The sequence below is a fragment of the Sphingomonas sorbitolis genome (assembly GCF_036663875.1).
In the GTDB taxonomy this organism is placed as follows: Bacteria; Pseudomonadota; Alphaproteobacteria; order Sphingomonadales; family Sphingomonadaceae; genus Sphingomonas.
This window is the reverse complement of record NZ_JAXOJS010000002.1, coordinates 774369-831308: the sequence shown is the minus strand read 5'-3', so window position 1 is coordinate 831308 and position 56940 is coordinate 774369. Positions and strand designations below refer to the sequence as shown.

Here is a 56940-nt window from a genome sequence, read left to right as displayed (position 1 = left end):
TCGCGGAACTTCTGGTACATCTCGGGCGCATCCTCGAGGCTGGCTGGGTGCGTCACGACGAAGCTCGGGTCGATATCGCCTGCCTCGATCCGCGCGAGCAGCGGCTTGGTATAGGCCTGGACGTGCGTCTGGCCGGTCTTGATCGTCAGGCCCTTGTTCATCATCGCGCCGATCGGGATCTTGTCACCCATCCCGACATAGACGCCGGGGATAGAGATCGTGCCACCCATCCGGCAGCTCATGATGGCCTCGCGCAGGACGTGCACGCGGTCGGTCGCGAGGAAGGTCGCCGCCTTCACCTTGTCGATCACCGCGTCCATCGCGCCATGACCCGACGCCTCGGCACCGACTGCATCGATGCAGCTGTCCGGACCGCGACCCTTGGTGCGGAACTGGAGTTCGTCATAGACGCTGTCGACTTCGGCGAAGTTGATCGTCTCCGCACCGCCGGCCTCGGCCATGGCGAGACGCTCGGACACCTCATCGATCGCGATCACGCGGCCCGCGCCCAACATCAGCGCCGAGCGAATCGCAAACTGGCCGACCGGACCACAGCCCCAGATCGCCACGGTATCGCCAGGCTCGATCTGCGCATTCTCGGCGGCCATGTAGCCGGTCGGGAAGATGTCGGAGAGGAACAGCGCCTGCTCGTCGGTGACGCTGTCGGGCACCTTGATCGGGCCGATATCGGCCATCGGCACGCGCAGATACTCGGCCTGGCCGCCGCAATAGCCGCCCAGCATGTGGCTGAACCCGAACAGGCCGGCGGGCGAATGGCCCATCGCCTTGATCGCCATCTCCGAGTTCGGATTGGTCCGCTCGCAGGCCGAGAACAGCCCCTTGCGACAGAAGAAGCAATCACCGCAACTGATCGTGAACGGCACGACGACGCGGTCGCCAATCTTCAGATTGGTAACTTCGGAGCCCAGTGCGACGACGACGCCCATGTTCTCGTGGCCGAGAATATCGCCCGCCTGCATCGTCGGCTGATATCCATCGAGCAGATGAAGGTCGGACCCGCAGATCGCGCAGGCCGTAACCTTGATGATTGCATCGCGGGGATGCTTGATCTCGGGATCCGCAACAGTATCGACCCGAACATCGCCTTTTCCATGCCAAACCAGTGCGCGCATCAGAATGTCTCCGTCATAGAATTATAGTATAGTACTCACGCTTGGCACGGCATCTCGACAGGCATGAGTCGGCAATGGCGCAGATGCCGCCAGACCATCACCAACCTTGTGCAATGTCGCGTGAACCTTCGACTGCCACGCCTCTACGTCGCGACAGTCAGCGTCAGCGTATCCTGGGGAGTATAGCGAACCTGACGCCATCATCGTTCCTAGCGAGCACCAATATCTGCCTTTTTATATTTTGTGCTGATTGGCATCAGTATTGATCGGTTTGAACGAAAGCGCGATCGAATGACTAAAATCCATGGATCGTAATAACTTGCCGCAATAGATTGTTCGCGAATGTCGGTTCCGTTGCGATGGCGCTGCGATCGATTGCTCTTCTTGCCGAGGAAGGCATTGTTGAGTTTGCACAAGCTGGCGTCGATTTGCAGCCTGGACCGTCAGGGCTCTACCGCACGCCGCTCATGTCGTTCTACTGCCACGATATCGCCAGTGCGGCGGCGGCGGGCGCACGATGGAGCGGCCTCGCGACAACGTCGGTTCTGCGGACATCGTTCTGAATGCAGGGGCTACGACCCTGTGGGCAGCGCCCGCGCCGACGCGGAGCGAGTAATCCCCATGGCCGCTTCGGCGTCCTGCAGCACAAGCGCTACATCGACAGCAGCGAACAGGCTTTGCGCGAACTCTGATGATCGCTGCCGGCTGGCGAAGTCATTCTCGCCCGTCATTGCTAGTCACCGGGCAGTTTTGCCAAATATCGGCCGTTAAGCTCTGTTCGGCGTAGCCCTGGAACCAGACGCCCGTTCATCTTAGGCAAGAACGTGTCTTCGTTCGGAAATCATGCCCCCGGTGAGCGGCTCGACCATGCTGCCAGCCGGTGTGGGAGTCGCGGAGTTCATTCACCTTGATATCAGTAAAACTAATAGTATTCGGCAGATGCAGTATTACAGTTAAACGTATCAAAAAGCGAGAATATGTAAAAAGGTACTGGTAAGGTCGGTCTTACATGAGTTTTTGCGATGGTGTAGCAAGGCTAAGTTCCGAGTCTGAACACTGGCATCGGGATGGTGAGGGGGCGGACATGTACGACTATCTGGCAGTCGACATCGACTATCTGGCTAATTGGGAAACCGGCGCGCGCAAGCAGCATGCCCTCTGCATCTCCGGAACGACTCTGTTAGGCTGGGCGAAGACCGCTGCCGAGGACGCGCTTTCGACTGCTGCTGGTATCGCCGGCGCCGGAACGGATAGTGATCCTTATCAACTTGGCGGCGTCGCGAGTTGGATCGGGGCGTGGAAAATCAGCCGGACCGCGCAGGCCCGCCATATCTATTATACGATTGCCGGCCGAAAAATTCAAAAAATCGCGAGGGGCGGCATCAAGCCGGGAGGGTTCGCCGATGGCTTCTACGTGCGCGACACGGGCTTTTCCGGGACCGATCCGACCGAGGGGAATATCTGGAACCGCACGGACGGCGCGAGTTACCGCGAGTTCGGCAAGTTTATCGATCAGGGCAACACCATTTCCGCGATGGAGGGCGTGGTCTGGTCGCAGCGCCTGACGTCCACCCTGCGCACCATCCTGAAGGGCAAGACAGGGGCGCACGGCCCCGCTCGCGTGCAGGCGCCCACGACGATGGGCAAGGGCGCGCGGTGGTCTCCCGTCGATCCTACCAGTCCCAATGGCACCCCCCAAACGCTGAGCAAGACAGCGGCGCGCGGCGTGGAAAAAGCCGACATCAATTCCGCACTGCCGATGTTGTCGGCAGCGATGTTTCTGGCCGAGCCCTCTCGCAACACGCGGGCATGGGTGATCGGGCTGATGATGCTCGACTTAATCGGCACCGAATATATGGCGGCCACAGCCACGCAGAATGCCCGCCACCTGACGCTGCAACGCGCCTTTGCCAATCCAAAGCGGCTGACCGGCGGTTGGCTGGCAGATTCCAATACGGCTCTCGACCAAGCGCCACTGAACTGGGTTACTGCGCAGTCGAAAGGGAATCCCAAGGAGAAGGCCAAGACGATCACCAAGATGGGGGCGGTCGGCAGCCCCGCGGTCGAGGGCCTGTACCCGCCGTCGCCCAAATGGTCCGGCCGGACGAAGCAGGCGATTGACCTCGCCAACGATTATATCCAGCAGAAGGAAATCGGCATCGTCGCGCCTTGGCTGGCGGCGGAATTCAACCGCTATGTCGGCCGGCCGGTGTTCGTGTCGCCACAGACGGGCGGTTCGGGAACTCGTCTGGATGCCATGACCGCGGATTTCGGCGGCGAGAGCGCGATGAAGGGCTTCGGCCGCGAGTTGGAGGCGATCATGAAGCAGATGATCGCCAAGCGCGCGACGTCGTTCGACACGCCAGGCATGTTGTTTCGCTGACCGGGTTGGCGGCCGAAGCCAACGTCTGGAGGCGTGGCGTCCCGCAACAGAAGGTCACCGAATCGAAATGCGTGTTCATCGCGGCAATGCCGGCCCGTCGTGATCGGCGATCGCATCGATAGCGGTGCGGTGGTACCGCAGAATTTGGTGGTGCCGCTTCCGCGCTAGCTGCGTGGTCGTACGCGGAGCTTGGCGACTGCTATCGACTCCTCGAACGGGCGGACGATGCCGAAAAACAGCGTATTACCGTTAGTGCGCCCGATCGTCTGGCGAAAGGAGATGGCAAGCAGCGCTATCGCCGGCAGGTCGGTAGCTGTCGGGAGCGATCCAGCTCATCCATATTGTAGTCAACTGGATGCGTTTGCAGATCGAGGCCGCTTCCAGCCTGCAGCAACGTGACTTGATCGTTGACATGACCGGCCTCGCGCCGTTTACCCGAGATGCTAGCATGCCGCCCGTCCGAACTTTACCGGTATGCATAACGACATGTTCAGGTTCGTCGGTTTAGTGTGACCACGTCGATGCAGGACAATATTCGAGGACGATTGATGCGCGCACTCCGGGTTTCCCGCCTGTTTCTATCCAGTATCGCCGCCAGCATCCTCGTCCCGGCACCGGTCGCCGCAAGCTCGCCCGAACTCGTCGGGCTCGAGCACGCGTTGACCCAGTTGGTCGCGCAACGCTCCGGTGACTATGGCATCGCCGCGCTCGACCTGCGCGATGGCTCGACCGTTTCAATCAACGGGAATACCCCCTTTCCGATGGCGAGCACGGTCAAGATCGCGATCGCCGCCGCCTATCTCGCCGAGGTCGATCAAGGTCGACGCTCTCTCGGTGACATGATCATGGGCCGTCCTGCCGCCAAGGTCATGGAGCTGATGATCATCCGCAGCGACAACCAGGCGACCGATCAGCTGCTTGCCGCTCTCGGCGGCCCCGCCGCGATCCAGCAGTGGCTGTTGTCGCTGCAGATACCGGGCATCCGGATGGACCGGACCATAGCCCAGCTGCTTCGCGAGCGCGGCCACCTTGCCGACAGCAAGGATGTCGCCACGCCGGTCGCCATGGTCACGCTGTTGAACAAGCTCGACAACGGCTCGGTACTGACGGCGCAAAGCCGCAATTTTCTCTTCGAGCTGATGAGCCGATGCGCGACGGGCACGCGGCGTATCCGCGCTCTGCTGCCCGCTGGTACGCGGGTCGAGGACAAGACCGGCACGCTTGACGGTATCACGAACGATGTCGGGTTCATTACCATGCCCGATGGTCGCCGCGTGGCGGTCGCGGTGTTCGCGCGCGGTGGACGTGATCGCCAGCCAGTCATCGCCGAGGTCGCACGCGTAATCTACGACCGCTTTGCAGATAGCGTCCGCAACGCGCTCTCGCTGTTCATGCGAATGCAGTGAGCCTGGGTTAGCGGATTGCGCCGAGCGTAGTGTATGGGCGTTCGGTATGCGCGCCGTTCCGCGGACGGTTCGATCCGTTCCATACGACCAACGCCTGACGCCTCTGCTTCCTAGGCTGTCAGGCCCGCAGCCTTGGTGCGTAGCGCGCGCCGGATCAGCGCGAAACCGGGGACCAGCGGCAGCCACAGCGTAAAGACGCGCAGCAGTAACGTCGCCGCCAGCGCCGCCTCGACCTGCACCCCCATCAACGCCAGCATCCCCGTCGCACCCGCCTCGAACGTGCCGAGTCCGAGCGGGATCGGGCCGAGCGTCGCGATCATCGATGCGGTCATCACCGCGACGAACGCAATCGGCAACCCGACCGGCTGCCCGAGCGCGAGGAAGCACACCATCAGGCTGGCGGCATCGGCGAGGAAGACGAGGCCGTTCACGCCCGCGACGCGGACGATCAGTCGGCGGTCGACCAGCAACCGCTTGGGCGCTTCGCCGACGATACCGACCAGTGCGCGGATGCTCGCGAACCGGGCGAGGGTCGACGAGACGGGGCGCCGCCCGCGCCGGCGGATCCACAGCGCCAGCCCGGGAATCGCGGTCGCGACGGCGAGGAACACGAGCACGAAGCCCACGATCCAGATCGACGCCAGCCCCTTGATCCACAGCGTGACGAGCATCGCAACCGCGCAAACCCCGTACGCCGCGTAGAAGCCGATCATCGCCACCAGCAGCGTGGCGACCGCGTTGCCGCGTTTGACGCCGAGTGCGGTGAGGCGGTTGACCAGGAACATGTTGCCGCCCATGCCAGCGACCGGAATGACCTGGTCGGCGAACAGCTTGCCAACCGCGATCGGATAGAGCCTCCGCAGTGGTTGCGGCGTGTTGGTCTGGCGCAGCACGATCTTCCAACCCGCCGCAACGCTCGCATAGGTGGTCGCCTGCAATCCCAACGCGACCAGCAGCCAGCCGGGACGCGCGTTCTCAAGCATCGTCGCGAACGCGTGAAGATCGCCGATCCGCAGCACCGCGCCGACGACGATCGCGATCACCGCGAGGCCCAGCACCCAGCCGATATGGCGCAACGCCCCGCGCCAAAGTGTGGCTACGCTCATTCAGCGGCGCGCGCGTTTGGTGGGGCGGTGGTCGAACAGGAACGTCTTGAGCAGTTCGGCCAGCACCAGATAGGCGAGCGTGATGCCGCCGATGCTCGCCACTACGACGAGCGGCGGCGCGACGAAGCCGAACCAGTCGCCGACCGGGGTGAACGGCAACACCATCGCAACCAACAGTGCCCCCAGCGACGACAGCGCGAGCGCGGGCCGCGGCAGGTCTGCCCATGGCCGCCCGTTGGTGCGGATCACGAAGATCACCAGGATCTGCGTCGCCATCGATTCGAGGAACCAAGCGGTGCGGAACTCAGGCGCGGCGACGTGAAAGACGAGCGAGAGCCCCGCGAAGGTCAACAGGTCGAACGCTGACGACAGCGGACCCATCACCGCGGCGAAGCGGATCAGCGCGGGCATGCTCCACACCTGTGGCCGCGCCACCGCCTCGGCGCGGACGCCGTCGAACGGAATGCCGATCTCCGACACGTCGTAGAGCAGGTTGTTGAGCAGGATCTGCGTCGGCAGCATCGGCAGGAAGGGCAGGAACAGCGATGCGGCGGCCATCGACAGCATGTTGCCGAAGTTCGAGCTCGCCCCCATCCGGACGTACTTCAGGATATTGGCGAACGTCCGCCGCCCTTCCTCGACACCGTCCGCGACCACGCCGAGATCGCTGTCGAGCATGATCATGTCGGCCGACGCCTGCGCGACGCTGGCCGCGCCGGCGACAGACAGGCCGATATCGGCGAGTTTCAGCGCGGGCGCGTCGTTGATCCCGTCGCCGAGATAGCCGACGATCGCGCCGCTCGCCTGGAGCGCGCGTACCAGCCGTGCCTTCTGGTCGGGGGCGAGGCGGCCATAGGCGTCGACGTTGCGGACCTGCACGGCGAGTGCGTCGTCGCTGAGCTTGGCGATGTCGGTGCCGGACAGCACGCGCGAGGTGGCGAGGCCGACCAGTCCGGCGAGGCGGCCGACCACCACGGGGTCGTCGCCCGACAGGATCTTGAGCCGGATGCCCGCCGCTTGCAGGCGTGCGACGGCAGCGGGGGCGGTTGCCTTGGGCGGGTCGGCGAATGCGCAGAGCCCGGCATAGACGAGGTTGGTTTCGTCGTCCCGGGTCGGCGCATGCGTCGGGCCGGTCCAGGGGCGGGAGGCGATCGCAATGGCGCGCAGGCCTTGTTCGGCGAGCGCGCGGACCTGCGCTAGGATCGCGGCTTGGTCGACCTCGCTCAAATTGCAGCCGGCGAGCACGGCCTCGGGCGCGCCCTTGGTGATCAGGATCGTGCCGCCTGCACCCGTCGCCAGCACAGTCCCGAGCCGCCGGTCGAAATCGAAGACGCTCTGCGCGGCGAGCGTCCAGTCCTTCGCGGCGCCCGGCGATGCGGTCACCAACGCCGTATCGAGCGCGCCACGATCGCCGCCGAACGCTGCGGCCATTGCCCCCAACCGCGCGGCTTCGGGATCGTCGATACCCGTGGCACCGATGCTCCGCGCCAGGCTGATCTGCGCCGAGGTGAGCGTGCCGGTCTTGTCGGTGCACAAAATGGTCATCGCGCCTAGATCGTGGATCGACGCGAGCCGCTTCACGATCACCTTGCGCTTCGCCATCCGCATCGCGCCGCGCGACAGCGTGACGGTGGTGATCATCGGCAGCAGCTCGGGCGTGAGTCCCACCGCAAGCGCGACCGCGAACAGCAGCGATTGGAGCAGCGGCCGCCCTAGGAAGATGCTCGCCGTCAGCACGACCACCACCAGCGCCAGCGTCAGCCGCGTCGTCAGCAGGCCGTACGCATGGAGATCGCGCTCGAATGGGGAGGGGGCGGCGGCGGTCGCCAGCGCGGCGGCCGCCGAGCCGAACAGCGTGGCGCGGCCGGTGCCTACGACCAGAGCGGTCGCCGTCCCCGTCTGCGCGATCGCCCCGCGGAACAGCGCGTTCGACGCTTCCGCGGGGGTCGTCGCGGTGACGAGGCCGGCGCGTTTGTCGACTGGATAAGGCTCGCCGGTCAGCGCGGCTTCGTTGGCGGTGAACGCAGTGCTGTCGAGGATCAGCGCGTCGGCGGGGATGATGTCGCCTGCGCGGACCTCGACGATGTCGCCGGGCACCACCGCCTCGATCGCGACTGCGACGAACGCGCCGTCGCGGCGAACGCGCGCGGAGACTGCGACCGACTGGCGCAGGATCGCTGCGGCGTGGACCGCTTGCCCCTCCTGATAGGTGTCGAGCAGGACCGAGAAGCCGAGGATCACGACAATGATCGACCCGCCAACCGCATCGCCCGTCGCCGCTGACACCAGCCCGGCGGCGAGCAGGATCAGCGACAACGGCTCTAGCAGACGTCGCGCGATCGCCCGTGCGGGGCCGGGGTGCGTTTCCGCGCTGTCGCTGTTCGGACCATAGCGGGCGAGGCGCTCCGTCGCCTCTGCCGCGCTTAGCCCGTCACGCGACGTTCCGAGATCGGCGAGCAGCGCGTCGGCCGACCGGGTCCAGAACGGCGGTGCGTCCTGAGTCAGGCGACCGGCTCGGCGACCGGGAGTTCGCCGGTCAGCTGTGCATGCGGGGAAGCGTTACTATCGTCGTGGTGGACGGTGATCCGACGAGGCCCGAGCGGTTCGAGTACCAGCTTGGCGCGCTCCATCTCCGCTTCGCTGCCATGCGCCATGACGAGGAAACCGTCGGCCGCGATATCGGTCTCGTAGGTGACGATCGAATCCTCGGGAATGCCGAGACTGGCAAGCGCGGCAACCAGCGCGCCGGTGCCGCCGAGCATGACCGCGCCCTCGATCGCGGTGATCACCGTGGCGGCGAGATGCCCGAGCAGCACGACCCCGCCGACGACGGGGACGGTCGCGTAGAGCCCACCCATGAACAGCCCCCACAGGCCACCCCATAGCGCGCCGCGCGAGCCCCAGAAGCGGATCCGGTCGCCGCTGTTGTAGAAGCCCGTCGCGACCTGATCGCTATGAAAGCCCTTGCCGACGATACTCAACCGCCGCAGCCCGAACCCAGACGCGGCGAGCGCCTTCACCGCGGCATCGGCCTGGGCATGGTCGTCGAACACGGCGACGATCGAATGGCTGAACTTCATGGCAAGGTCCTCGGTTGGGGAGCGTTGCCAAACCGTACGATCGGGGTGGAGCGGCACCAGAATCGGGAACTACCTAACGCGGGTCTCGCGATCGGCGCAGGAGTGCAGCTATCAACCGCGGTCGATCGAGGTGGCGATTGCGATCGACAGCGGGGCACCGTCGCTTGCGACCGTCGTCATCGATGGCCTAATATCTGCTCCGAGACGGACGGGTAATGCGTGAATAGGGGCGGTTGCCCGCCCCTACCACCGCTTCAGTCGTGGTGCATGCCGCCCTTGGCAGGATCGCAGCAATCCGCAGCCTGGGCTTTTGCGCCATCCTTGCAGCAGTCTGCGCCGTCCTTGCAGCAGGCCATGTCGGCGCAGCAATTTGCGACCGCGGCAAATGCGCCGGTTGACAGCGTAAGGGCGAGAGCGGTGCTGATGAGCTTGAACTTGGTCATAATAGTCTCCGAAAATATGCGCGTGTGAGATTGGTTTCACACGGTTTGCGGAGGGGGCGTCGCGGGTGCGCTGGTAAGGCCGAACAGGCCGGTATGCGCGACTGCCCATGGTGAGAGCGGCGCGAACGCGATCGGCTCGACATGAGCAACCATCTCGCCGGGGACAGCCGCGCATGGCATGGCGCAGGCCGACAGCGCAGTCTTTTTTGCCGAAGCGTTGATCGGGGTGCTGGCACAATCCATCATCGTCGATGCGACCGGCGTTGCAGCCATCGCCATTGTTTCGCACCATGGTCCTAGCCGCACCAGCATCATCATCGCGAGCATGACGCACGCAGCAACGCGAACACCGTCGAGGAATAACCGAACTCGAAGCGACATGTGTGCTGTTTACCGCAGCCGTCTGTTGCGCACAATGCTTGTAATACAGGGGCTTACAAGTGGTACGAGGCACCTGCCGTACCTCGCGCTACGGGCTATTATATCCGCCTGTGCTATAGATTGGCGTTGGCGGCGACGGCAATGGCCTGGGTACGCCGATCGATGGCCTTAACATCCTGCGCTGCCATCCTGCGCTTCGGTGATCGCGATATCGCTCATCCCGCAGGTCAACGCGGTACGATGCCAGTGTTGCTCGCCTGGTCAGACTTAATGGACCGGTACGCTCACCGCCGTTCCCGCATCATGCTCGGTATGAGCTGCATGGGTTTCGAGAAGGCGGCGGGCGCGGTCGATGACGGGTTTGTCGATCAGTTTGCCGTCGACCGCAACCGCACCGAACGCGCCATCGATCGCCGCAAGTACGCGACCCGCCCATGCCACATCCGCTTCCGAGGGACGGAAGGCGATGTTGACGATGCCGACCTGACGTGGGTGGACACAGAGTTTTCCGCCGAACCCGAAGCGCCGGGCGTGGTCGGTGTCGCGGGCCAGCCCCGCGTCGTCGGTGAGGTCAGTCGAGACGCCGTCCACCGGTGCGGCAAGGCCTGCGCTGCGCGAGTGAAGGACGATCTGGGTGCGGACATGGTCGATCTCCGCGCCATCGCCGTCGATCCCGGCGTCGGCCTGAAAATCCACCGTGCCGAACGATAGGCGGGCGAGTCCAGGCGCGGTGACGAGATCCGCTAGGTTCAAGACCGCCGAAACGGTTTCGACCAGCGCATGAAGCGGCTTGCCGCCTGCTGCCTCTTGCATATCCGCGAAGTCCGACGCGCGCTCGGCCTTGGGTAGCATCAGCCCCGCGACGCCCGGCAAGCTAGCAAGCGCGCGGACGTCGTCTGCGTGCCACTCGGTATCCAGGCTGTTGACGCGCACGAAGAAGCGCGGTTCTGTCAGGGCCGCGAGCGCATCGTGGATCGTATCGCGCGCGGCGACTTTGCGGTCGGGGAGGACAGCGTCTTCGAGATCGATCACCACCATGTCCGCGCCGCTCGCGCGCGCCTTTTCGAAACGCTCGGCACGATCGCCGGGGACGAACAGGATGCTGCGGGCGGCAATGGTCATAGAAAATCCTCTACAGGCCGGATACGGGATCGCGGCGGAAAGTCTGGGAATAGGAATAGCGGTCCGCGGGATGCGTATTGATCGCCATCTCGACGATCTCGCCGCGCGCGTTGAGATAGTGCCGCGTCAGGCGGAGGCCCGGCGCGCCGGTCTTGGTTTCGAGCAATTCGGCGATCGGCGCGGGGATCGCCACCGCTTCGATATGCTGGCGAACCTCGGCGACGCGCTCGCCGAACTGTTCCTCGATCCGGCTGAAGATCGGCACGTCGCCGACATCGTCGTCGAGCTTCAGACTACGGAACGCGGGGTGGAGATAGATGTCCGAATAGGAGATCGGGCTGGTCCCGGCGGCGCGGCGCAGCGCCATCAGATGCAGCCAGGTCTGGCCCGATGTTGCGCCGACCTGTTCGGCGAGCGGTCCGTCCAGCGCGACCGTCTCACGCGCGATGATCGTGAGGCTGGTCTCGTTGGTGTATTGCTGGAGGTCGGAAAGCCCCTCCATAACCTGGCGATACGCAGCCGGGCGCGACAGCCCGAGGACGCGCGTGCCGACTCCGGCCTGACGCGAGACCATGCCCGATTGCACGAGCCGTTTGATCGCCTCGCGCACGGTGAAGCGGCTCGCGCCGAACTGGTCGCAGAGCTCGAACTCGGTCGGCAACAGCGTGCCGATAGGATACCGCCCATCCTCGATCTCGTTGATCAATGTCTGCGCGAGTTGCAGGTAACGCGGTTGCTGACGAAGCTGGGGCATCGAATATCCATCGGTCGCTTTGTCGGGTGATCCGGACAACAGCCCACCGTTCAATGCCTTGGCGTTCGATGCAAGCGCTGGTGTCACCGTACCGCGCCGCGGGTCCGCAAGGCCGCCACATCGTCGTCGGTATAGCCGAGCGTCGCGAGGATGGCGTCGGTATCCGCACCGAGTGCTGGGGCAGCCTTGTCCGGATGTTCGACGCCGCCCGCGCGGATCGACGAGGCGATGCCGGGCAGGGGGCCGTGCTCGGGATGCTGGAAGTCGACGATCCGCTTCGATTCCGCAAGAAACGGATTGTCGAGCGCCTGCTGGACGTCGAGCACCGGCGCGGCCGGCACGCGACCTTCGAACAGCTGCATCCAGTCCGCCGTGGTGCGGGTCGACAACACCGCATCGAGATCCGCGTTGAAAGCCGGTCGGTTCTCCAGCCGCGCAGCGAAGGTCGCGTAGCGCGGATCGGTCGCCCATTCGGGACGCTCGATCAGCCCGCACAGGACTTCGAAGAACTTCTCCTTGTTGCACATCACGAAGATCCAGCCGTCGCTGGTCGTGTAGAGCTGGCTGGGGGTGAGCGAGGGATGGCTCGACCGCGAGGTGCGTTCGACGGTGACGCCGCCGTTGAGATACCATTCGGCGACATAGTTGAGGTTGCCGAGCGCGACGTCGAACAGGCTGACGTCGAGATCGCGGCCGATGCCGCTCGCGCGCGCCGAGACGACACCAGCGAGGATCGCGAGCGCGGCCGTGGTGCCGGTCATGAAGTCGACGATCGACAGCCCGAAGCGCGCCGGGGGCGTGCCAGGCTCGCCGGTCAGCGACAGATAGCCCGCCTCTGCCTGCATCAGATAATCATAGCCGGGCCACGCCGCGCGGCTGCCGGTGCGGCCATAGGCCGAGAGGTGGACGCAGGCGATCGCCGGGTTGAACTGCGACAGCGCGGCATAGTCGAGCCCGAGCTTTGCCGGCAGGTCGCCGCGCAGATTGTTGAACACCACGTCGGACTCCGCGACGAGCTTTTCCAGCACCGCGCGCCCGTCCGCGCTCTTCAGGTCGAGGCCGATGCTGCGCTTGTTGCGGTTGAGCGATTCGTAGAAATGGCTGTCGCCCGGCGCGAAGAAATACGGGCCGACATGACGGCCGATATCGCCGCCATCCTTGTGGTTCTCGATCTTGATGACCTCGGCCCCGAGATCGGCGAGCTGCTGCGTGCCGAACGGCCCGGCGCCATATTGTTCGACTGCTACAATGCGGAGGCCTGCGAGCGGCTGGCTCATGCCGGATTCCGCGCGATGATCTGCTTGGCAATGATGATGCGTTGCAGTTCGTTGGTGCCTTCGCCGATCGTCAGCAAAGGTGCGTCGCGGTAGAGCCGCTCGACGTTATATTCCTTCGAATAGCCGTAGCCGCCGAAGATCCGCATCGCCTCGATCGCATTTTCCAGCCCCGCTTCGGTCGCGAAATACTTCGCCATGCCGGCTTCCATGTCGCAGCGCTCGCCGCGGTCATACGCCTTGGCCGCCGCTTCGGTGAGCAGCCGGGCGGCATAGGTGCGCGTCGTCATTTCGCCGAGTTTCAGCTGGATCGCCTGATGCTCGCAGATCGGCTTGCCGAACGTCTTGCGCGTCTGCGAATAGGCGACCGCTTCGTTTAGCGCCGCCTGCGCGATGCCGACGCCGCGCGCTGCCACGTTGATGCGGCCAAGCTCGAGCCCGCCCAGCACCTGCTTCAGGCCGACGCCTTCGATCCCACCGATCAGCCGGTCGACCGGCACGCGGTACCCGTCGAAGGTCAGCGCGTTGCTGTCGATGCCCTTGTAGCCGAGCTTTTCGAGCTTCTTAGACACGATGAAGCCATCGCCCTTCTCGGCGATCAACAGGCTCATGCCCTTGTGGCGTGGCTCGGCGGCCGTATCGGTCTTGACCAGCAGCAGGATGGTGTTGCCCGAGCCCGAATTGGTGATCCACATCTTGCTGCCGTTGACGACATAGTCGTCGCCGTCGCGTACCGCGGTGGTGCGGATCGCCTGCAGGTCGGTGCCCGCGTCGGGCTCGGTCAGGCCGATGCCGCCGCGCAGTTCGCCGGTCGCGAACTTGGGCAGGTAATGATCCTTCTGTGCCTCGGTGCCGCAGCGCTGGACCGTCATCGCCATAATCATGTGGCTGTTGATGATGCCAGCGACCGACATCCACACGGTCGAGATCTTCTCGATGATCCGCGCATAGGTCAGCGTCGAGATTCCGAACCCGCCGAATTCGGGCGCGATCATCAGGCCGAACAGGCCCATCTCCTTCATCGTGTCGACGATCTTCTGCGGGTATTCGTCGTCATGCTCGAGCTGATGGACGAACGGCCTAACATCGGTTTCGAGGAACTTATCGATCGAATCGAGGATCATGATCTCTTCGTCGGTCATCGCGCCATCGGCGGCGATCGCGTTTGCCAGGGTCATACGGATACTCCTTGAGGGGCAGTGGCGCCGGCGAGGATGTCGCCGAGCGCGGAAGCGGGGTGCCGGTCCATGTCGAGCACGGCGGCGCGGATGTGCGCGGCGCGCGTCGCGTCGACCGTGCGCGCGGCGTTCTCGAAATATTTGGCGTCGATGTCGGCGTTGCTGAGCGGCCGGTCGGACGCACCGCGGTTGATCGCCTCGCGGTGACGCAACATGCGGCCATCGTGGGTTTCAACGATGACTTCGCCGGTGAAGTGCTTGGGATAATCGCTGTCGGGGTCGACCGCGTAATCTACGCGCGTCGCCAGATCGAGCACCGCCGGATCGTTCAGCGCCGACGGATCGAGCGCGTCGAGCGTGAATTTTCCCGTCAGCAGCGCGGTCGCGACCGTATAGGGGATCGAGAATTGCGCGTCGTAGCCGGTTCGTGGTGTCCGCTTGGGGGCGACTGGCTCGCAGACGATCGGGATGACCGCCTCGGGTACCAGCACGATGACCTTGGCGATGTCGGCCGCGGTCAGGTCGTATTCCGTGCGCAACGCGATCGCCGCGTCGATCGCGGCGTGCGTCATGTGACATGCGGGAAGCGGCTTTACCGATACCGCCTCGATTTCCCAGATCTCACCGAGCGCTTCGGTCGCCTGCGCGAGCAGGGCAGGGGCGGCGTCGCGTAGATAGAGTGCATACAGACCGAACCTGCCTTCATAGGCAGCGGGCGGTCCGACGAAGCCGCGCTTGGCGAGCGTCGCCGCGGTCAATGCAGAGCTTGCCGCCCAGCCGGGATGCAGGCGCTTGGTCCACGCACCGTCGGACAGAAACTCCAGACTGCCGCCGGCCATCGACAGCACGATCCCCTGCGCCATCGCGATCTGCTGTGCGTCCAGCCCGAGCAACCGGCCGGCGGCGAGCGTCGATCCGAATGCGCCAATCAACCCGGTCGGGTGGAAACCGAAGTCGTGGAACCCGCCCGCACCGACGGCTGCGACCCGCGTCGAAACCTCCATCGCCGCAATATAGGCGACGAGCAGGTCGACGCCTGAGGCGCCCGCCTTGTCCGCTGCAACGAGTGCTGTCGGGAAGGCGCTGACGGTCGCATGGATGATGCCGCGCGAATGCGTATCGTCATAGTCGAGGCCGTGCGTGACGAGCCCGTTCATCAGCGCCGCGTCGCGCATCGCGAGCGTACGGCCATAGCCGAGTACCGGCGCCGTGCCGCTGCCGAGATCGCCCGCGGCGGCAAAGCTCGCTTCGGCCCAAGGCGCACCGACCGCTGCAAGCCCGGTTCCTACCGAATCCAGGATCAGGTGCCGCGCGCGCTCCCGGAGCCGCTCGGGAATGGCGTCGAGCGTCAGGCCAGTCGCGAAATCGGCGAAGATTTGCGAAAGCGTCACTTGGCAGCCCCCCCGGTGATAAGCGAGTCATCGGCGACGTCGTCGAGCGACTGGCCGGTGGTCTCGATGTTCAACAGGCCGACCGCGGCGATCATGCAGGCGAGCACCACGCCGACCATGCCGAGCACGCCCTCCAGCCCGAAGCGCTCGAACAGCGCGACGGTGGCATAGGGTGTGACCATCGACGCGGCGCGCCCGCACATGCCGGCGAAACCGGTACCGCGCAGCCGATAGGCAGTCGGGAACAGCTCCGGGATGTAGGCGAACAGCGCCAGCGTCACGAGCGTGTAGATGCTCGACACGAGCAGGAAGCCCGTCAGCGGCACCATCAGGTCACCGTGCGCATTGGGATACAGGAATCCGAAGATCATGATCGCGACAGCCGCCGCGATCAGCGAGGCGCGGCGCGAGATGCGGTCGGCGATGCCGATCGCGACGATCGCACCGAACACGCTGCCGAACGACATCAGCGTCGTGTACCAGAGCGAGGTGACGATCCCGGTACCGTGGCTGACCAGGAAGGTCGGCAACCACGCGACGAAGCCATAGACCGAGACGTTGACCGCGATCGCGGCGAGTGTCGCGGCGATCAGGCGGCGCCGCAGTTTGGAGCCGAACAGCGCGCTGAGCGGTGCGTGGACCTTCGGCACGACACGGACTTCGGGGACGGCGGCGAGGGGGCCCTTGTGCGCGATGACCTCGGCTTCGATCTCGCGCAGCGTCGCCTCGGCCTCGTCGTTGCGCCCGACCGATTCCAGCCAGCGCGGCGATTCCGGCATCTTCTTGCGCATCACCCAGACGATCAGCGCAAGGATGCCGCCAATCGCGAACATGTAGCGCCAGCCGAGCGTCGGGATGACGATATAGCCGACCGAAGTCGCGACCAGCAGGCCCGAATTGACGACCATGCCCATGATCGACACCCAGCGACCACGATAGGCCGGCGGGATGAACTCGCCGAGCGTGCCCGCCGCGACCACCAGCTCCGCACCAAGGCCGATACCCATGATGAAGCGGCAGACGATCAGGAACGTCATGTTGGGTGAGAAGATCGCCGCGATCGACGCGAGCCCGAACAGCGCGAGATTGAACTGGTAGGACGCGCGACGCCCGAACCGATCGCCGACATAGCCGGCCATGCCTGCGCCGATCATCATGCCGAGGAACGTCATCGACATGAACACCGCGGCCTGCGCCAGCGTCGAGAAGCCCTCCGCCTTCAGCGCGGCGATGACGCCGCCCGCAAGATAGACGTCGAACGCGTCCAGGAATGCGCCCGCGCTGATCAGCCCCAGGATACGCCAATGGAATCGGGAGATGGGCAGACGGTCCAGCCTGGCTCCTGCGTTGACGGCGATGGTATCGGCCATGGGGCTACCTCTCTTCGGAATGACGACGGGCCGGGGCTTCGTTGGTCGAAGCTCTCGCAGGCCGCGCGGGGGGCGTCCGGTCACCAAGGGCGACCGGTCAATCGATCGGTCGGGCTATTTGTCGTCGGGAGATTCACCGCGCTTGTAGACCAGCGAGTTGCGCGTGAACTCCATGATCTGCTTGGCGTCCTGGTTGAACGCGCGGGTGCGGGTCGTGACGATCCCCTGCGTCGGCCGCGACTTGGACTCGCGGATCTCGAGCACCTCGGTTTCCGCAGTCAGCGTGTCGCCGCCGAATACCGGATGCGTCAGCTTGATCTCGGTCCAGCCGAGATTGGCGGGCGACTTGCCGCTCACGTCGTTGACGGTCATGCCGAGCACGATCGCTAGCGTCAGTCCGCTATTGACCAGCAGCCGCCCGAATTCGCTCTTCGCCGCATATTGCGCATCGCAGTGCATCGGGTGCGCGTTCATCGTCATCAACGAGAACTGGATGTTGTCCGCGTCGGTGATCGTCCGCCCGGGGCGATGCTCGTAAATGTCGCCGACGACGAAATCCTCGAGATAGCGGCCATAGCTCGCGCGGTAGCGCTGCTCGCCAATTTTGATAGCCGAAAGGCTCATACATCCTCCTTATCGCTTTGTACGGACATTATCGAACTTATGGTACGTTGGCAAGTCGAAGCGAGTAGCGGCTTGGCGTCAGAACGCCACTTCGGCCCTTGCCGCGAACGTGTCGCCGCTATCGCGCCCGACGAAACTGCCGGTGCGGTTGTCGGTACGGAAATGGGTATAGTCCGCCATGAACCGGAAATTGTTCGTCAGCGACCAGTTCAGCCCGAGCGTGCCCGCCGTACCGGTGCCGCCGAGGGGCAGGCTCGAGCTGTCGAGATCCTCGTAGCGCACTACCGCTTCCAGCGCGCCCCAGCCGCCATCAAGTACCGAGTTCAGGACGTTCGGCGCGACATAGGTGCCGCTGCGCGCAGAATAGGTCGGCGTCTCGCCGGTGATCCAGAACCCGCCATTGACCGACAAGGCCTTGATCTTGCCGCTGCGGAAGGTCGAGGTCGGGCCGCCGTGCACGGTCCGCTGACCATATTCGCCGAAGGCGTAGAACGGCCCGAGCTTGCCGCCGAGTTCGAGCCCGAACGCCTTCGATCCGTCCGCCCCGGTCAGCGCCGCGGACTCGACGCGGACGCTGTTGTTGAGCGCCCCCGCCATGCCCTGCGCGAACGTGGTCGGCAGCGTCGTGTCGGGAATGTTTTCGCTATACGCCCAGCCGCCGATGTGGATCAGGCCATGCTTGGTGAGGATCGGGTTCCAGTGCGCGCGGCCCAGGAACATGCGGTTGTCGCTGCGCGTGAAATCGCTGTCGATCGCATCACCGTGAACGCCGAGGCTCGCATGCCAGTTCTTGCCGCCCGCACGGCCGACCGCGCCCATCAGGAACACCTTGCCGCCCTGCGTCGCGAGCGCGGTGGTGTTGATGTTCGTCGTGATGAACGGATTGGCGGTCGACGCGGTGCCGATGTCGATGCCGCGATCGGTGATGAGATTGCCGAACCGGACGTCGGCGTCGGTCTTGCCGAACTTCTGGCGGTAACCGACGAACGCCTGCACGACCTCGGTCGCGTTGCGGCGAAAATCGGTCTCGAACTGATAGAACAGGTGATCGCCGATCGTGCCGATCGCGCCGACGCGGAACTGGCGCAGCGTCGAGACGGTGATGTTGCGACGGTCGAAATCGGACCCGCCGGTCGAGGAGATATCAGCCAGCAACCGCCCGCGCATCTTGAAGGTGAACTTTCCGTCACGGCTGCTGAACACGGGGGCACCCCGGCTCCAGTCGACCGCGAGATCGGCGGGCAGCGCGACCCCGCCGGCGTTCACGACCTGTGCGTTGCCGACCGGCACGGGGGCGATCTTCGCGCCGGGATCGGCCGTCTGGTTGGCGACCTGCACGCGCGTCGGCGGCAGTACCGGGGCTGCCGTTGGCGGGGCTGCCAGTCGCGGGGCCGCTGGTGACGGGGCATTCGCAGCAAGCGCACGGCCGGCTTTCGCCTTGGCATTGGCGATCAGCGTATCGGCACGCTCGCGGCTGACCAGCTTGTTCTCGACCATCTCGTCGATCAGCGCCAGCATCGTCTGGTACGACGGATCGGTATCGAGCGGAGACGCGGTCTGCGCCCGGGCTACCGATGGCAGTACCGCGAGCAACGCGCACAGCGATACGGCGTACGAATGACGCATACAGACATCCTCTCGAGATCGGGATCGTCCGTCTTCCGCGGCGCGACATCCTGGGACCAGCTTCACTGGCGCGAGATAGCATTAATGTCCGTACAAATGTGCTGTCAACATGGATTTCCGCGTTGAGCTGATTCAGCGCGGATCGATCGGGGCCGAGTTGGTCAGGGCATATGCGGGATCGTGGTGCGAGGCGCGAGGTCTGGCCGCATCCGGATCAACCCTTCCTGCGTCACATGCGCGACCGCCCGCCCGTCGCGGCTATGGAACACGCCGCGGGCGATGCCGCGACCATGCCCGGACCACGGGCTCTCGCTGGTGTACAGGAGCCAGTCGTCGAGCGGCACGTCCTCGTGGAACCACATCGCGTGATCGAGACTCGCGGTCTGCATGCTGTGCTCGAACATTGTGACGCCGTGCGGGATCAGCGACGCACTGAGCAGCGCGTAGTCCGATAGATAGGCGAGCACGCCCCGGCGCATCGCGGAATCGGTCGGTGCGCTGCCCCGGAACCGAATCCAGACATGGGATACGGGTGTGCCGGGTTCGGTCTGGAGGAACGCTGGCACGCCGCAGGGCCGGATATCGAAGGCGGACGGCTGGCCGAGGAACGCGACGGCTTCCGCCGAGATACCCGCATAGTCGCCAGCGAGTACGTCGAGCGAGCGCAGTTCCTCCGGCGGCGGCAGATCGGGCATCGCGATCGCATGTTCCAGCCCGGCTTCCGGCCGCTGGAACGATGCGGCCAGCGTCAGGATCGTCGCGCCGTTCTGGCTTGCGGTGACGCGGCGGTTCGCGAACGACTTGCCGTCGAAGTCGCGCTCGACCCGGAAGATGATCGGTTGCGTCTCGGTGCCGGCGCGCAGGAAATAGGCGTGCATGCTGTGCGCCACGGCGGGTGCGTCGACCGATCGCTGCGCCGCCATCAGCGCCTGTGCCACGACCTGCCCGCCGAAGACGCGCGCGGTTGCCCCGGGTCGCTGGGGTCCGCGGAACAGGTCGGTATCGAGCTGTTCGAGGTCGAGCAGCGCGACCAGTTCGGCGGCGAGGTCTGGCGTCGATAGGGTGTCGGTCATCGCCACCCGTACCGCGCGCGCGGCCAGCGTCAAAGCCGCGCGGTCAGCTTGGGTCGGCAGCAAGCACCTTTGTCGGCGCGATCTCGTCGACGCGACCGGCGAGGTCGAGCAGGTCGCGGTGGAGCCGACCCGCAGCAAAGGCGAGCCCGAACACGCGGCCCGATGCGTCGAAATCCAGGGTCGCCGCGGCGTCGCTCCGGCGGAACAGATCGAGCGCGGTACCGAACATGCGATAACAGACTTCGACGTCGCCCCGATCGACTTTTCCGCGCATGCGTAGCGCCTCCGAACACCGGGCTGCCAGCGCGGCATGCGCGGTCAGCATCGCCGCCGATGGCTTGGCGAGCGCTGCCATCGCCGCCGGGGGGAGCGGCTCGTCGAGCGCGCGACCGCTCAGCACCAGGTCGTTGCGGATCCGCCACAGCGTGCGCGGGACGGCGGCGGGGATACCGTGATCCGCGAGACGCGACGCCCGCTCGCGGTCGGCATCCTTCATCGCCAGCTCGACTGCGGCCAGCGCATGACGCAGCGCGGCGTGTTCGGGCGACGAGGGCAGCGCCAGCCCGGTGGTCAGCGCGTCGGCCTGCGCGCGCAGCATCCGTTCGATATGGCTCAGCACGGCCAGCGTGCGTGCGATCACCACGCCGTGCGAGCGTGCCGGCAGGATCAGCATCGCCGCCAGCACACCGATCATGCCGCCCAGACCGATCTCGATGATGCGGTCGCGCACGAAGATCTCCACCGAAGAGCCCGGCGGCGCGCTGAGCAACATGATCGCAGCGGTGACCGGCGCGATCCGCAGCCGCGGCCGGACCGACGCAACGAGCGCCGCGATGCCAGTAACGGTAACGAGCACCAGCCCGAGTTCGAGCGTATCGGTCCGCCCGAGCGCCGCGCCGATGCCGCCTAGCACCGCGCCCAGCAAGGTCCCCAGTAACCGATCAGTCGCCGCGCCGAGCGTTCCCCCGATCGACGCCTGCATCACGATCAGCACGGTGAACACCGCCCAATAGCCCTCGTGCAGGCCGAGCGTCTTGTACGCCGCAAACGCTGCTGCAGTCGCAACGATCACGCGGACCGTCTGGCGCAGGCTGTCCGCATTCGCCTTGATCAACGCGCTGGGCCGGAACTCCAATGGCAGTATGTTTCCCTTCGGTCGTCGTAACAACCTCGTCTTATCAGGCGGGGTCTATCGGCGCGACGCCTCGCGCGTACGCTACGGCGTCGAAACGATCGTCAGCGCTGTTTCTTCGTCGTGGTCGCGGTGAAGTCCGGATCCTTGTTCGCCACCCAATCGACGAACTTGCGCACCGCGCCGTTCGCGAGGAGGCTTTCGACATCCATCGCGTGGCGCTGCAGTTCGGAATTGGTGAAATTGGCAGTCAGCGTCTGTTGGCAGATCGGATGCATCGGAACGACATCGCGACCGCCCCGGCTCTTGGGAACGGGATGATGCCAGACGATGATCTTGCCGGTCGGCCTGCCACACAGCCAGCAGGGGATCGGGGCGGCCGGAGCCTCCTCGCCGCGCTCCCCATCGTCATAGGGGCCGTGTCTCGAATGCTTGCGCGCCATGTGTTCACCAAATGCCTGATCCCGCTATCGCCTTTAGCGGTCGAGCGGGGATTTTACAGCGCCGTCGACCAAGCCTCGCGGTGTGACCAGTTAGGACTTTGCCCTGGAACTGGTCCGGTCGACCGCGTCCTGCCACCCCTGCATAAGCGTTGTCCGCGCCTCGCCGGTCATTGTCGGGTTGAACACGCGGTCTTCCTGCCAGGCGGCGGCGATATCGTCGGGGCCGTTCCAGATTCCCACCGCCATGCCGGCGAGAAACGCTGCCCCGGCCGCCGTCGTCTCGATGTTTGCGGGCCGGACCACATCGGTGGCGAGCATGTCGGCGAGGAACTGGCAGAACCAGTCGTTAGCCGCCATCCCGCCATCGACGCGAATCTGGCGGGCATCGCGCGCGCCATCCGCGACCATCGCGTTCATCAGGTCGGCGGTCTGGTAGGCGACCGATTCCAGCGCGGCGCGGGCGATGTGCGACCCGGTCGCGGCAAAGGTGAGACCGGTGATGCTCGCGCGCGCGTCGGGGTCCCAGTGCGGTGCGCCCAGACCGACGAATGCGGGCACCATGTAGACGCCGCCATTGCCGTCGAGCTTGGTCGCCATGTCGTTGGTATCGGCTGCCTGATTGATCAGACCCAGTCCGTCGCGCAACCACTTCACCGCCGCCCCCGCGACGAAGATCGAGCCCTCCAGCGCATAGGTGATCTCGCCGTCGAGCTGATAGGCGATGGTGGTGAGCATGCCGTTCTTGCTTGTGACAGCCTCCTTGCCGGTATTGAGCAGCACGAAGCAGCCGGTGCCGTAGGTCGATTTTGCATCGCCACGCTGGAAGCAGGCCTGGCCGACGACGGCTGCTTGCTGGTCGCCCGCCATCCCGCCAATCGGGACGGACGTCCCAAGCAGGTCCGGCGTGGTTTCGCCGAAGATCGTGCTGTTGTTCTTGACCTCGGGCAGCAGGCTTTCGGGAATGTCGAGCATCCGCAGCATGTCCGGGTCCCAAGCGCCCTTATGGATGTCGAACAGCAAGGTGCGCGAGGCGTTGGACGCATCGGTCGCGTGGACCTTGCCGCCGGTCAGCCGCCACAGCAGGAAGCTGTCGATCGTCCCGAAGGCGAGTTCGCCGCGATTGGCGCGGTCGCGGACGCCGTCGACCGTGTCGAGGATCCATTTGAGCTTCGTGCCCGAGAAATACGGGTCGAGGATCAGCCCGGTCCGCGCGCGCACGAGCGGTTCGTTACCGTCGGCCTTGAGTTGCGCGCAGAGCTTGGCGGTGCGGCGGTCCTGCCAGACGATCGCGTTGTGGACGGGCTCGCCGGTTTTGCGATCCCAAACGACCACCGTCTCGCGCTGGTTGGTGATACCGATCGCGGCGACCTTGCCGCCGTCTGCCTCGGCCGCCTGCTTGAGCGTCGCGACGGTATCGCGCCAGATATCCTCGGGGTCGTGCTCGACCCAGCCGGACTGCGGATAATGCTGGGCGAATTCCCGGCGTACCGTCTGGCGCGGCACGCCGTCGCTGCCGAACGTCATGCTGCGGGTCGAAGTCGTACCCTGATCGATGGCCAGGATAATGGTGTCGGTCACGCTTCACTCTCCTTCGGTCGTATCGGCGGGCGTCGAAACGGCGCGCTCGTCATTGGGACCCTGCGATCGACGTGTCGCGTGGCAGGAACGGCCGGATCAACAGATGTTGCGCGCCGCCGCCGATTGCTGCGCCAATCAACGGCCCGGCGATCGGCGCCCACCAATAGTTGCCCACGCCCGGCAACGCGGATGCGTCCCATCCCATCAACCAGGCAAAGGTACGCGGTCCGAGATCGCGCGCGGGGTTGATCGCCCAGGCTTCCAGATACCCCATCGATGCGCCGATTACCGCGACGAGCAGGCCGATTACGATGGCGCCGAAGTTCGCTTGTGGTGCCATCGTGTTGAACTCGTCGGTGATCGCGAAGATGCCGAAGACCAGGATCGCCGTGAGGATGATTTCGTCGATAAAGCCCTTCATCGTCGTCACCGCGACACCCGGCGCGGTGAAGAATACGCCGGCTGCACCGCCACCGGCGCGGGTCATGTGCTGCGTCGCGTTGAAGTGATCGATAACGTTGTAATAGAGCGCATAGACCAGCGCCGCGCCGAGGAACGCGCCGACGAGCTGCGCGCACCAATAGGGCAGCACCTTCCTCCAGGGAAAACCGCGGTACAGCGCGAGCGCCAGCGTCACGCCCGGATTGGCATGCGTCCCCGAGACCGCGCCGGTGACGTAAATCGAGATCGACACCGCCATCCCCCAGGTCATGCAGACTCCCCAATAGGCGGTCTTGTACGGACTGGGATCGTAGAGCGTGTACATCGCGGCGACCGACAGACCGAACGTCATCACAATGAAGATCGCGATCGCCTCCGAGATCAGTTCGCCGAGATACGCCTTACGAGGGGTCATCGACTTGGGCCGATCGGTCGTTGCTGGCGCGATACGGTTCGTCCTGCCTGCTCGATGGGCATCCTGTGCTCCTTCTTGAACTCCAACCCTTTGGGTGCTGGTCTTTGGACCCTCTTTTACCGGTACCGATACCGTTGTCGACCAGCGGTACCGGTGGCTCCCGCCCGATGCCCCGTTTCCGCAGGCACCGGCCGTACCAACGGTCCTGCTAGACATGCCGGCAGCATCATGGTTTCCGCCGGTAATGATCGACCTTCTCTCTCCCGCGTCAGACGCGATCGCGCAGCTGGACACGCTGTTCCGCGGTGGAGCGATCGGGCTGTTGCTGCTGGCTGCGGTGGTGTTCGCGCGGGCACCGGCGTCGTTGCCGAGCCGGTTCGGGCTGGCGCTCACCCTGTGTACGGTAATCGGTACGCTGGCCGGGTTGCCGCACGCGCCGACCGCGTTCGATCCGCTGCTCGATCTGAGTTCGAGCGCGGCGATCCCGTTATTCTGGCTGTTCGCGCGCGCGTGGTTCGACGATGCGTTTCAGCCGAAGCCGATCGATCTGGCGCTGGCCGCGGCGTTCCTATGTTGCACGACGTACGCCAGCCTGCAGGGCCGTGGACTGGCCGCGCCAATCGAGGGGCTGGACGTCCTGATTTACGCGGCGGGCATGGCGTTTGCGATCCATGCGCAGTGGCTGGCGTGGCGCAACCGGCAGGGCGATCTGGTCGAGGCACGGCGGCAGGCCCGGTCGATCTTCGTCGTGTCGATCGGGCTGATCATCCTGTGGCTGCTTGGGAGCGAGATCGTTGGCCGTGCGACGGGCGAGCTCGCGGTGTCGGGAATGGCTTCCGCTGCCGGGCTGTTCATGGGGGCGTTCGTGATCACCGCGCTGCTGTTCGGGTTGCGCCACCCGGAGATTTTTCCGAGTGCGGTTGCAGGCCCCGTTGGTGGCGAGGTGCCGGTGACTGCCACTGTCCCGGAGCCGCTCGACGCGACGCTTGAGCGCTCGCTCGCCCGGATGATGACCGAAGACCGTGCCTATCGCGACCCCGATCTGACGATCGGCGGAATCGCCGCGCGCGTCGACACGCCGGAATATCGCGTACGGCGGCATATCAATGGCGGGCTCGGCTATCGCAACGTCAGCGACTATCTCAACGAACACAGGATCGCCGAAGTCCGCAGCGCGCTCGCCGACCCGGCGCAGGCGGACGTACCGATCCTGACGATCGCGATGGATGCGGGGTTCGGCAGCCTCGTGATGTTCAACCGCGTGTTCAAGGACCGCCTCGGCGAAACGCCTAGCGCATTCCGACGGCGGCATCTGGAGGGCTGACCTCACCGGTTTCCAGGCGTGATGACCGGTCGTTTTCGAAAATGACCGGTCGGTTTCGAGGATCGGCAGGCCAGGATCGGCCCGGACCTTCAGGGCGACCGCGTTCACCAACGGGACGCGACGATGCCGAAGACTTTCCACTCGACGACCGAGCTCATTGCGGCCGGTCTAACCCTGTTAGCGTGCGCCGGCTGCTCCTCCGAGCCGGTCGCCTCACCCCGATCCGACGCCACGCTGGTCGATGTCGTCACGATCCATTACGCCGGCGGCCAGACAGCGTCGTTCGAGGGCGTCTGCGCCCGCGCCGCGATATCGCGCTCGGGTTCAAGACCGGCGGACGCGTGCTGGCGTTGAGCGTGCAGGTCGGCGATCACGTCCGCGCCGGGCAGGTCCTCGCCCGCCTGTCGCGCACCGAAGCGATCGCCGATACCAGGCAGGCCCGCGCCGAACTCGCCGCCGCGACCGCCGAGGCGACGCGGGCAAGCGACGCGGCACGACGCTCGGCCGGGCTCGACGGGATCGGTGCGCTGTCGGCCGCCGAGGTCCGCGACCGTGCACTGACTGCCAGTGCCGCGACGGCCAAGCGTGAGGCTGCCCGCGCGGCGTTCGAGCACAGCCGCGCCACGCTCGCCGACGCAGTGCTGGTCGCGCCCGAGGACGGCGTCGTCACGGAGCGCGCCGTCGACTCCGGTACCGTGGTCGACGCGGGCAGCGTCGTCGTCCGGTTGGCCGCAGGCGGTGCGGAAATCGAGGTCCGCCTGCCCGAACGCATCCGGCTGAGTAGCGGCACGATGGCGGATGCAAGCTTCTGGTCCGCGCCCGACACGATTGCCGAAGCACGACTGCGGCTGGTCGGGCCAGCGGCGGACGGTACGCTTCGGCTGCGGACCGGGCGGTTCAGCGTGCTCGGCGACGTTTCGCGGATCCCGTTCAACAGTTCGGCGACGGTCACGCTGCGGATGCCTGATCCCAAGGCGACGATCCGCGTGCCGCTGACCGCGCTCGGCGCGCAGGGCAGCCAGCCGCATGTCTGGTCTTTGTCGACGGTTGGCGACCGCGTCCACCGCCAGCCGGTGCACCTCGTCGAACTACGCGGCGATGACGCGATCGTCTCCGGCCTGCCCGATGGCCAGCGGATCGTCGTGAGCGGCGGCGACACGCTGTCGGAAGGGCAGCGCGTCGTCATGGCCAGCGTCGTCCCAGGCGGCAACTGAGCGATGGACCGCCTCAACCTGTCGCGCTGGGCGATCCGCCATCCCGCGCTCGTCGGCTTCCTGATCGCGTTGCTGTTCGCCGCCGGTACCGTGCAATTCTTCGCGCTCGGCCGCGACGAGGATCCGACCTTTACGCTGAAGGAAATGATCGTCGCGGCGTCCTGGCCCGGCGCGACGCCGACGCAGATGCGCACGCAGGTCGCCGACCCGATCGAGCGCCGGCTGCGCGCCACCGAAGACCTCGATTTCCTCCAGACCTATTGCGTCGATGGTCGCTGCGCGATCCGCGTGTCGTTGAAGGACGGCGCGCCGAAAGACCGGGTCCCTGTCGTCTGGCAACAGGTGCGCAAGCAGTTGAAGGATCTCGAGCCGGGTCTGCCGGCGGGAGCAACGGTTGCCGCCGATGACGACTATGCCGACGTCTATGGTTATGTGTTCACGCTGACCGGCGCGGACAATGCGCGGCTGGTTGCACTGGCTGAGCAGGCGCGCGACGCGATGCTGCGCGTGCCCGGCGCAGGCAAGGTGCAGATCACCGGCGAAGTGCCGCGCCGGCTGTTCGTCGATGTCGACTCGCGCCGGCTCGCCGCGATGGGTCTGTCACCCGACGCGGTCGTGCAGGCGCTGGCGAAGCGCAGCAGCGTCGCGCCGGCGGGCATTGTCGAGCGGTCGATGCGCGTCCCCGTGCGGATCGGCGGCGCGGTCGACGGCGTCGATACGGTCGAGAATACCGCCGTCCCCGGCGCGGACGGGACGATCAGGGTCGGCGACATCGGCACGGTCGGCAACGGCTATGCCGATCCCCCCGACGGTCTGGTCCACCACGCCGCCAAGCCCGCGGTGGTGCTGGCGATCGCGATGGCGCCGGGGGCCGACGGGCTCGGTTTCGGCAAGCAATTGTCGGAGGCCGCCGCCGCGTTCGGCCGGACGCTGCCCGCGGGCGTGACGATGACGCAGGTTCAGGACCAGAGCCAGAACATCCGCGAGGCGGTCGACGCGTTCCTGATCAAGTTCTTTTGCGCGCTGACGGTCGTTCTGCTGGTCGCGTTTGTCACGCTCGGCTGGCGAACCGGCGTAGTGGTCGCGCTGTCGGTGCCGCTGACGCTCGCGATCGTCGCATTGTTCATGGGCGCGAGCGGGATCGGGCTCGAGCGGATCTCGCTCGGCGCGCTGATCCTGTCGCTCGGGCTGCTGGTCGACGATGCGATCATCAGCGTCGAGGCGATGGTGGTCCAGCTCGAAAAGGGCGCGAGCCGGGCCGATGCCGCGGCCTATGCCTGGACGCACACCGCGTTCCCGATGCTGACGGGGACGCTGCTGACGATCGTCGGCTTCCTGCCGGTCGGGTTCGCGCAATCGACGACCAGCGAATATGCTGGCGGCATCTTCTGGGTGACCGGGTCGGCGCTGCTGGTGAGCTGGGTCGTCGCGGTCGTGTTCACGCCGTATCTGGGCGTGCGGCTGCTGCCTGAGGCTCGCACACACCACGATGCGGACGCGATGTACGATACGCCGGTGTACCGGCGGCTGCGCAAGCTGGTTGATGCGTGCATGGCGCGGCGCAAGACCGTGGTCGCGCTCACGGCGGCGCTGCTGGCGGCAAGCTTGGCGGGCGCAATGCTGGTCCGCCAGCAATTCTTCCCGATCTCCGACCGCCCCGAGATCATCGTCGACGTCAGTCTGCGGCCCGGCGCGTCGCTGTCCGCGACCTCGGCGGCGGTGAAGCGGATCGAGGCGAGCATCGCGAACGATCGCGATATCGCACAGATCGACAGCTATATCGGCCAGGGCTCGCCGCGCTTCTATCTCCCCTACGGCCCCTCGCTGCCCGACCCGGCGACCGCGACGATGGTGCTGGTCGCAACCGACCTGCACGCGCGTGAACGCGTCATCGCTCGGCTGCTCGCGAACCACGCGTCGCCCGAGGCCAAGCTCCATATCCGCCGCCTGTCGCTCGGGCCGAGTGCTGGTTTCCCCGTGCAATACCGGGTGATCGGGCCCGATCCGGAGATTTTGCGGACCATCGCCGCGCGGCTTGAGGCGGTGCTGCGCGCCACGCCCGGCACGACCGCGGTCCAGGCGGACTGGGGGACGCCGTCGGTCGCGGTGCGGCTCGACCTCGACCCCGATCGGGTCGCGCGGCTCGGGCTCGATCGGGCGCGGTTGGCGGGCGAGGTCGCGACGATGCTGTCGGGCCAGCCGGCCGGTGATGTACTCCGCGGGACCAAGCGGATCGGCATGGTCGTACGCGGCACGGCGGCGGATCGCAGCGATCCGGGGCGGCTCGCCGACATGGCGGTGAGCACGCCCGGCGGTCCGGTCCCGCTCGGTCAGGTCGCGCGGATCGGCGCGACTACGGAGCAGCCGATCGTCTGGACGCGCAACGGCGCGCTCTGCATAACCGTGCAGGCGGACATGACCGGCGACGTCCAGGCCGGCGAAGTCGTCGACGCCGCCGCCGCGCGCGTCGCCGCGATCTATGCGCTGGTGCCGATCACCTTCGCGGTGATGCTTCTGCTGCTGATGATCCAGTTGCAGAGCATCGGCCGGACGCTTCTGGTGCTGGCGACCGCACCACTTGGGGTGATCGGCGCGGTGGTGGCGCTGGTGCTGACCGGCGCGCCGTTCGGGTTCGTCGCGCTGCTCGGGCTGATCGCGCTCGCCGGAATGATCATGCGCAATTCGATCATCCTGGTCGATCAGGTGACGCATAACCAAGCCGAGGGCATGGATCTGCATGCGGCGATCGTCGCCGCGACGATCGGTCGCTCGCGGCCGGTCGTGCTGACCGCGCTGGCGGCAGTGCTCGCGTTCATTCCGCTCTGCTTCAACATCTTCTGGGGCCCGATGGCGATCGTGATGATCGGCGGGCTGATCGGCGCGACGATCCTCACGCTGGTCGCCCTCCCCGCGCTCTACGCGCTCGCCTTCGATCGCACATCCGGCCTTCCGAAGAAGGACCACGACAATGCATGATCAGAAACGCTCGTGGGCGCCGCTGCTGCTCGCCGTCGCGCTGGCGAGCTGTACGGTTGGCCCGAACTTTGCGCCGCCCGCAGCGATCCTGCCGCCGGTCTGGCAGAGTGCGGCCCCGGTCTCGGCTAGCACCGATGCGCGCTGGTGGCGCAGCTTCGACGATCCGGTGCTCGACGCGCTGGAGGCACGCGCAGGTTCGGCCAACCTCGATATCGCCGCAGTGATCGAACGGATCACCGCCGCGCGGATCGAGCGCGGCCAGGCTCGTGCTGCCGGTGCGCCGCAGGTCGAGGGTCAGGCCGGGTACAGCCGCGAGCGCATCGGCACCGCGGGTATCGCCTCGGTGACGCAGACGCTGCTCGGCGTCACCCCGACGACGACCCCGCCCAAGGGCGTCGACTTCGATCTCTACAGCGCGGGCGTCGGCGCGAGTTGGGAACTCGATCTCTGGGGCAGCCATCGTCGCCACGCCGAAGCGGCGCAGGCCTCGGTCGAGGCCATCGAAGCCGCCGCACGCGGCGTGCGCCTGTCGGTCGAGGCCGAGGTCGCGCGCACCTATTTTCAACTGCGCGGCCTGTCGGACGAGCGCCGCATCGCACAGGACGGGGTCGCACTCGCCGAGCGCAACGCCACGATCACGCGCGCGCTGCTGACCCGCGGTCTCGCCACCCCGATCGATGTCGCGGCGACCGAGGAGAAGTTACGGGCGCTGCACGGCGATATCGTCGAGCTCGACCACCAGGCGGCCACGACACAGCGCGCGCTGGCGATACTGGTCGGTGGCACGCCCGATACCGCCCCGTTCGATCGCACGACGCTGCGGCCGCAAAGCCCGCTTCCGGCGGCGGCGGTGCGCGTGCCCTCCGAGGTTGCCCGCACACGTCCCGACATCGTCGAAGCCGAAGCAAGGCTTCACGCAGCAACCGCGCAGATCGGAGTCGCGCACGCCGATTTCTATCCCAAGATCAGCCTGACTGGCCTGTTCGATATCGACGTGCTGAACCTCGCCGATTTCGGCTGGAACGCGCGCAGCACGAGCATCGGGCCGAGCCTGTCTCTCCCGATCTTCTCCGGCGGCCGATTGCAGCGGCAACTCAACCTGCGCCGCTCGGAGGAACGCAGCGCCGCGCTCGCGTACCGCCAGACCGTTCTCAACGCCTGGCGTGAAGTCGACGACGCGCTGTCGGCGAGCCGCGCCGCCGCTGACCGCACCAGCCTGTTCGACCGCGACCTCGCGTCGCGTCGCCGGACGGTGGCGATGGTCGAGGCCCGCTACGCCCGCGGCGACATAGCGGCCTCGCCGCTGCTCGACGCCCGCCAAGCGGCTTTGTCCGCGGAGTTGGCCGTCGTTCGCCAGCGCGTCGCCACCGCGCTCGCGCACATCCAGCTCCACCGCGCGCTCGGCGGCTGACCGCTCGCCGCGCCGATTACATTTCGACCAAGGACCTTCTCATGCCCTATATCCGAACTCTGTCGCTCATCCTCGGCAGCACATTGGCGGCGTTCACCACGCTACCCGCCCATGCGCAGGACGCACCCGCCGATCCGTACCGCGATACCGTGACCGTCGGTGTCGGGGTCGCAGCACTCCCCGATTACGAAGGCTCGAACGACTATCGGATCACCCCCGCACCCGCCGCGATCGGGGCGATCAAGGGCTATGGCTTCGTCCTGGCCGGCAACCAGTTGAGCGTCGATCTGATCAAGAACGCGCCGGGCCCGGTCTGGGACGTGCAAGCCGGACCGATCGCGCAGCTCAACTTCAACCGCAGCACGCTCGGCAGCATCGACGACCGCCGCGTCCGCGCACTCGGCAAACTTGGCGTCGCGGTCGAACTCGGCGGCTATGTCGGTCTCGGCAAGACCGGCGTGCTGACCAGCCCGTACGACACGCTGTCGGTCACGCTCGGCTATCGCCACGACGTCAGCGGCGTTCACGACAGCGGCATCTGGAGCCCCGGCATCACCTATGTCACGCCGCTGTCGCGCAAGGCCGCGATCGGCCTGTTCGCCTCCGCCGACATCGTCGAACGCGGCTATGCGCATACCAATTACGGCGTGTCCGCAGCGCAGAGCGCGACAAGTGGCCTCCCCGTTTATACCGCCGGCGGCGGCCTCAAGAACTGGACTCTCGGCGCAGTCGGCAGCTATTCGCTCACCGGCGACCTGCTGCACGGCGTCAAGCTGGTCGCCGGCGGCACCTATGGTCGCATGGCAGGCTCGATCGCGCACAGCCCGCTCGTCGCCATCGCCGGATCGCGCGACCAGTGGCTAGGGACGCTAGGGCTCGCCTATACGTTTTGAGGATATCAACCCGGTAGCCTTGGCGAACCCGCGACGAGCGCTCATTGCGACATGGACACCGCCATCCCTGGCAATCATGACGCTGTCGGCATGGCGTCGCGACGTAAACTGACGTGACTTACGCCGCTTCGGCGCGCCGCGGCAGCTTCCAGTTCGGGCGGACGAAATGGCAGGTATAGCCATTCGGCTTGCGCTCGAGATAGTCCTGATGCTCGGGCTCGGCCTCCCAGAAATCGCCCACCGGCGAGAGTTCGGTCACGACCTTGCCGGGCCATAGCCCCGACGCCTCGACATCGGCGATCGTATCCTGCGCCACCACCTTCTGGGCGTCGTCGGTATAGAAGATCGCGGACCGGTAGCTGGCACCGCGATCATTGCCCTGCCGGTTGACCGTGGTCGGATCGTGGATCTGGAAGAAGAATTCGAGCAGAGTCCGGAAGTCGGTGCGCGCCGGATCGAAGACGATCTCGATCGCCTCGGCATGGTTGCCGTGATGGCGATACGTCGCGTTGGCGACCTCCCCGCCGGAATAGCCGACACGCGTCGAGACGACACCGGGCTGCGCACGGATCAGATCCTGCATGCCCCAGAAGCATCCGCCGGCGAGGACCGCGCGCTCGGTTTTGGCCGGCACATCCTCGACCTGATCGAGATACGCGGCATAGCCTTTGGCGGCCATCTCGGCCCGCGGGACGAAACGCAGTGCCGCCGAATTGATGCAGTAACGCAAGCCACCGCGACTGCGCGGGCCGTCCTTGAAGACATGGCCCAGATGACTGTCGCCATGCGCCGAGCGCACCTCGGTACGGGGGATCAGCATCGACCAGTCGCGTTTGGCCGTGACGTTGGCGGGCTCGATCGGTCGGGTGAAGCTGGGCCAGCCGCAACCGGATTCATATTTGTCGGTGCTGGCGAACAACGGCTCGCCCGACACGATGTCGACATAGATCCCCGCGTCCTTGACGTGCAGGAGCGCGCCGGAACCGGGGCGCTCGGTCGCGTTCTCCTGCGTGACGCGGTATTGTTCCGGCGTCAGCGCGGCGACGGCGTCTTCTGTCTTGCGATAGCTGGTCATGGCGGCACTCCGTTGACCAGGATGTGGTGTGCCGTGGCGGCGCTGTCGAGGTGCGCACGGCGACCGTGGGCAGCGGCGTTCGTCGAACCGGGGTCACCGCCCAAGCGGTCGGTTCGCGGTCCGGCCTTGCCAAGTCGCCCTCGAGTCGCATCGATCGCGGTTCGGATCGCGATAGTCCTCACGCGACCGAACCGCTACGGTGCTGCCAACCATAAAACGAGCCGCCATGCCCCTGACCAAGATCCAAGCCGAAACCCTCGCTCGCGAGGGCATGGCGACGCTCCGCAACGGTAATGCGGCAAGGGCGTATGACACTTTGCTGCTCTTGAAGGATGGCGCGCCCGGGGTTCCGGCACCGTGGTTCCTGATTGCGCAGGCCGCGCAGGCGCTCGGACGGGACGTCGAGGCGGATGACGCGCTCGTGAAGTTTCTCGGCACCGAACCTCGTCATCTGGCCGCGCTGTTGACGATGGCCGCGCTCAAGGTTCGGCGCGGCGACGATCGCGCCGCGCAATCGTTCTACCGCACCGCGCTCAACGTTGCGGCGCAACCAGGGACGGCGATCCCGCCGATGCTGGTCCCGATGTTGCGGACCGGCGAAAGCTTCCTGGCAGAGGTCGCAAAACGGTTCACCGCGCATCTCGATCAGATCCTCGCCGGAACGCGTCGCGGGGGAGGGGGGCACAGCCCGCGAACGCAGCAGGCGCTCGACCTTCTAGCGGGACGGACCGAACTCTATCTGCAACAGCCATCGATGTTCTATTTTCCCGGGCTGGCGCAGCGCGCATTCTTCGAGCGTGAGGAGTTCGGCTGGGTTGCGACGATCGAGGCTGCGACCGCCGCAATATGTGGCGAGCTTGACCGGGCACTCGCAACCGACCGCGGCTTTGCGCCCTATGTGCAGTCCACGCCCGACCGTCCTGCGCCAGCGAACCCGTTGCTCGACGATCCGAGTTGGAGCGCATTCCAGCTGTGGCAAAACGGCGTGCCGGTCGAACCCAACGCGTCGGCGTGCCCGCAGACGATGGCAGCATTGGCGCACGCGCCGATCCCGGTGATCGCAGGACGTTCGCCAATGGCGATCTTCTCGCGGCTCAAGCCCGGTACGCATATTCGCCCGCATCATGGCATGCTCAACACGCGCCTTATCTGTCACCTCCCGCTGATCGCGCCCGAGGGGTGCGGACTGCGGGTCGGTGCCGAAACTCGGCACTGGCGCCAGGGCGAGATGCTGATCTTCGATGATTCATTTGAACATGAGGCCTGGAATCGCGGCCAGGAGACGCGCGTCGTGTTGTTGTTCGAAGTCTGGCGTCCCGAGTTGACGCTCGACGAGCGCGCGGCATTGACCGGCATCTTCGAGGCGATCGATACGTATCAAGGCGCGCCAATCGATACTGGCTGATGTACGGGATAAGGGACCAATTCCCCGGCATAGGTCTCTCACAACCGGATAATTTCAAGCATGCGTTGGTGTCGACCGGATCTTATATTGTGCAGTCTTCATCGACGAACGCACCGAAACTGAATATCGATTTGTCCGTTGATCGCCTGAGGAGACCAGTGATGAAGACGATCATGATTCTTGGGCTGTTATTTTGCGGAAGTGCGTCTTCCGCGCAGTTCATCGTGACGGGCCCCAACGGTGCGGCGGGGGCTACGTCCAGCCTGTTTGCGGCGTATCAAGGCGTCGTGCCATCGGCGCCGGACTATGGGCTGGCGTCCGACGGCGCTACGCTGACCATGAAGCGGCAACGCGAGGAGCGCGCGCGGCAGGTCTACGCGATGTTTCCTCGATTGCAGGACGAAATGGCGCGCCATTCACCCGCGCGTGCGCGGTACATGTACGCTCAGGCGGAACATCAAGCGATCTGGGCGAACATCCGAGCAAAGCAAGCAGCTGATTGATAGTTTGCCAAGCGGATTAGGTGGACGCCCGGATGGCGAGCGGAGACATTCGCCATTTCCGCTCGCTCAATCGGAAATTTGGCTGTTGTCCCCCAACCGGGATCCGAGCGCTTCGAAAAGATGACGCACCATCGTCCGCTCATCGTCGGTAAGATAAGGGTTCCAAACGTCGACGATCAGGACCGCGCGGATCGCATCGCTCTCGTTCCACGCCTCGTGCTCGATCGTATCGTCGAACACGAACGCCTCGCCCACGCGCCATTCGCGGATCTCGCCACCAACGCGAAAACCGCACTTGTCGGGTACGATCAGGGGCAAATGCACGATTGAGCGGATGTTGCTGACCCCGGTATGCGGCGGCAAATGTGTTCCCGGTTTCAGGATCGAGAAGAAAGCGGTCGGTGCGCGTCCTGCGATATCCGACAATGGGAGCGTGTCCAGAATTGCCGCGGTCTGTGGGCAGCGTGCACAGACCGCATCGTTGCGTACGCCGTAGCGCCAGAGGTACTGGACGCTCCACTTCTCCGAACGATCGAGCGCGCTCCATAGATTGGCGGGTGTACCCGGCGTGATGCTGACATAGGGCGTGAATGCCGGCGTCGGCGCCGACAGCAGCGCTTCCAGTTCCGCCAGGATCGCAGGCGTTGCAGCTTCGAGATCGGTGAGCCAGGCGAAATGTTCGCGGGCGAAGAACTCGTCGGCCGGCAGGAACGGGAAATGCAACCCATGCGGGGCGGGGGCATAAATCCTGCGACGGCCCAGCATGGCATCGACGCATGCATCGAACCGACGTCGCTGTTCTGCATCAACGGTGTTGCGCAGCGGTTGCATCGCGACGTCGACGTCATCGGATAGGGCCTGGGTCAGGACCGCAATCCGCTCCATCGCGCGGGTTAGCAACTGGTCGAGCGCTGGTGCACGATCAGGTATCGATCTGGCGATTGTCGCCACCCCGCCCCAGCGAAACGCCGCCGCCGACGTATCGCCGATCCGCTCGAACAACTCGGCGATGCGGACGTTGGCCATCAGGTTGCGCTGATCCGTCGCCAGCGCCCGTTCCAAAGCGGCGCGTTCCGCATCGGCATCGCCAAGTCCGCGATGCGCGCTCGCCAGGTTCATCCAGAGGGGCGCTGCAGTCGGGTCGGCATCCGCCGCGCGCACGAAATACGCCGCGGCGGCGCGATCGTCGTGGCCGAGCGCTGCCATCCCCAGCGCGTTCAAGGCAACAGGATGATCGGGTGCAACCGACAAGATTTGGCGAAACGCAGTGTTTGCGCGCGCGCGATCTCCAGCGCGTTGCGCGTGATCCGCCTCGCGCAGCAATGATTCCAGCGCCCGTTCGGCGCTATTGGTCGTCATCGCCGGCGCGTATTATTGACGCTGACCGCCGGTGGCGGCGCGATCAACGATATCCTGACCGCTGGCGCGCGCAGCCTGTGCGATCCGACCCCATTCCTCGCGCGTGTGGCATTCGCGCCGTGTCTCGATCAACGATCCCGCGGGCGCCGAGCGCTTGCAGACTTTGCGTTCGGCCTTGGGCGGGACATTGGCACCCTGTGTCGGCGCAGGCTGTTGTGCCGCAACCGCGCCGGTCATTCCCAAAAGCGCCAAACCGATGATCGTTCGCCTCATCATTGCCCTACCCCCAGGCTAGTTCCGAACACGCATCATGATCGTTTTGTAGCGGCATACAATCGGAAATTGACCGGTTGGCGGCGGTCTTCGCCGTGGCGATGACGCCTGCGATATGCGATCACCCTTGCGATGAGCATTCCGCCCTATTTTCCCCTGCTTGCCGCCCGAAACGCTGCGCCGGATGCGGCCGAAATCGCCGATCCCCGCTGGTTGGCACACCGATATGATCCGGGTCACGACGCCGTCCACCTGATCGATGCGGACCGGGCGGTGCGGGCGGCGGCGACGTTCCTGACCGACGAGCACCTGCCATCGGCAACGCAGCCCTGGATCGTCTCGCGACGGATCGCGCGCGACGCCGTGGCGCGGGCCGACCCGGTCCACTTCGTCTTTCATTCCGCCTATTGTTGTTCGACGTTGTTGGCGCAGGCGCTCGATCATGTCGGGGTCGCCTCGACGCTGAAGGAGCCCGTCATCCTGAACGACTTGGTCGGCTGGCGGCACCGCGGCGGCGATCCTGCGCGTATCGGCGACGTGCTGGATACTGCGTTGACGCTGTTGTCGCGCGCGTTCGTGCCAGGTGAGGCGGTGGTGATAAAGCCATCCAACGTCGTCAATGCGCTGGCTCCCGCCATGCTCGCGATGCGCCCCAATGCGCGCGCCATTCTGCTTTATGCGCCGTTGCACGGCTATCTCACGTCGATCGCGCGAAAAGGCATGTGGGGACGGCTATGGGTTCGTGAGCTGCTCGCCAAGCAACGCGCCGACGGGATCGTCAATCTGGGTTTTACGGCGGAAGACTATTTTCGTCTGACCGATCTTCAGGTGGCTGCGGTGGGCTGGATTGCGCAGGCCGATCTGTTTGCAGGGCTGACGGTGCGATTTCCCGGGCGGGTCCGATCGCTGCAGAGCGAAACGCTCCTTGCTGCACCACGAGAGTGCTTGGCGTCGATCTGCGAGATGTTCCGAGCGTCGGCCGATGCCGCTACGATCGACTCGTTGGCGCGCAGCAAGGCTTTCGGCCGCAACGCCAAGGACGGCACGGCATATCAAGCCGCGGATCGCGATCGCGATCGCAGCGATGGTGCGGCCCTCCATGCAGACGAGATCGACAAGGTCCTGGCCTGGGCACAGGCCGTCGCCAGCAATGCCGGCGTCGCGCTGGATCCGCCGGCGCCGTTATTGGGATGATCGCGCGGAGTACACCGGGTCGCTGAAGATGGGCTCGCCGTAAATGCGCCGGAGCCGCGAGACCCCTTCGCCGTGACTGCATCGACCGCATTGGCGCTTCCACGGCGTATCGCTGCGGAGCATCGAACTAACGCGCGTTGGTTTTTGCGCGGTCGCAAGACCGCACGTTAGACGCTGCCATGCTTGGCTGCGTGTGATCGGCTGGCCATGCCGGGTTGCTAAACGACGTCGGTCGCCTTTGGGAGACACCGGGGTAACGTCGGCCTGTGCTTTGGCAATATTCCTGTAGGCAAATGTGGTCGCACGGCCGTGCCCGCACGGACCATGTTTAGTAACCTGTCTCCAATTTGCGTCCGCCCAAAAAAAAGGGCGGCTCCGAAGAGCCGCCCTCCAAACCGGATCTTTGCGGATCCTAGAAGTGCAGGCGTGCACCGATCGAGAAGCGACGACCCAGCGAGTCGTACGTCGACGGATAGGTGTTGCCGCTGTTGTAGCTGGTCGACCCGACGGTCGAGCCGACGAGCGGCGGCTGCTTGTCGAGAAGGTTCGTGACGGTGACGGTGAAGTCGAAGTTCTCGGCCACACCGATCCGGGTTGCGAGATCGAGGTAGTTATACGCATCGATACGACCGAAATCGACGGTGTCGCCGTTGAACGCACCCGAATATGCCGGGCCGCTACCGTTTGCGACGTCATCGGGCTCCTGCTTCGTGGCATCGATGTGACGCCACAGAACCGAAACGTCGACATTGTCAGCGAAGGTCAGCGTTGCACGGGTGTTCCAGTAGAACTCTGGCTGGATCGATGCGCAGTTGATCGAGTAATACCCGGTGCACTCGCGATTGATCAGACCAGGAGCAGCCTGGAACTTCGAGTCATGCGTCCAGTTGCCCTGGAACGACAGCGCCAGCTTCGCAAAGCCGATGTCGCGACGATAATTGATCCCGAGATCAATACCGTCCGTCTTGATCGTGCCGAGGTTCGAGATCGACGACAACAGGCCTGGCGTCGTTGCAACGTCGCCGTCGAGACCGCCGGTAACCGGGTTACGAACGATCGCGAGACATGCAGGGTTGGTCGGGCTCGATGCCGACACGGCCGCGAAGCACGACGAGATGATGTCGCCAGGGGTGAACGACGACACTGCGCCCTTCACCTTGATGTTGTAGTAATCGACCGTGACGGAGAAGCCGGGGATCAGCTGCGTCGGCTGGATCACGAGACCTGCCGTGTAGCTGTCCGACTTTTCCGGGCGCAGGTTGAGATTTCCGCCCGACGTCACGTTTGCCTGACCACCGGTCGGGTTGGTGATGAGCCCGATGGTGCTCGCCGGTGCACCCTGCGCAAGGCAGACGGCGCGAAGGTCAGCGTTGCTCGTCGGCGCGGCGCCAGCGCAAGGATCGGTCGCGAGGTTGGTCAGGTTCGTTGTCACCGGCGAGAACAGCTCGCTGATGTTAGGTGCACGAACCGCACGCTGGTACGTGCCGCGCATCTTCAGGCCGGTGAAAGGCTCCCAGCTGCCGCCGCCCTTGTAGGTGGTGGTGTTGAAGGTCGGCGAGAGCGGCGAGAACACCTTGTAGTGCGAGTAGCGCACACCGGCTTCGAGCGTCAGGCTCTGGAAGAACGGACGATCCTGGACCAGCGGTGCGATAAGCTCGCCAAAGCCTTCGATCACCTCGTAGCCGCCGTCGATGTTCGGTGCGGCGCCACCGGCACCACCGAGCTCACCGGCAGTCTGGGCGAGCGTGTCCGACCGCTGCGAAGCGCGATACTTGCGATACTCCGAACCGGCAGCGAACCCGACCGAGTCGGTAGCGAACGGCGATGCAAAGCCGAAGTCGCCGTTCAGAACCGCACGGGCCTGTGCCAGCGAGGTACGAACCGTCGTGGTGCTCTCACCCGTGATGTACGGGATCTGGTTCGCTGCGATCGAACCGTCGGCACCGAATACGTTGAGCGGGACGCAACCCGTGCCTGCTGCCAGCGCCGCGCCATTCGGCGCACCCGTCAGACAGGTCGTGGTGTTGGTAGCGTAAACCGCCGACCGGACGCGCGACGTCAGGACGTAGCCCTGGAGCGTCTGCGTGTTCTCGGATTCGCCGTAGCCGCCCGAAACGTCCAGCTTGATACCGTCGGTGATGCCGAGCTTCACGCCGGCGCGGTAATCGAAGATGGTCGTCTGGAAGTTCGAGATACGCGGACCGACTTCGGTCGTACGACGCGACAGGTTCGTCGTGAATTCGCGATAGTTGGGATCGCTCGTCGTCGTTGCGCCAGCGGCTGCGGCGCAGTTTGCTGCGTTGAGCGACTGGATGCCGGCCTGATACGGATTGAAGTCGGCCGTCGACGCTGCGGTGGCGGCGCAGAACTGGTTACGTGCACCGACCGGCAGATACGGATTGGACACCGGGATCACGACCGACGACGAGAACACGCCCGACGGCGCGATGATCGTCTGCACGGTGTTCTTCGAGAACAGGCCGCGGGTGTAAACCTCGATGTTGTCCGAGACGTCGTAATGACCCGCGCCGTACATGTTGAAACGCTCGAACGGCGTCTGGAAGATGTTGTACGGGTTGAAGTTGAACGGGGTCACCGTGGACGTCAGCGAACCCGTCGTCGGGTTGATCTGGCGACGGCCACCAAGCGTGAAGACCGAGGGAACGGTCGTGCCCGAGCCGCTGAGCCCGCCGCTGAACGAGTCGATGTTGTTGATCGAATAGCTGCGATCACCCTGATAAACAGGGTCGGACTGCTGATAACCGACCGAGAACACCGCGTTGCCGCGACCGTCGTCGAAGTTCGCGCCGATCGTGATGTCGCCGCGGAAATACGCGCCATCGCCACGCTCGGTGATCTGGTTCGACACCGATGCGTCGAGACCCGAGAAATCCGACCGGGTGATGAAGTTAACGACACCGGACACGGCGTCGGCGCCGTAGGTGGTGGCAGCACCGCCGGTCAGCGTGTCGACGCGCTCGACGAGCGCGAGCGGAATGTTGTTGAGATCGACCCGGCCAACAAGACCCGCTGGCGCGATCCGGTTGCCGTCGATCAGGACGACGTTACGGAACGAACCGAGGCCGCGAAGATCGACGAACGATGCGCCCCCGTTGCCGTTGTTCACGGCCGAACCGATGCTCGGAACCGCGCCTGGCAGGGTACGCAGAATGTCTTCCGCGGTGTTCGACTGGCGGAGCTTGATTTCCTCCTGGCCGATCACCTGGACCGGCGACGAAGCGATCAGCGCCGGGTTCTTGATGAGCGAGCCGGTGACGACGATGTCGCCCGAGCTGTTCTCGGTGGTCGGCGCAGCTTCCGACGTCGTCATGCCGACTTCGCCCTGCGCGTTGGCGCCCGGGGTCGTCTCTTGGGTTGCAGTCGCGCCGCCGGCGCGGATGCCCGAATTGTCACCCTGGACCTGCGCGAATGCCGGCGTGGCGAGCGAGGCCGCTCCCATGAGCAGCGTGGTCGCAAGCAGGTGAGTGCGCGCAGCAGATTTCATATTAACCCCTTAATGTGCCGGCGTTTGGCCGTGCATTAGCTCCGGAGAATTTCCGGTCATGACGTGAATTATCGGCCGATCGTGTCGCACTGCAACGGATATAATCGATTCGGTCCTTTCGAAATTTCGTTTGCGTCGCTAGCGTGACATTACCGCAACATAATATCGCCAGGGCTATCGAGAGGACATAAACCCTCGATGCACGTTTGCAGGGGTTGTCACATGCGTCGTTTTGAAGTCATTCGCTTCTCTATTCCAGCACTGGCGGCGATGGGTCTCGTCGCGGGAGGGCCGGCTCTGGCGCAATCTGGGGCGCAGTCGGGGTCGGATTCGTCCAAGACGTTGGATACGCTGGCAAACTGCCAGGTGATCGCCGCCGACGCTGCGCGGTTGGCCTGCTTCGATAGCGCGGCCGGACAAATTGCCAGCGCGCGCAAATCCGGCAACCTTTTAGCGTTGGACCGCGGCAAGGTGATCGAGCGCAAACGCCAGCGGTTCGGGCTCGCCGATGCAGCGCAGAGCCCCCTGGGCGGCGGTGAGGCGGACCGGCTTACGAAAGTCACCGAGGTGCGTACGACCATCGCAAGCGTGAAGCCTTCAAGTTATGCGCGCTACTCGTTGCAGTTGGCTAACAACACGGTCTGGGAAACGATCGAGCCCCTGACGCTTCAGCCTCGGCCCGGCACCGCGATCGTCGTCAAACAGTCGGGGTTCGGCGGCTTCAGGGCGACGATTGCCGGTGAACGGCCCATTCTCGTCAAACGGCAACGGTGACACCGATGCTGGTGACGAGACGCTAGGCTCGGCGTGGGGTGGCGACATCGCCGATGACCTAGCCGGCTGCGCGCGAGATCATCGGACACAATCTCGGCAAGGACGCAGTCCGTCCGAGTTTTGCGCGATGACAGGTGCTCCATGGCTTCACCGTTGGCCTGAATTCTCTTCCCCGGTACAGGGACGGGATGACGAAGCGACGCGCGCAATTCTCGCACTTGCGGGCTCGGGGATCGCGGCAAGGCGCGTCGTCGGAACAATGGCTGCTGTTGCTCGGGGTCGCGGTGGTGGCCGCGGCGATCTTCGGCACGTTGACCGACCTGCCCTGGCCCGCGGCGACGATCGATCTGCGGCGCCCACAGCGCTTGACGATGGCGCAGGCCCGCGCATCCAACGCGCTGGTCCCGATTGCGGTGGAAAAGCGTCGTTCTGCGACGCGGTTTCGTTTCAAAGGTGGCCCTGCGGCACGCGAACAGGCGACCGAATGTCTTGCGACCGTGGCGCTGTACGAAGCCGGTGACGATCGTGACGGACAGCGCGCCGTGATCCAGGTCGTGCTCAATCGCGTCGGGGCGGCGGGCTTCCCCAAGACCGTCTGCGGCGTCGTGTACCAGGGCGCGAACCGCAAGACCGGGTGCCAGTTCTCGTTCTCCTGCGATGGTTCGCAAGTGCGCAGGCCCGAACATGATGGTTGGGACCAGGCCAGACGCGCCGCCCGTCGCGCCCTGAATGGGTATGTCTACGCACCGGTCGGTCGGGCAACGCACTATCATACCGACTGGATGGTGCCCTATTGGCGCGCGTCGCTCGTCAAGGTCGCGACGGTCGATTCACATATCTTCTATCAGCGGCGTTGATGGCCGGGGCACCGCATCGCCGCCGCGGTACTGTTCACACGCCCCGTTCCACACGCGCCGACCCGACGGGATCCGACATGCCGAAGTTTTCAAGATCCACGCTGTTCGTTGCAGGCTTGTCGTTCGCGATGACGGGATGCGCTGGCGGTACGTTCCGACCGGTCAACGACAGCCCCGTCGGGCTGGGTGCGGCTTACCGCGTCAAGGGCACCACCTATGTGCCGGTCGTCGACCCGCACTACGACGTGCTCGGTTATGCCAGTTGGTACGGAACGGAGTCGGGCAACCGAACCGCAAGCGGTGAACGCTTTCGCGCGGATTGGATAACGGCTGCGCATACGACGCTGCCGCTGCCGACTTATGTCGAGGTAACCGCGCTTGATACCGGGCGACGGATCATCGTGCGGATCAACGACCGCGGTCCGTTTGTCGGCCGTGCGCGGATCATCGACCTTTCGCGCGGTGCCGCGGTCGGTCTCGGCGTGCGGTCTGCCGGTCCCGCCGCCGTGCGCGTGCGTCGCGTCGAACCGAGCGAGGCCGACCGCGAACGCCTGCGCAAGGGAAAATCCGCGCGTGCACTCCCGCCGATTTCCGAACGCGAGCGGCTCAATCTGCGATCGCAACTCACTGCCGCAGGCTTCTAAACCGGTTCGTCGCGCAGCGCTGCTCTTTACATCGGGAAAGCCTTTTTCCGCGGCAGCACCGCGAGGTCAGGGCGGCACATGCAAGCAGTGGGGGCGGGGATATCGCGAAGGGTCAAGCGGTAGTATCGAAACGATAGCGTATCTAATCTTTCGCACCTGCCGCATAGAGGGGATCTACCGCGCTGAAGTCATGGTGATCCTCCTTCGTTGATGATCTTATGAAAGGTGGGGAAGTGCCGGATTTATCCAAAATCTTACCGGCAAGTGCCTGATCCGCGTGTTTTAATTGCCAGTCGCGTTGCACTGTGCGAACCGCACACAATAAGGCACCACAATCTATGTTAAGGCCTGATGAATGAAGGCAGAACAATTTGGCGGCGGAACGCAGGCGCGGGGCCTGTCCGCATCGGCGTTGGATATGCCGCCCGGGCTTCACGTCCGCTATGCCGCGCCCGACCGGACGCTTGCCGAATGTATTACCGGCTACGCGATCTATGCGGCCGAAAGTTGCGACGCGATGGTCAACTGGTATCTGCCGTCGCCGCCGATGCTCTCGATCGTGCTCGATGCCGGCCCGATCACCGTATCGCTCGGCAATCATCGGTTCGGTCCGCTCGATCCCGTCAGTCTCTATGGACCGACCAGTCGTGCGTTCCGCACCGTGACGCATGGCGGGATCGCGGTGGGGATTGGTATCAGTGCGCTCGGCTGGGCGCGCATGACGCAGCGGCATGCCAGCGATTTTCACAATCGGATCGTCCCGGCGAGCACGCTACTTGGGGCGGACTTCGTCGAGCGGCTGCGCGAGGGGCTCGACGTGCTTGACGACGAAGCGTCGATCAAGCCGCTGCTCGACGACATGCTCGCGCCGCTGTTCGCGGTCCAGAATCCGCGTGAGCCGTTGATCCGCGCGTTCACCGCGCTGACGATCACCGATGGCGTGATCGAGATGAAGGATGTCGCCGATCGGCTGGGCGTGCCGACGCACGAGCTGCGACGTGTGGCGACACGGTATTTTGGCATGCCACCCAAGATGTTGCTGCGCCGTGCGCGGTTCCTGCGATCGTTCATCGGCTTGATCAGGGACGAAGGGCTCGGCGATTATTCCAAGATCGACAGCAGCTATTTCGATGCATCGCACTTTCTGCGCGATTCCGGGACATTCCTCGGCACCACGCCGCGGCGCTTTCTTGCGGCGGAGACGATCTTCCTGCGTGCGAGCCTGCGCGCGCGATTGACGATTTTGGGTGCTCCCACCGCGACGCTTCACGACGGCATCCCGCGCACGCGCGTTTCCCATCCCCACCGCGATGACGACATGCGCGCCCAGCCCGAAATCTAACGCACCGGTCTTCAAACCGCGCGAGCTAGCGCCTTCTTCAATTTTGCGTGCGCCGATGCCTTGATCTGGCAGACGCGCGCCGAGCCGACGCCGAACACTTCACCGATCTCCTCGAGGTTGAGTTCCTCGACGTAATAGAGCTGGATCACTTGCGCTTCGCGTTCGGGGAGCGCGGTGATCGCTTTGATCAGGGCTTCGCGCAGGTCGCTGTCGGCAAGTTGCTCGAATGCATCCGGGGTATCGTCGGCGAACCAGGGGAGGTCGTCCGCATACATCTCGTCGATCGAGTCGAAGCGGATCGCGTCGGCGGTGACGTAGTCGGTGCGGAGTTTCTCGATCGTTATGCCGATATGCTCTGCGATCATGTCTTCTCCGGGAGCCTTGCCCGTGCGGGCGGTCAGCGTCGAGATCGCCTCGGCATACTGGCGGCGGCGGCGCATCGCGCCGCGCGTGCTCGTGGCCTGGCGGCGGAGTTCGTCGATCATGCTGCCGCGTAGGCGGGTGATGAGGTAGGTCTTGAACGGCATGCCGCGTTCGTCGAAATTCGCGGCGGCTTCGACCAGCGCCACCAGGCCGACCTGGATCAGGTCCTCGACCTCGACGCTGCTGCTCATGCTGCCATGGACGTGCCAGGCGATCCGGCGGACGAGGGGGAGGTGCTGTTTGACGAGCTGGTCCGCGTCGCCGCCGGGGCGTTGATGCGGGCGGTAGGTGAGGGGCTGGCCCGTGAAGGGCTGGGCATCGGCGAACGCACCGCGCATCGGAAGCGCGCTCATGCCGCGAGCGCCTGTTGCGAGGCGCCGATGACGGCAACGACTTCGACCGCCTTCTCCTCGGGCACTTCGAAGAACGACATCACCGGCGTATCGGGCAGGCACGTCCGCACCAGCTTGCGGATCGCGATGCGGATGGTCGGCTGGACGACCAGCGCGAACGGTTTCGCCTCTGCGATCAGCGGTTCGGCGGCGCGTTGCAGCGCCTCGACGATGCGGCGGCCGAGATCGGGTTCGATGACGTGGCGGCGCGATTGATCGGCGCGCATCGCCTGGCCGAGCAGACCTTCCAATTGACCCTCCAACGTCATGACGCGCAGCGGTTCGCGCACGCCGCACAGTTTCTGGATGATGAGCGCGCCGAGCTCGGGACGGATCGTCTCGATGATCTCCTCGGCGTCCTGCGTGCGCTGCGCCGCGACCGCGATCGCGCCGGCGATGCGGCGGAATTCCTTGAGCGGGACGTTCTCCGCGAGCAGGCCTTTCAGCACCTGCGTCAGCGTCGTGATCGGCAGCGGCGCGAGAGCAGCGACCAGCTGCGCAGCGCGTTCCTTGAGACCATCGAGCAGCGCCTGCACTTCGTCCTGGCCGAGCAGGTCGGATGCGTTCTGGCCGAGCAGGTGGTTGAGGTGCGTCGCCATCACCGTGCCGGGATCGACCACGAGATAGCCCGCACCGGTCGCGGCATCGGCGTCGCCCGCATCGACCCAGGTCGCGTCGAGCCCGAAGGTGGGATCCTTGACCTTCTTGCCGAACAGGTCGCCGAACGCCTGGCCGGTGTCGAGCGCGAGCATCTCGTCGGGCGACACGGTGTCCTCGCCGACGACGACGCCGTTGACGAGGATACGGTAGACGTACGGCGCGAGGTTGATGTCGTCGCGGACGCGGACCTGCGGCACGACGAAGCCGAGTTCCTTCGACAGCTGGCGGCGGACGCCGGTGATCCGGCCCATCAGCGGCGAGCCACGACGCTCGTCGGCGAGCGGCACTAGGCCGTAACCGATGTCGAGATTGACCTGCATGCCATCCGTAACTTCCTCCCAGCCGATCTTCGACTGGTCGATCGTCTCGACGGGGACGACAACGACGGGGGCTGGGCGGCGCTCGATCTGGCGCAGCTTCCACGCCGCGAATCCGGCGATCGCCGCGGCGGGCAGGATGACCATGTGCGGCATGCCGGGCAGGATGCCGAGCAGCGCGAGGATGACCGCGACCGGCGTCCAGGTGCGTGGGCTACCGAACTGGCCGCCGATCTGGCCGGCAAGATCCTTGTCGGAGGTGACGCGCGTGACGATCGAGGCGGCGGCGATCGACAGCATCAGGCTCGGCAGCTGCGCGACGAGCGCGTCGCCGATCGCGAGCAGGATGTAATTGTGCGCGGCATCCGCGATCGTCATGCCGTGGCTGACGGGCCCGAGGATCAGCCCGCCGATGATGTTGGCGGCGAGGATCAGCATGGCGGCGACCGCATCGCCCTTCACGAACTTCGACGAGCCGTCCATCGAGCCGTAGAAATCGGCTTCGGTGGAGACTTCGACGCGGCGTGCCTTGGCTTCGTCGGGGGTGATCAGGCCGGCGTTCAAGTCGGCGTCGATCGCCATCTGCTTGCCGGGCAACGCGTCGAGCGTGAAACGCGCGCTGACTTCGGACACGCGGCCGGCGCCCTTGGTCACGACGATCATGTTGATGATCATCAGGATCGCGAAGACGAAGATGCCGACGACGTAGTCGCCGCCGATCAGGAACGTGCCGAACGCCTCGATGACGTGACCCGCCGCGCTCTCGCCCTCGTGGCCGTGGACCAGCACGATGCGGGTCGAGGCGACGTTGAGGCCGAGACGGAAGAGGGTGGCGAACAGGAGGACGGTCGGGAAGGCGGAGAAATCGAGCGGCTTCTGCGCGTTCAAGGCGACCATCAGCACCGCGAGGCTGATCGCGATGTTCGCCACGAAGAAGATGTCGAGCATGAACGCCGGGATCGGCACGACCATGACGAGCACGAGCAGCAGGATCGCGAGCGGCAGGACCGACGCGCGGGCGTTGGAGAGGATGCGGTTCATGGCTTAGCCGCCCAACCGTGCGAGCATCATGTACGCGAGCCGCGCGGTGTCGGGGGTCGGGCGCAGGATGCTCGCGGCGGCCTGCGTCGTCTTGCCGGTGAACTTGTTCATCGCCGTGGTCGCCCAGGCGAGTGCGTCGTCGGCGCTTTCGTTGTTGCCGGTGATGACCGTGCTGCCATTCATGTCGAGCGCCTGCGCGGCGTAGTTGGCGGGCGTCGCGGTCGCGCTTGCCCCGCCGGCGGCACCGCCGAGCTTGTCGGCGAACCGGTCGTAGATCGCCGACAGCGTGCGCGGCTGGTTGTTCGAATCGTAGAAGACGTTGTGGTTCGCGCGTGCCGCGGCCGGGAAGAGCGCGGCGCCGCTCGCCTGTGGGTTGGCCTGCATCGTCTTGAGGAACTTGGTCGCGCCACCGAGCCCCATGAAGTGCGCCATATAGAGGTCGGTGCCCGAGGCCGGGCGATTCAGCGTGCCTTCGAGCGAGGCCTTGTTGTCCGAGGCGTATTCGGCGGCCATCAGCGAGGCGGCGTTGGGGTCGTTGCGGAGCGCGAGGATCGCCGCCTTGGTGCCGGCATCGCCGACCGAGAGGCGGCCGCTCGACGACTGGCCGATGCTGTTCGCGGCCCACGCCATGCCGTGCTCGGCGCCGTGCTTCTTGACGACGGAGAGCCAGCTCTGTTCGATGAACTGATAGAGGCCGGAGGCGCTCGACGTGCCGGCCTTGGCATTGGCGTTGAGCCCGCTCTCGAGCTTCGCCTGCCCCAGCAGATAGTCGAAATCCACGCCCGTCTTGCTGCTCGCAAGCGCGATCGCGGACTGGATCCGGCCGGTAGTGATAGGATTGACGGTCATGCCCGTGTGCGGTGCCCCTGGTTCAGGGGATACTCAGCAAGGGGCGTGCCAGTTTTCGAGGTTGCCGCACCCACTAGCGTCATCCTGACGAAAGTCAGGACCCAGAGCCAAGTAGCGCTGTCCTTAGTTACCCTGGATCCTGACTTTCGTCAGGATGACGGAGTGGGGAAGGGTAAGTGCGCTACTTACGCGTACGCTGACCGCAACCCAGGCCGATACCCGGCAATGGCGCCGTCGCCGGTCAGGGTTTGCAGGCGGCGGCGGACATTTGCCGCCATCAGATTGGTGTAGATCCGGCAGGTCTCGTTGAGCCGGTTCGCCTCGTCGGCCAGTTCGCGAATTTCGGTGCCGGCGGGGCCGGTGCCGAGCAGCGCGACCTGTTCGATGCCGGCAAGCTTGTCGGCGGTCGCGCGCTCGAGGCTGGCGACGTCGTTCGACTTCAGCGCGGCGATCTCGGCGTGCAGCGAGTCGATCACGCGGATCAGGGCTTCACGCCGCTTCATTGGAATTCCAGGCGAGGCTGAGCGCCATCAGCCGATCGGCGATGGTCGCAGGAAGGATGGGGAAGGTGCCGCTGGCGATCGCCTTCTTGATCTCGGCAACGCGCGTCGCGTTGATCGGCGGCGACGATGCCATCGTCCTGGCCAGTGCCAACGAGTCCGAGAGGACCGGGTTTTGCGCCTGTGCCGCGGCTTGCGGCGAGGGCTGTACCGGAGCCTGAACGGGCGTCGTCGGCGTCGCGGCGGCGACGCGCGCGACGGAGCGATCTCCTGCTACTGACGGCTTCGCACCGATCGAGTCCACCATGTCCGCATCCTCTGGTTTGCGCTGACATGAGAAGAAACGACCGCACCGCGAAAAGCTTTAGCAAAATTAATCTGTTCGAAAATTTAGTTCGACCAGCCGGGCAAAGTCGCGCGCCCCGCCTCCACGGCGATCGCCTGGACCGGCGTTCGCGTCGCGTCCACCTTGACCATGAAGCGCCCGCCGGGCGCGGCATCGCCCATCGCGACGCCTTCGCGGCTGATCGAGAAGCCCTCGGTGCCAGCCTCGATCACGATCGGATCGCCGCGCTTGATGACCGGCGCGGCCTTGGCCACGGGTACGAACGACGCGGCAATCGCGGCGGGAGCGTTCGCCGGCCGGATCACGGGCACGAAGATCCGCCATGATGGCCCTTCGCACGAGACGACAACCGCATCATGCTGTTCGGTACGCCACGACAGCGACACCGTCGGGCAGGTCGCGAGCCGCAGCCGGACATCGACGGGCGTGCGTGCGCCACCCTCGGCGCCGATCGGGCGCCCGGTAAACGCGGTGACCGAGCGATCGAGCGCGGCGGTATCCTGGAAGTTCGCGGCCATGAGCAGGAACGGGATGATCATTGCGGTGTCCTTCGAACTGGTCCCGTTTGGAGTTCGCCGACAAAGGCGACGGAGACGATCGCGGCGCGGCGGCCGGGTTTGGTGGCGGTGACGATCGCGACACGAGACGGCGCGACCGCGGCGAGCGCGGCGGCGACGGTGCGCGCGCGGTCGGCGGCGAGGATCGCGGCGCTACCGGTGACGCGATCGATATCGCCTGGCGTACCGTCGGTGGATCCGGTAACCGTGAGCATCACGCGGGGATCGCGTGCCGCTTCCCGCGCCCAGGCGACGAGCGCGCCGGGCGTGGTCGGCAGGATCGCCGAGCCGGGCGCGAAATCGAGGATCCCGGCGGCGGCGACAGGCATCGGCGCGGGCTCGGCATCGTTGGCGCCAAAGCCTTCGCGGATACCCTTTGCCAAATCCTTGCCGCCGATGTGCTGGGTTGCTTGCAGGAGCACGAGGAAGCCGACCAGCAACAAGGCGAGGTCGGCGAGCGTGATCAGCCAGAGCGGCTTGCCGGTCGGCGCATCGGGATAGTCGCTGGCGTTCATGCCACGGTAGCCAGGGTCGGTGCCAAGCTTGGCGCGACATAGCCCCGCGGCGTCTCGCGGTCGGCGAGCGCCACGAGCGGCGCTTCGATGCGGGCGCGCTCGAACGCTTCGTTGCGCCCTTGCGCACGCAGCCGGTTGGCGATCGGCATGAAGAGCAAATTGGCGAACAGCGCGCCGTACAGCGTGGCGAGCAGCGCAACCGCCATGGCGCCACCGATCGCACCGGGATCGCTCATCGTCGCGAACATCTGGGCAAGGCCGATCAGCGTGCCGATCATGCCCATCGCGGGGGCGACCTCGGCAGCGCCGGCCCAGACGTCGGCGGCGGCGACGTGGCGCTCGATGCGGGCACGGCGGCGGTGCTGGACGAGCGTCGAAACGTCTGTCGCCGAGGCTCCATCGACGATCGCGGCTATCGCGGCGGCGACGTCGGCATCGGCAATGACCGAGCGATCGAGCGCCATCACGCCGTGGCGCTTGGCGATCCGGGCGAGCGCAGTGATCTGCTGGAGCAGCGGGTCCGCATCGAACCGACCGCGGGCGAGCGTCGTGACCGCAACGAGCGCGCGGCCGAGATCGCGGAACGGGGTGCGGAGGATGACCGCCAGCGCGGTGCCGCCACCGACGATGGCGAGCGCTGCTGGGTCGAGAAGTTGGGCGAGCGTGATCATGTGCGTGGGGTGATGCAAGGGGTGTGCCGGATTGGGTTTGGAGCGTCATGCCGGGCTAGTTCCGGCATCCACCGTGCCGCGTAGTCGATGGCTTCGGATGCGTGGAACGGTGGACCCCGGAACAGGGCCGGGGTGACGGAGTGGCTGGCGCGGGCGTTTGGCGCGGGAGCAATCCGCACAAGCACCACCCCGGCGAAGGCCGGGGCCCAATTGGGGGACGTCGCTAACTGAGGGTGCGCTTCATTACTGCGACCTCTCCAATTGGGCCCCGGCCTTCGCCGGGGTGGTGGCAGGGGGTGAGCGGCGGCGCCCGCTTCTTATTCTCCCGCGAAGGCGGGGGAACAGACTGGGTCCCCGCCTTCGCGGGGAAACATCGTGATGGCGCGGGCCGGCAGTTCGGTTTGCCGCTTTCAATAGGGCACCATATCAACCGGCAACCCGATTGCCGGCCATCCCTGCAACACCGGCAACCGCTTGCCGCTCGCCTTGCCGCCCGTTTGCCGTCACCCGGCAAACCGCCATCCGCCACCCTCGCACCAAAAACTGGCACGGCCATTGCTTATGTCCGGTTGCGCAATGGTTGCGCCGGGAGACGGGCTTGTGTCAGGCGACACGCTTTTCGGGGTTCATGGGGCGGCACTCGAGGTGCGCTCGCAGCGCATGGGTGTGCTGGCGTCGAACATCGCCAACGCCTCGACGCCCGGCTTCAAGGCGCGCGACATCGATTTCCAGTCGGCGCTCGCCTCCGTCGAGAATGATGGCAGCACCAGCGCCGCGACCAAATACCGTGTGCCGACGCAGACCTCGATGGATGGCAACACCGTCGAGCTGAGCCAGGAGCAGACCGCGTTCGCCGAGAACGCCGTCCAGTATCAGACGACCCTGTCGTTTCTGAACGGGCGGATCGGCCAGATCACGCGCGCGCTGAAGGGGGAATAAGATGTCCAATCAGCCCATGACGATTTTTCAGGTCGCCGGCCGCGCGATGTCCGCGCAGCTCGTCCGGATGAACACCACCGCGTCGAACCTCGCCAATGCCGGCGGCACCACCGGCTCGGCGGAGACCGCGTACAAGACGATGAAGCCGGTGTTCCGCACCAGCTTCGACACGGCCAGCGGCATGTCGACGGTCGACGTCGAGCGCGTCGTCACCGCCGGTGAAGCGCCGACTAAGCGCTACGATCCCGACAATCCGATGGCCGACAAGGATGGCAACATCTTCGAGGCGGCAGTCGATGAAACCCGCGAGATGGTCGACATGATGGAGACCGCCCGCAGCTACCAGAACAACATCGAAGTGATGAACACCGCGAAGTCGCTCATCATCGATACCCTCAAGCTAGGCCGCTGATCATGGCAACTTCCTTCGATTCCACGCTGAACGGCCTGGGCATCACGCGCACCTCGACGACCGCCACTACAAGCACCGCGGCCAGTGCATCGACGCTGAATCAGAACGACTTTCTCAAGCTGATGACCGCGCAGATGCAGAATCAGGACCCGTTCAACCCGGTCGACAACACGCAGATGGTCGCACAGATGGCGCAGTTCTCTTCGCTCGCCGGCATCTCCGAGATGAACACGACGATGAAGGCGATCTCCGACAAGCTCGGCGCGACCAGCACCAGCGATGCGCTCGCCTATGTCGGCAAGACCGTGCTGACCGAAGGGTCGACAGCCTATGGACGCAGCTCTGGCGGGATTGCGGGATCGGTCGAACTCGGCGGTGCAGCAACCGGCGTCAACGTCACGATCAGCGATGCCAACGGCGTCGCGATCAAGACGATGCAGCTTGGCGCGCAAGCCAAGGGCACGGTCGGCTATGACTGGGACGGCAAGGACAGCGCCGGGGCCGACGCCGGCAGCGGCCCGTTCAAGGTCAGCATCAACGCGCAGAACGACGGCACCGCGGTCGCTGCGACCAGCCTGGTCTGGGCGCCCGTCCAGTCGGTCTCGACCACCACCGGTTCCGCCATCCTCACCCTTCCCGGGATCGGCGAAGTGCCGGTCAGCGCCGTCCGCCAGATCGGCTGACCGCACCCTAATTCAACGGAGTCAAACGCATGTCCTTCTACACTTCGCTTTCCGGTCTCCAGGCATCGCAGACCGAGATGTCGACGATCTCGCACAATCTGGCGAACGTCTCGACCAACGGCTTCAAGAAGAGCCGCACCGATTTCGCCGACGTGATCGCGTCGAGCGTCTCGGTCGCGCCGTCGCAGCAGATCGGCTCGGGCGTCATGGTCAAGGGCAACCGCCAGCAGTTCGCGCAAGGCAATCTGATCCAGTCGTCGAACGCGCTTGATCTTGCCGTGTCGGGTGACGGGTTCTTCGTGGTGAAGCCCGACAGCGCGTCGTCGCAGGTCAACTTCACCCGCAACGGCGGCTTTCTGGTCGACGCCAACCGCTTCGTCGTCGATTCGAGCGGCAGCCATCTTCAGGTATATCCGGTGGATGGGTCGGGTTCGGTCGTCGCGACCGGTCTCAATTCCGCGGTCAGCCTGCAGCTGCCGGAAACGAGCGGCACCGCAGCGCCGACCAAAGCCGTCGCGCTCAGCGTCAATCTCAATTCGAGCGCGACCGTGCCGACGACTGCGACCTTCGATCGCTTCGATCCGTCGAGCTACAACCAGTCGGCGCAGACCACGGTCTATGACGCGTCGGGCAATGCGATGACGCTCACCAATTATTTCAAGCGCACGTCGTCGCCGACCGCGGACAATCCGAACAGCAGCTGGGAAGTCCATAGCTTCGTCGGCGACAAGGAGCTGACGTCGGGCGGCAATGCCGGCACGACGATGACGTTCGACTCCGCGGGCAAGATGACCGCACCGACCGGCCCGATCACGTATGACGAGTTCACCACCGCCGGTTCGGCCACGCCGCAGAACATCGCGTTCACGTTCGGCGCGGATACGACGCAGAAAGCCAGCGCGTTCAACGTCACGTCGCGGACGCAGGACGGCAAGGCGGTCGGTCAGATCCAGGGCGTGACGATCGACGAGAAGGGGATCGTCAAGGCGAGCTTCTCGAACGGCGATACGCAGGCGCTGGGTCAGGTGATGCTCGCCAATTTCTCGAACCCGGAAGGGTTGCGGCAGATCGGCAACAGCAACTGGTCGTCGACCGGCGTGTCGGGCGAGGCGAAGCTGGGGTCGGCGGGCGCCAATGGGTTCGGCAATCTGATGTCGGGAACGATCGAGCGATCGAACGTCGATATCACCGAGGAACTGGTCGACCTGATCGCGGCGCAGCGCAATTTCCAGGCGAACTCGAAGGCCTTAGATACCGCCAGCCAGATCTCGCAGACCATCTTCAACATCCGCAGCTAAGCAAGCGCGCGCAGGGGACCCTGAATGGACAAGCTGGTCTACACCGCGGCGACTGGCCTGCGCGCGCACATGGCGGCGCAGGCAGCGATCGCCAACAACATGGCGAACGCGTCGACCACCGGATTTCGCGCCGACCGCGTGGTCTTCGACCGGCTCAACCTGAAGGGCGACGGCAGCACGATCGAGGCACGCGCGCCGACCTCGGAAGAGGTGACCGACGCGGACCGCGCACCCGGTGCGATCCAGCTGACCGGGCGTCCGCTCGACGTTGCGATCACCGGCACCACGGCTTGGCTTGCGGTGCAGGCGTCGGACGGCTCGGAGGCGTACACCCGCCGCGGCGATCTGGAGGTCGCGCCATCGGGCGTGCTGCAGACCGGCGACGGGCACCCGGTGATCGGCTCGGGGGGGCCGATCACGCTGCCACCTTATCAGTCGCTGACGATCGCCGGCGACGGGACGATCTCGATCGTGCCGCAGGGGGGCGACGCGAAGAACCCGCAGGTGATCGACAAGCTCAAGCTCGTCGACACCAAGGGCTCGGATACGGTCAAGGGCCTCGACAACCTGCTGCGGGTGAAGGGCGGCGGCACGTTGCCCGAGGATCTCGACGCGAAGGTGCAGGGCGGCGCGATCGAGGGATCGAACGTCAACATGACCCAGGCGCTGGTCGACATGATCGAGAACCAGCGCAGCTACGAAGTCCAGGCGAACATGATGAAGAACGCCAAGGACATGGATGAGAGCGGTGCATCGCTGATGCGCCTGCCGAGCTAGAAGGAACCGACAAATGTCATCCGCAGCCATGCATATCGCGCGCACCGGGCTCGACGCCCAGGACATGCGCATGCGCGTCATCTCGAACAACCTCGCCAACGTGAACACCACCGGCTTCAAGAAGGACCGCGCGGCGTTCGAGACGCTCGCGTACCAGACCGTCACGACGCCGGGTGCGCAGAGCACGTCCGAGACCAAATATGCGACCGGGCTCAATCTCGGCACCGGCGTCAAGATCCAGGGCACCGCGCGCGTCGATACGCAGGGCGCGATGCAGACGACCGGAAACAGCCTCGATCTCGCGCTCGACGGCGATGGCTATTTTCAGGTGCAGATGCCCGGCGGTACGCTCGGCTATACGCGTTCGGGTAATTTCTCGCGTTCGGCCGAGGGCTTGCTGGTCACCAGCGAAGGCTATCAGGTGCAGCCCGGAATCACCGTGCCCGAGGGTACGACCGCGATCACGATCGGCTCCGACGGGACCGTGTCGGCGACCATCCCCGGCCAGACCGAAGCATCGCAGCTCGGCCAGATCCAGGTCGCGAACTTCCCCAACGGCGCAGGCCTGCAAGCGACCGGCGATAATTATCTCGTCGAGACCGCCGCTAGCGGCGCGGCCAATGTCGGCGTCGCGGGCCAGGATGGTCGCGGCAATATCAAGCAGGGGATGCTTGAGGCGTCGAACGTCAACGTCGTCGAGGAGCTGGTCGACATGATCGAGACGCAGCGCGCGTACGAGGTCAATTCGAAGATGATCTCGGCGACCGACGACATGCTCAAATACATCAACCAGAACATCTGATCGTGATGCGCAACGCTCAAATCGTCGTGCTGGTCGGCACGCTCGTCATCGCCGGACTTGGTGCCTCCCCGGTGGACGCCAGCCTGTTCGGCAAAAAGGTTCCGCCCGAGGATTTTTCGGTGGCACGGCCCTTGCCGGTCCAGCCGGTGCCGGTCGTCGCGACCGGATCGATCTTCCAGGCGCAGGACGGCTATGCCGCGCTGTACGAAGGCTGGCGCGCGCGCAAAGTCGGCGATCCGCTGACGATCGTGCTGGTCGAGCGGACCGCCGCATCGAAGTCGTCGGGTTCGAAGCTCGACAGCAATGGCTCGGGCAGCATCACACCGCCCACTACCGGCGCGCTCAATCTGTTCAGCAAGACCGATGCGACGATCAGCGGCGGGCGCAGCTTCAATGGCACCGGCGCCGCCGACCAGGCGAACTCGCTGTCGGGCGAAGTCAGCGTGACGGTCGCCGAGGTCTATCCGAACGGCACGATGCTGGTGCAGGGCCAGAAGCGCGTCACGCTCAACCGCGGCGACGAGTTCCTGAAGATCAAGGGCCTCGTCCGCACCGCCGACGTCGATGCGAACAACCGCGTGCTGTCGACGCGGGTTGCCGACGCGCAGATCTCGTACACCGGCAAGGGCGACGTCGCCCGCGCCGGCCGCCAGGGG

At 65.4% G+C, this 56940-nt stretch carries 54 protein-coding genes (2 of these 54 running past the window's edge); 23 read left to right on the top strand and 31 right to left on the bottom strand.

The genetic code is table 11. The features are described from left to right. Window positions 1–1133: the 5' portion of a zinc-dependent alcohol dehydrogenase gene (locus tag U1763_RS09105; protein WP_332754936.1), read on the bottom strand. 40 nt of this gene lie to the left of the window's left edge; only the first 1133 of its 1173 coding nucleotides appear in the window; its start codon is at window positions 1131–1133; its stop codon lies beyond the left edge, outside the window. 332 nt (window positions 1134–1465) lie between these two features. Between U1763_RS09105 and U1763_RS09100 the strand changes: the two genes are divergently transcribed. The 3 genes from U1763_RS09100 to U1763_RS09090 all read left to right on the top strand — a co-directional run bounded on the left by U1763_RS09100 (window position 1466) and on the right by U1763_RS09090 (window position 4922). Further along, a complete protein-coding gene (locus tag U1763_RS09100; protein WP_132736682.1) occupies window positions 1466–1696 on the top strand; it encodes a hypothetical protein in 231 nt (76 codons plus the stop codon). 521 nt (window positions 1697–2217) lie between these two features. After that, window positions 2218–3516 (top strand): hypothetical protein, encoded by a 1299-nt coding sequence (locus U1763_RS09095; RefSeq protein WP_332754935.1) that lies wholly within the window; start codon window positions 2218–2220, stop codon window positions 3514–3516. 548 nt (window positions 3517–4064) lie between these two features. Then, the gene (locus tag U1763_RS09090; RefSeq protein ID WP_132895643.1) at window positions 4065–4922 is read left to right on the top strand and encodes a serine hydrolase; all 858 of its coding nucleotides are present in this window, start codon (window positions 4065–4067) and stop codon (window positions 4920–4922) included. 110 nt (window positions 4923–5032) lie between these two features. Here the strand turns inward: U1763_RS09090 and U1763_RS09085 are convergent, their stop codons facing one another. The 18 genes from U1763_RS09085 to U1763_RS09000 all read right to left on the bottom strand — a co-directional run bounded on the left by U1763_RS09085 (window position 5033) and on the right by U1763_RS09000 (window position 24353). Then, complete coding sequence (locus tag U1763_RS09085; protein ID WP_332754934.1) at window positions 5033–6028, bottom strand: lysylphosphatidylglycerol synthase transmembrane domain-containing protein; 996 nt, start codon at window positions 6026–6028, stop codon at window positions 5033–5035. Continuing rightward, window positions 6029–8533, bottom strand: a complete 2505-nt coding sequence (mgtA, locus tag U1763_RS09080; protein WP_332754985.1) for a magnesium-translocating P-type ATPase — start codon at window positions 8531–8533, stop codon at window positions 6029–6031. After that, window positions 8530–9108 carry a quinol:electron acceptor oxidoreductase subunit ActD gene (locus tag U1763_RS09075; protein ID WP_132736666.1) on the bottom strand — a complete coding sequence of 193 codons (579 nt, stop codon included), beginning with the start codon at window positions 9106–9108 and terminating at the stop codon, window positions 8530–8532. Before U1763_RS09075 ends, mgtA begins: the two co-directional genes overlap by 4 nt. Before the next feature lie 254 nt (window positions 9109–9362). Further along, entirely contained in the window at window positions 9363–9551 is a 189-nt protein-coding gene (locus U1763_RS09070) for a hypothetical protein (RefSeq protein ID WP_132736663.1), read from the bottom strand. A 36-nt stretch (window positions 9552–9587) separates the two neighbouring features. Further along, window positions 9588–9932, bottom strand: coding sequence for a hypothetical protein (locus U1763_RS09065; protein WP_332754933.1), 345 nt, complete (start codon window positions 9930–9932; stop codon window positions 9588–9590). A 267-nt stretch (window positions 9933–10199) separates the two neighbouring features. Continuing rightward, window positions 10200–11054, bottom strand: coding sequence for an HpcH/HpaI aldolase/citrate lyase family protein (locus U1763_RS09060; RefSeq protein ID WP_332754932.1), 855 nt, complete (start codon window positions 11052–11054; stop codon window positions 10200–10202). A 10-nt stretch (window positions 11055–11064) separates the two neighbouring features. Next, window positions 11065–11808, bottom strand: a complete 744-nt coding sequence (locus U1763_RS09055) for a GntR family transcriptional regulator (RefSeq protein ID WP_332754931.1) — start codon at window positions 11806–11808, stop codon at window positions 11065–11067. Between the two features lie 83 nt (window positions 11809–11891). Continuing rightward, entirely contained in the window at window positions 11892–13085 is a 1194-nt protein-coding gene (locus tag U1763_RS09050; protein WP_277982866.1) for a CaiB/BaiF CoA transferase family protein, read from the bottom strand. Beyond that, the gene (locus U1763_RS09045; protein WP_332754930.1) at window positions 13082–14260 is read right to left on the bottom strand and encodes an acyl-CoA dehydrogenase family protein; all 1179 of its coding nucleotides are present in this window, start codon (window positions 14258–14260) and stop codon (window positions 13082–13084) included. The genes U1763_RS09050 and U1763_RS09045 overlap by 4 nt, the downstream gene beginning before the upstream one ends. Beyond that, a complete protein-coding gene (locus U1763_RS09040) occupies window positions 14257–15651 on the bottom strand; it encodes an MmgE/PrpD family protein (protein ID WP_332754929.1) in 1395 nt (464 codons plus the stop codon). The genes U1763_RS09045 and U1763_RS09040 overlap by 4 nt, the downstream gene beginning before the upstream one ends. After that, window positions 15648–17021: an MFS transporter gene (locus tag U1763_RS09035; RefSeq protein ID WP_332754928.1), complete on the bottom strand. Its 1374-nt coding sequence runs from the start codon at window positions 17019–17021 to the stop codon at window positions 15648–15650. The genes U1763_RS09040 and U1763_RS09035 overlap by 4 nt, the downstream gene beginning before the upstream one ends. 114 nt (window positions 17022–17135) lie before the next feature. Beyond that, window positions 17136–17645 (bottom strand): MaoC family dehydratase, encoded by a 510-nt coding sequence (locus U1763_RS09030; protein WP_332754927.1) that lies wholly within the window; start codon window positions 17643–17645, stop codon window positions 17136–17138. Between the two features lie 78 nt (window positions 17646–17723). Then, window positions 17724–19271, bottom strand: coding sequence for an OprO/OprP family phosphate-selective porin (locus tag U1763_RS09025; RefSeq protein WP_332754926.1), 1548 nt, complete (start codon window positions 19269–19271; stop codon window positions 17724–17726). A gap of 161 nt (window positions 19272–19432) precedes the next feature. Further along, entirely contained in the window at window positions 19433–20407 is a 975-nt protein-coding gene (locus U1763_RS09020) for an acyl-CoA thioesterase (RefSeq protein ID WP_332754925.1), read from the bottom strand. Next, on the bottom strand, window positions 20388–21479 hold the full coding sequence (locus U1763_RS09015; protein WP_332754924.1) for an FUSC family protein: 1092 nt from the start codon (window positions 21477–21479) through the stop codon (window positions 20388–20390). Before U1763_RS09015 ends, U1763_RS09020 begins: the two co-directional genes overlap by 20 nt. Before the next feature lie 101 nt (window positions 21480–21580). Beyond that, entirely contained in the window at window positions 21581–21919 is a 339-nt protein-coding gene (locus U1763_RS09010; RefSeq protein WP_132736626.1) for a hypothetical protein, read from the bottom strand. Between the two features lie 90 nt (window positions 21920–22009). Continuing rightward, window positions 22010–23497, bottom strand: a complete 1488-nt coding sequence (gene glpK, locus U1763_RS09005) for a glycerol kinase GlpK (protein ID WP_132895639.1) — start codon at window positions 23495–23497, stop codon at window positions 22010–22012. A 49-nt stretch (window positions 23498–23546) separates the two neighbouring features. Further along, on the bottom strand, window positions 23547–24353 hold the full coding sequence (locus U1763_RS09000; RefSeq protein ID WP_332754923.1) for an MIP/aquaporin family protein: 807 nt from the start codon (window positions 24351–24353) through the stop codon (window positions 23547–23549). 244 nt (window positions 24354–24597) lie between these two features. On the opposite strand from U1763_RS09000, the gene U1763_RS08995 reads away from it, so the two are divergent. The 6 genes from U1763_RS08995 to U1763_RS08970 all read left to right on the top strand — a co-directional run bounded on the left by U1763_RS08995 (window position 24598) and on the right by U1763_RS08970 (window position 32171). Beyond that, on the top strand, window positions 24598–25677 hold the full coding sequence (locus U1763_RS08995; protein ID WP_332754922.1) for an AraC family transcriptional regulator: 1080 nt from the start codon (window positions 24598–24600) through the stop codon (window positions 25675–25677). 123 nt (window positions 25678–25800) lie between these two features. Further along, entirely contained in the window at window positions 25801–26031 is a 231-nt protein-coding gene (locus U1763_RS08990) for a hypothetical protein (RefSeq protein ID WP_332754921.1), read from the top strand. Then, entirely contained in the window at window positions 26019–26891 is an 873-nt protein-coding gene (locus U1763_RS08985; protein ID WP_332754920.1) for an efflux RND transporter periplasmic adaptor subunit, read from the top strand. Before U1763_RS08990 ends, U1763_RS08985 begins: the two co-directional genes overlap by 13 nt. Window positions 26892–26894: 3 nt before the next feature. Beyond that, the gene (locus U1763_RS08980) at window positions 26895–29867 is read left to right on the top strand and encodes an efflux RND transporter permease subunit (protein ID WP_332754919.1); all 2973 of its coding nucleotides are present in this window, start codon (window positions 26895–26897) and stop codon (window positions 29865–29867) included. Then, window positions 29860–31278: an efflux transporter outer membrane subunit gene (locus U1763_RS08975; RefSeq protein ID WP_332754918.1), complete on the top strand. Its 1419-nt coding sequence runs from the start codon at window positions 29860–29862 to the stop codon at window positions 31276–31278. Before U1763_RS08980 ends, U1763_RS08975 begins: the two co-directional genes overlap by 8 nt. A gap of 41 nt (window positions 31279–31319) precedes the next feature. Then, a complete protein-coding gene (locus tag U1763_RS08970) occupies window positions 31320–32171 on the top strand; it encodes a MipA/OmpV family protein (RefSeq protein WP_332754917.1) in 852 nt (283 codons plus the stop codon). A gap of 118 nt (window positions 32172–32289) precedes the next feature. Here U1763_RS08970 and U1763_RS08965 read toward each other — a convergent pair whose 3' ends face one another. Beyond that, complete coding sequence (locus U1763_RS08965) at window positions 32290–33246, bottom strand: bifunctional methionine sulfoxide reductase B/A protein (protein ID WP_332754916.1); 957 nt, start codon at window positions 33244–33246, stop codon at window positions 32290–32292. A gap of 226 nt (window positions 33247–33472) precedes the next feature. Between U1763_RS08965 and U1763_RS08960 the strand changes: the two genes are divergently transcribed. Both U1763_RS08960 and U1763_RS08955 read left to right on the top strand, forming a co-directional pair. Further along, the gene (locus U1763_RS08960) at window positions 33473–34651 is read left to right on the top strand and encodes an aspartyl/asparaginyl beta-hydroxylase domain-containing protein (RefSeq protein WP_332754915.1); all 1179 of its coding nucleotides are present in this window, start codon (window positions 33473–33475) and stop codon (window positions 34649–34651) included. Between the two features lie 161 nt (window positions 34652–34812). After that, window positions 34813–35154, top strand: coding sequence for a hypothetical protein (locus U1763_RS08955; RefSeq protein WP_332754914.1), 342 nt, complete (start codon window positions 34813–34815; stop codon window positions 35152–35154). A gap of 66 nt (window positions 35155–35220) precedes the next feature. On the opposite strand, the gene U1763_RS08950 is transcribed toward U1763_RS08955, so the two are convergent. Both U1763_RS08950 and U1763_RS08945 read right to left on the bottom strand, forming a co-directional pair. Continuing rightward, window positions 35221–36513 (bottom strand): aspartyl/asparaginyl beta-hydroxylase domain-containing protein, encoded by a 1293-nt coding sequence (locus U1763_RS08950; protein ID WP_332754913.1) that lies wholly within the window; start codon window positions 36511–36513, stop codon window positions 35221–35223. Window positions 36514–36525: 12 nt separating this feature from the next. Beyond that, window positions 36526–36786 carry a hypothetical protein gene (locus U1763_RS08945; protein WP_132736574.1) on the bottom strand — a complete coding sequence of 87 codons (261 nt, stop codon included), beginning with the start codon at window positions 36784–36786 and terminating at the stop codon, window positions 36526–36528. Window positions 36787–36918: 132 nt separating this feature from the next. On the opposite strand from U1763_RS08945, the gene U1763_RS08940 reads away from it, so the two are divergent. Next, the gene (locus U1763_RS08940) at window positions 36919–37980 is read left to right on the top strand and encodes a hypothetical protein (protein ID WP_243643247.1); all 1062 of its coding nucleotides are present in this window, start codon (window positions 36919–36921) and stop codon (window positions 37978–37980) included. 412 nt (window positions 37981–38392) lie between these two features. Here U1763_RS08940 and U1763_RS08935 read toward each other — a convergent pair whose 3' ends face one another. Beyond that, entirely contained in the window at window positions 38393–41485 is a 3093-nt protein-coding gene (locus U1763_RS08935) for a TonB-dependent receptor domain-containing protein (protein WP_132736572.1), read from the bottom strand. A 222-nt stretch (window positions 41486–41707) separates the two neighbouring features. Between U1763_RS08935 and U1763_RS08930 the strand changes: the two genes are divergently transcribed. The 4 genes from U1763_RS08930 (at window position 41708) to U1763_RS08915 (ending at window position 45102) form a co-directional block, all read left to right on the top strand. Then, on the top strand, window positions 41708–42259 hold the full coding sequence (locus U1763_RS08930; RefSeq protein WP_132736569.1) for a hypothetical protein: 552 nt from the start codon (window positions 41708–41710) through the stop codon (window positions 42257–42259). A gap of 188 nt (window positions 42260–42447) precedes the next feature. Continuing rightward, window positions 42448–43116, top strand: a complete 669-nt coding sequence (locus U1763_RS08925; RefSeq protein ID WP_332754912.1) for a cell wall hydrolase — start codon at window positions 42448–42450, stop codon at window positions 43114–43116. A 77-nt stretch (window positions 43117–43193) separates the two neighbouring features. Further along, entirely contained in the window at window positions 43194–43760 is a 567-nt protein-coding gene (locus tag U1763_RS08920; protein WP_332754911.1) for a septal ring lytic transglycosylase RlpA family protein, read from the top strand. Window positions 43761–44115: 355 nt separating this feature from the next. Then, the gene (locus U1763_RS08915) at window positions 44116–45102 is read left to right on the top strand and encodes an AraC family transcriptional regulator (protein WP_332754910.1); all 987 of its coding nucleotides are present in this window, start codon (window positions 44116–44118) and stop codon (window positions 45100–45102) included. Between the two features lie 11 nt (window positions 45103–45113). Here the strand turns inward: U1763_RS08915 and U1763_RS08910 are convergent, their stop codons facing one another. From U1763_RS08910 to U1763_RS08875, 8 genes are all read right to left on the bottom strand, one after another. Beyond that, window positions 45114–45878, bottom strand: a complete 765-nt coding sequence (locus tag U1763_RS08910) for a FliA/WhiG family RNA polymerase sigma factor (RefSeq protein WP_332754909.1) — start codon at window positions 45876–45878, stop codon at window positions 45114–45116. Continuing rightward, window positions 45875–47935 (bottom strand): flagellar biosynthesis protein FlhA, encoded by a 2061-nt coding sequence (gene flhA / locus U1763_RS08905; RefSeq protein WP_332754908.1) that lies wholly within the window; start codon window positions 47933–47935, stop codon window positions 45875–45877. The genes U1763_RS08910 and flhA overlap by 4 nt, the downstream gene beginning before the upstream one ends. A gap of 3 nt (window positions 47936–47938) precedes the next feature. After that, window positions 47939–48784 carry a lytic transglycosylase domain-containing protein gene (locus tag U1763_RS08900; protein ID WP_332754907.1) on the bottom strand — a complete coding sequence of 282 codons (846 nt, stop codon included), beginning with the start codon at window positions 48782–48784 and terminating at the stop codon, window positions 47939–47941. A gap of 185 nt (window positions 48785–48969) precedes the next feature. Next, complete coding sequence (locus U1763_RS08895; protein ID WP_332754906.1) at window positions 48970–49287, bottom strand: flagellar protein FlgN; 318 nt, start codon at window positions 49285–49287, stop codon at window positions 48970–48972. Continuing rightward, complete coding sequence (gene flgM / locus U1763_RS08890) at window positions 49274–49591, bottom strand: flagellar biosynthesis anti-sigma factor FlgM (protein ID WP_332754905.1); 318 nt, start codon at window positions 49589–49591, stop codon at window positions 49274–49276. The genes U1763_RS08895 and flgM overlap by 14 nt, the downstream gene beginning before the upstream one ends. Window positions 49592–49674: 83 nt before the next feature. After that, complete coding sequence (locus tag U1763_RS08885; RefSeq protein WP_332754904.1) at window positions 49675–50169, bottom strand: flagella basal body P-ring formation protein FlgA; 495 nt, start codon at window positions 50167–50169, stop codon at window positions 49675–49677. Then, window positions 50166–50702: a hypothetical protein gene (locus U1763_RS08880; RefSeq protein WP_332754903.1), complete on the bottom strand. Its 537-nt coding sequence runs from the start codon at window positions 50700–50702 to the stop codon at window positions 50166–50168. The genes U1763_RS08885 and U1763_RS08880 overlap by 4 nt, the downstream gene beginning before the upstream one ends. Continuing rightward, window positions 50699–51373: a motility protein A gene (locus U1763_RS08875; RefSeq protein WP_332754902.1), complete on the bottom strand. Its 675-nt coding sequence runs from the start codon at window positions 51371–51373 to the stop codon at window positions 50699–50701. The genes U1763_RS08880 and U1763_RS08875 overlap by 4 nt, the downstream gene beginning before the upstream one ends. A gap of 600 nt (window positions 51374–51973) precedes the next feature. Here U1763_RS08875 and U1763_RS08870 point away from each other — a divergent pair. The 7 genes in view from U1763_RS08870 to U1763_RS08840 are tightly spaced (at most 29 nt apart) and all read left to right on the top strand, a layout consistent with a single transcriptional unit that may run on beyond the window. After that, entirely contained in the window at window positions 51974–52312 is a 339-nt protein-coding gene (locus U1763_RS08870; RefSeq protein WP_277983067.1) for a flagellar basal body rod protein FlgB, read from the top strand. Window position 52313: 1 nt separating this feature from the next. After that, the gene (gene flgC / locus U1763_RS08865; protein WP_332754901.1) at window positions 52314–52724 is read left to right on the top strand and encodes a flagellar basal body rod protein FlgC; all 411 of its coding nucleotides are present in this window, start codon (window positions 52314–52316) and stop codon (window positions 52722–52724) included. Between the two features lie 2 nt (window positions 52725–52726). Further along, on the top strand, window positions 52727–53407 hold the full coding sequence (locus U1763_RS08860) for a flagellar hook assembly protein FlgD (RefSeq protein WP_132736538.1): 681 nt from the start codon (window positions 52727–52729) through the stop codon (window positions 53405–53407). A gap of 29 nt (window positions 53408–53436) precedes the next feature. After that, complete coding sequence (locus U1763_RS08855) at window positions 53437–54705, top strand: flagellar hook protein FlgE (RefSeq protein WP_132736535.1); 1269 nt, start codon at window positions 53437–53439, stop codon at window positions 54703–54705. 24 nt (window positions 54706–54729) lie between these two features. Beyond that, a complete protein-coding gene (gene flgF, locus U1763_RS08850; RefSeq protein ID WP_332754900.1) occupies window positions 54730–55482 on the top strand; it encodes a flagellar basal-body rod protein FlgF in 753 nt (250 codons plus the stop codon). 13 nt (window positions 55483–55495) lie between these two features. Beyond that, window positions 55496–56284 (top strand): flagellar basal-body rod protein FlgG, encoded by a 789-nt coding sequence (gene flgG / locus U1763_RS08845; protein ID WP_132736530.1) that lies wholly within the window; start codon window positions 55496–55498, stop codon window positions 56282–56284. Window positions 56285–56289: 5 nt separating this feature from the next. After that, window positions 56290–56940, top strand: partial view of a flagellar basal body L-ring protein FlgH gene (locus U1763_RS08840; protein WP_332754899.1) — the 5' portion only. Its footprint extends 39 nt past the window's final position; only the first 651 of its 690 coding nucleotides appear in the window; the start codon lies at window positions 56290–56292; its stop codon lies off the right edge, out of view.

Bases quoted from the DNA above. Each gene is read 5' to 3' on its own strand.
- U1763_RS09025 (WP_332754926.1), bottom strand. From the start codon at position 19,271: ATGCGTCATTCGTACGCCGTATCGCTGTGCGCGTTGCTCGCGGTACTG.
- U1763_RS09055 (WP_332754931.1), bottom strand. From the start codon at position 11,808: ATGCCCCAGCTTCGTCAGCAACCGCGTTACCTGCAACTCGCGCAGACA.
- U1763_RS09030 (WP_332754927.1), bottom strand. From the start codon at position 17,645: ATGAGCCTTTCGGCTATCAAAATTGGCGAGCAGCGCTACCGCGCGAGC.
- U1763_RS08930 (WP_132736569.1), top strand. From the start codon at position 41,708: ATGCGTCGTTTTGAAGTCATTCGCTTCTCTATTCCAGCACTGGCGGCG.
- flgG (WP_132736530.1), top strand. From the start codon at position 55,496: ATGTCATCCGCAGCCATGCATATCGCGCGCACCGGGCTCGACGCCCAG.
- U1763_RS08990 (WP_332754921.1), top strand. From the start codon at position 25,801: ATGCCGAAGACTTTCCACTCGACGACCGAGCTCATTGCGGCCGGTCTA.
- U1763_RS08875 (WP_332754902.1), bottom strand. From the start codon at position 51,373: ATGATCACGCTCGCCCAACTTCTCGACCCAGCAGCGCTCGCCATCGTC.
- U1763_RS09065 (WP_332754933.1), bottom strand. From the start codon at position 9,932: ATGTCGCTTCGAGTTCGGTTATTCCTCGACGGTGTTCGCGTTGCTGCG.
- U1763_RS08975 (WP_332754918.1), top strand. From the start codon at position 29,860: ATGCATGATCAGAAACGCTCGTGGGCGCCGCTGCTGCTCGCCGTCGCG.
- U1763_RS08900 (WP_332754907.1), bottom strand. From the start codon at position 48,784: ATGACCGTCAATCCTATCACTACCGGCCGGATCCAGTCCGCGATCGCG.
- U1763_RS08920 (WP_332754911.1), top strand. From the start codon at position 43,194: ATGCCGAAGTTTTCAAGATCCACGCTGTTCGTTGCAGGCTTGTCGTTC.
- flgF (WP_332754900.1), top strand. From the start codon at position 54,730: ATGGACAAGCTGGTCTACACCGCGGCGACTGGCCTGCGCGCGCACATG.
- U1763_RS08855 (WP_132736535.1), top strand. From the start codon at position 53,437: ATGTCCTTCTACACTTCGCTTTCCGGTCTCCAGGCATCGCAGACCGAG.
- U1763_RS08885 (WP_332754904.1), bottom strand. From the start codon at position 50,169: ATGATCATCCCGTTCCTGCTCATGGCCGCGAACTTCCAGGATACCGCC.
- U1763_RS08860 (WP_132736538.1), top strand. From the start codon at position 52,727: ATGGCAACTTCCTTCGATTCCACGCTGAACGGCCTGGGCATCACGCGC.
- U1763_RS08955 (WP_332754914.1), top strand. From the start codon at position 34,813: ATGAAGACGATCATGATTCTTGGGCTGTTATTTTGCGGAAGTGCGTCT.
- flhA (WP_332754908.1), bottom strand. From the start codon at position 47,935: ATGAACCGCATCCTCTCCAACGCCCGCGCGTCGGTCCTGCCGCTCGCG.
- U1763_RS08940 (WP_243643247.1), top strand. From the start codon at position 36,919: ATGAGCATTCCGCCCTATTTTCCCCTGCTTGCCGCCCGAAACGCTGCG.
- U1763_RS09035 (WP_332754928.1), bottom strand. From the start codon at position 17,021: ATGGCCGATACCATCGCCGTCAACGCAGGAGCCAGGCTGGACCGTCTG.
- U1763_RS09085 (WP_332754934.1), bottom strand. From the start codon at position 6,028: ATGAGCGTAGCCACACTTTGGCGCGGGGCGTTGCGCCATATCGGCTGG.
- U1763_RS09050 (WP_277982866.1), bottom strand. From the start codon at position 13,085: ATGAGCCAGCCGCTCGCAGGCCTCCGCATTGTAGCAGTCGAACAATAT.
- U1763_RS09010 (WP_132736626.1), bottom strand. From the start codon at position 21,919: ATGGCGCGCAAGCATTCGAGACACGGCCCCTATGACGATGGGGAGCGC.
- U1763_RS08910 (WP_332754909.1), bottom strand. From the start codon at position 45,878: ATGAGCGCGCTTCCGATGCGCGGTGCGTTCGCCGATGCCCAGCCCTTC.
- U1763_RS08925 (WP_332754912.1), top strand. From the start codon at position 42,448: ATGACGAAGCGACGCGCGCAATTCTCGCACTTGCGGGCTCGGGGATCG.
- U1763_RS08915 (WP_332754910.1), top strand. From the start codon at position 44,116: ATGAAGGCAGAACAATTTGGCGGCGGAACGCAGGCGCGGGGCCTGTCC.
- U1763_RS09045 (WP_332754930.1), bottom strand. From the start codon at position 14,260: ATGACCCTGGCAAACGCGATCGCCGCCGATGGCGCGATGACCGACGAA.
- U1763_RS08950 (WP_332754913.1), bottom strand. From the start codon at position 36,513: ATGACGACCAATAGCGCCGAACGGGCGCTGGAATCATTGCTGCGCGAG.
- U1763_RS08965 (WP_332754916.1), bottom strand. From the start codon at position 33,246: ATGACCAGCTATCGCAAGACAGAAGACGCCGTCGCCGCGCTGACGCCG.
- U1763_RS08970 (WP_332754917.1), top strand. From the start codon at position 31,320: ATGCCCTATATCCGAACTCTGTCGCTCATCCTCGGCAGCACATTGGCG.
- U1763_RS09090 (WP_132895643.1), top strand. From the start codon at position 4,065: ATGCGCGCACTCCGGGTTTCCCGCCTGTTTCTATCCAGTATCGCCGCC.
- flgM (WP_332754905.1), bottom strand. From the start codon at position 49,591: ATGGTGGACTCGATCGGTGCGAAGCCGTCAGTAGCAGGAGATCGCTCC.
- U1763_RS08945 (WP_132736574.1), bottom strand. From the start codon at position 36,786: ATGAGGCGAACGATCATCGGTTTGGCGCTTTTGGGAATGACCGGCGCG.
- U1763_RS09060 (WP_332754932.1), bottom strand. From the start codon at position 11,054: ATGACCATTGCCGCCCGCAGCATCCTGTTCGTCCCCGGCGATCGTGCC.
- U1763_RS09070 (WP_132736663.1), bottom strand. From the start codon at position 9,551: ATGACCAAGTTCAAGCTCATCAGCACCGCTCTCGCCCTTACGCTGTCA.
- U1763_RS09000 (WP_332754923.1), bottom strand. From the start codon at position 24,353: ATGACCCCTCGTAAGGCGTATCTCGGCGAACTGATCTCGGAGGCGATC.
- U1763_RS08995 (WP_332754922.1), top strand. From the start codon at position 24,598: ATGATCGACCTTCTCTCTCCCGCGTCAGACGCGATCGCGCAGCTGGAC.
- flgC (WP_332754901.1), top strand. From the start codon at position 52,314: ATGTCCAATCAGCCCATGACGATTTTTCAGGTCGCCGGCCGCGCGATG.
- U1763_RS08980 (WP_332754919.1), top strand. From the start codon at position 26,895: ATGGACCGCCTCAACCTGTCGCGCTGGGCGATCCGCCATCCCGCGCTC.
- U1763_RS08880 (WP_332754903.1), bottom strand. From the start codon at position 50,702: ATGAACGCCAGCGACTATCCCGATGCGCCGACCGGCAAGCCGCTCTGG.
- U1763_RS08960 (WP_332754915.1), top strand. From the start codon at position 33,473: ATGCCCCTGACCAAGATCCAAGCCGAAACCCTCGCTCGCGAGGGCATG.
- U1763_RS08895 (WP_332754906.1), bottom strand. From the start codon at position 49,287: ATGAAGCGGCGTGAAGCCCTGATCCGCGTGATCGACTCGCTGCACGCC.
- U1763_RS09095 (WP_332754935.1), top strand. From the start codon at position 2,218: ATGTACGACTATCTGGCAGTCGACATCGACTATCTGGCTAATTGGGAA.
- U1763_RS08935 (WP_132736572.1), bottom strand. From the start codon at position 41,485: ATGAAATCTGCTGCGCGCACTCACCTGCTTGCGACCACGCTGCTCATG.
- U1763_RS09075 (WP_132736666.1), bottom strand. From the start codon at position 9,108: ATGAAGTTCAGCCATTCGATCGTCGCCGTGTTCGACGACCATGCCCAG.